This is a genomic window from Pseudomonas karstica (assembly GCF_009707515.1).
Lineage (GTDB): Bacteria > Pseudomonadota > Gammaproteobacteria > Pseudomonadales > Pseudomonadaceae > Aquipseudomonas > Aquipseudomonas karstica.
Genome location: NZ_WLYI01000004.1, coordinates 111,988 through 168,212, shown reverse-complemented (window position 1 = coordinate 168,212; position 56,225 = coordinate 111,988). Strand labels below are relative to the sequence as shown.

The following is a 56,225-nucleotide window of genomic DNA, read 5'->3' as shown; positions in this document are numbered from 1 at the left end:
CTTTTCCTGAATTTGACCCCAGGGTTCAGTCGACAAACGGCCCGAGAAAGACACAAAAAGCTGTTATAAAGTTGCGCGCAAACCAACAAGAGCCACGCCTAATGCGACCATTTTTCAAGACATGGCTAACCATCTGCCTATTAATGCCACTGGCCGCCCACGCCACCAACCGTGAGCAACGACTTCCGAACGTTAATGGTTTCACCCCTAAAGCTCATATCATTACCAGTTCCACCAAATCCGCAAAACTCACCGTCAAGCGCCCGACCCAACTGAGCAAGGTACGCGGTAAAGCAACTCCTGGCCTGATGGCGGTCAATACCAAGCAAAGCAGCAACGTCCTGAGCCGTGCCGTCAACGTGCTCGGTACTCCTTATCGTTGGGGCGGCAGCAGCCCAAGTAAAGGGTTCGACTGCAGCGGCTTGGTAAAATATGCATTTAACGATGTTGCCTCGGTGAACTTGCCGCGCACATCCAATGCCATGGCCAACGGCCATGGGCAGAAGGTTGACCGCAAGGATCTGAAACCAGGCGACTTGTTGTTCTTCAAGCTCAAGAGCCGCAAGGTCAACCACGTGGCGATCTACCTGGGCAACGATCGTTTTATTCACGCACCGCGTCGTGGCAAGTCGGTAAGTATCGACACGCTGAAAAAGCCATTCTGGAGCAAGAACTACGTAATCGCCAAACGTGTTCTGCCTAAAGAACAGAACAGTCTGCGGGTTGCCCAGCGCTGATCTGCTTGTTGTAGGAGCGAGGGGGACGCCTCGCTCCTACAGTATCTCTCCAGGCATCCTGGCCTTCTCCCGGGCATCCTCCCGACTGACCAGCCCCTGGCTGACCAGCGTTTTCAAGCTCATGTCCAACGTCTTCATTCCCAACGCCCCACCCGTCTGAATCGCCGAGTACATCTGCGCCACCTTGTCTTCGCGGATCAGGTTACGGATTGCCGATGTGCCAAGCATGATTTCATGGGCCGCCACCCGTCCGCCGCCCACTTTCCTCACCAGCACTTGGGACACCACCGCCTGCAACGACTCTGAAAGCATCGAGCGGACCATGGCCTTTTCCCCTGCAGGGAATACATCCACCACCCGATCCACGGTTTTCGCCGCCGACGTAGTGTGCAAGGTGCCGAACACCAAGTGCCCGGTTTCCGCAGCCGTCAGTGCCAGGCGAATGGTTTCCAGGTCGCGCATCTCGCCTACAAGGATCACGTCCGGGTCTTCCCGCATCGCTGAACGCAAGGCCGCCGAAAAACTATGAGTGTCGCGGTGCACCTGCCTCTGGTTGATCAAGGCACTTTTGGGCTGATGAACAAACTCGATCGGGTCTTCAAGGGTCAGGATGTGCTGCCGGCGATGGCCATTCAGGTAATCGATCATCGCCGCCAAGGTGGTGGACTTGCCGGACCCGGTGGGGCCCGTGACCAACACCAACCCTCGTGGCAAGTCCGCAATCTGGCGAAATATCGCTCCCAACCCCAGGCTTTCCAGGTTCCGGACCTCTGATGGGATCGTCCGGAACACTGCCGCCATCCCTCGGTGCTGTTGAAACACATTCACTCGGAATCGCGCCACGCCAGGCAGTTCGAAGGCGAAATCCGTTTCAAGAGATGTTTCGAAATCCTTTTGCTGCTGTTCCGTGAGCAGCGGCCCCAACAACATTGCAACTTGCGTGGGAGCCAGCGTCGGCTGATCGAGGGGGTGAACCTCACCATCAACGCGCACCATCGGCGCCAAGCCTGCAGAAAGATGCAGGTCAGACGCCCCCAGGCTGACGCTTGCGGCCAGCAGTTCAGTGATATCCATAGGGCTTTCCATTTCCAGTAGAATGCCGCGGACTCCATATCCGCGGGCGCACCTTGAATGTCGACCATAGCAGACAATATCAGCCTGGTTAGTGACCGGATCCGTGCGGCGGCCCAAGCCGTTCAGCGCGACGCAAACAGCATCCACTTGCTCGCCGTCAGCAAGACCAAACCCGCACACGCCGTGCGCGAAGCCTATGCCGCCGGGATGCGTGACTTTGGCGAAAACTACCTGCAGGAAGCCTTGGGCAAACAGCTGGAATTAACCGACCTGCCCTTGAGTTGGCACTTCATCGGCCCCATTCAATCGAACAAGACTCGCGCTATTGCCGAGAACTTCGCTTGGGTGCATTCCGTGGACCGCCTGAAAATCGCACAACGCCTGTCAGAACAACGCCCGGCCGACCTGCCGACGCTGAACATCTGTATTCAGGTCAACGTCAGCGGCGAAGCCAGCAAATCCGGCTGTACACCCGCCGATTTGCCAGCACTGGCCAAAGCGATCTGCGCTTTGCCGCGCTTGAGGCTGCGTGGCTTGATGGCGATTCCCGAGCCGACTGAAGATCGGGCGGCCCAGGACGAGGCATTTGCCACTGTGCGTGACCTGCAAACGAGCCTGAACCTTTCGCTCGACACACTTTCCATGGGCATGAGCCACGACCTTGAGTCGGCCATCGCCCAAGGGGCCACTTGGGTGCGGATCGGTACCGCCCTGTTTGGCGCCCGCGACTACGGTCAGCCGTGAAATGGCTGACTCCCATCTGAATAAGGATCTGTCATGAGTAACACGCGTATTGCCTTTATCGGCGCCGGAAACATGGCGGCCAGCCTGATCGGAGGCCTGCGGGCCAAGGGCCTGGAAGCGGACCAGATCCGCGCCAGCGATCCGGGTGAAGAAACCCGCGCTCGCGTCAGCCGCGAACACGGCATAAAAGTCTTCGCCGACAACGCGCAAGCCATCCAAGGCGTTGACGTGATCGTGCTGGCGGTCAAGCCACAGGCCATGAAAGCCGTGTGCGAAACCCTGCGCCCAAGCCTTGCGCCGCATCAACTGGTGGTATCCATCGCTGCCGGCATCACCTGCGCCAGCATGAACAACTGGCTCGGCGCCCAACCGATTGTGCGCTGCATGCCCAACACCCCGGCGCTGCTACGTCAGGGCGTCAGCGGTTTGTACGCCACCACCGAAGTCACCGCCCAACAGCGGGACCAGGCGCAGGAACTGTTGTCTGCCGTGGGTATCGCCCTCTGGCTGGAACAAGAGCAGCAACTGGACGCCGTCACTGCCGTCTCCGGCAGCGGCCCGGCGTACTTCTTCCTGCTGATCGAAGCCATGACTGCCGCTGGCGTGAAACTGGGCCTGCCACGGGAAACCGCCGAGCAACTGACCCTGCAGACCGCCTTGGGCGCTGCACACATGGCGGCGGGCAGTGATGTCGACGCCGCCGAGTTGCGCCGTCGCGTGACCTCGCCGGGCGGCACCACACAAGCCGCTATTGAATCGTTCCAGGCCGGGGGTTTTGAAGCCCTGGTGGAAAAAGCATTGGGCGCCGCCGCGCACCGCTCGGCCGAGATGGCCGAACAACTAGGTCAATAAGGAGCCAACATGATTGGTTTGAACACCGCAGCCGTTTACGTGCTGCAAACCCTCGGCAGTCTGTACCTGCTGATCGTGCTGTTGCGTTTTATCCTGCAACTGGTGCGTGCAAACTTCTACAACCCACTCTGCCAGTTCGCCGTGAAGGCCACTCAGCCGCTGCTCAAGCCATTGCGCCGAGTGATCCCGAGCGTGTTCGGCCTGGACATGTCATCGCTGGTCCTGGCGATCCTGGTGCAATTGGCGTTGATGGCCCTGACCCTGCTGCTGACCTACGGCACCACCGGCAACTTCCTGCAATTGCTGATCTGGGCCATCATCGGCGTGACCGCGCTGTTCCTGAAGATCTTCTTTTTTGCCCTGATCATCAGCGTGATCCTGTCCTGGGTTGCCCCAGGCAGTCATAACCCGGGCGCCGAACTGGTCAACCAGATCTGCGAGCCTGCCCTGGCACCGTTTCGCAAAATCCTGCCAAACCTGGGCGGCCTGGACATCTCGCCGATCCTGGCGTTCATGGTGCTCAAGCTCCTGGATATGTTGGTGATCAACAACCTGGCGGCAATGACGATGATGCCGGACATCCTGCGGCTGCTGATCTGATGAGCATTCCCACGCTCCGCGTGGGAATGCCGCCCGTGACGCTTCGCGTCACACTTGCGCAGGTATCAAGTCTGGCGGTGAGCCGTGGACGCGGAGCGTCCGAGGAGGCGTTCCCACGCAGAGCGTGGGAACGATCTCCATCCGTACAGACCTTTGCTTGCCGCTAGGTGCAGCGGTCTTTAGACTTACGCCTCATTTAAACGAGAGCAGGGTCGATGCCAACTGCCTTTCCCCCCGATTCTGTTGGATTGGTCGTGCCCCAAGTGGCGCACTTCAACGAGCCCCAAGCCCTGGCCTGCGGCCGTTCGCTGCCAGCCTACGACCTGATCTACGAAACTTATGGCCAACTGAACGCCACGGGCAGTAATGCCGTGCTGATCTGCCACGCCCTGTCCGGCCACCATCACGCGGCGGGTTTCCACAGCGTTGATGAGCGCAAGCCCGGCTGGTGGGACAGTTGCATCGGCCCCGGCAAGCCCATCGACACCAGCAAGTTTTTCGTGGTCAGCCTGAACAACCTCGGCGGCTGCAACGGCTCCACCGGGCCGAGCAGCATCAATCCGGAAACCGGCCAGCCATTCGGTGCCGACTTCCCGGTGTTGACCGTGGAAGACTGGGTCCACAGCCAGGCGCGCCTCGCTGATGTGCTGGGCATCAGCCAATGGGCAGCGGTGATCGGCGGCAGTCTCGGCGGCATGCAGGCTTTGCAGTGGACCATCACCTACCCGGATCGCGTGCGTCATTGCCTGGCGATTGCCTCGGCCCCCAAATTGTCAGCGCAGAACATCGCCTTCAACGAAGTTGCGCGCCAGGCAATTCTGACCGACCCGGAGTTCCATGGTGGTTCGTTCCAGGAGCACGGCGTGATCCCCAAGCGTGGGCTGATGCTGGCGCGGATGGTCGGGCACATCACCTACCTCTCGGACGATTCCATGGGCGAGAAATTCGGCCGTGGCCTGAAGAGCGAGAAGCTCAACTACGATTTCCACAGCGTCGAGTTCCAGGTCGAGAGTTACCTGCGTTATCAGGGTGAAGAGTTTTCCGGGCGTTTCGACGCCAATACCTACCTGTTGATGACCAAGGCCCTGGACTACTTCGACCCGGCGGCAAACTTCGACGATGACCTGGCAAAAACCTTCGCCAATGCCACGGCCAAGTTCTGCGTGATGTCATTCACCACCGACTGGCGCTTCTCCCCGGCGCGTTCGCGAGAGCTGGTGGATGCACTGATGGCCGCGAAGAAAGACGTCTGCTACCTGGAGATCGATGCACCGCAGGGTCACGACGCCTTCCTGATCCCGATCCCGCGCTACCTGCAAGCGTTCACCAACTACATGAACCGCATAGAACTGTGAGAACGCCATGAGAGCCGACCTGGACATCATCCAAGACTGGATCCCCGCCGGCAGCCGCGTGCTCGACCTGGGTTGCGGCGATGGCGAACTGCTGAGCTGGCTGCGAGACAACAAGCAAGTCACCGGTTACGGCCTGGAAAACGACCCGGAGAACATCGCCCAGTGCGTGGCCAAGGGCATCAACGTGATCGAGCAGGACCTGGACAAGGGCCTGGGCAACTTTGCCAGCAACAGCTTCGACATTGTCGTGATGACCCAGGCCCTGCAAGCCGTGCACTACCCGGACCGAATCCTTGACGAAATGTTGCGGGTGGGCCGCCAGTGCATCATCACCTTCCCCAACTTCGGTCACTGGCGCTGCCGCTGGTACCTGGCGACCAAGGGCCGGATGCCGGTTTCGGACTTCCTGCCGTACACCTGGTACAACACGCCGAACATCCACTTCTGCACCTTCGAAGACTTCGAGGCGCTGTGCAGTGAACGTGAAGCCAAAGTGATCAACCGCCTTGCCGTCGATCAACAGCACCGGCACGGCTGGGCGAGTAAGCTATGGCCCAATCTGTTGGGCGAAATCGGCATTTACCGGGTCAGTAGTCCTGGCCTGACAGACCACCAGATTGCCGTCTAACCATTTTCAAGAGGGACGATCATGAGTCGCTTGGCTATTTTCCTACTCACAGCGTGCCTGGGCGCCAGCGTCATGGCCGCCGATGTTATCGACAGCAATCGTCAAAAGGCGTTTGGTGACATCACGGTGCACTACAACACCTTTACCTCAAGCTTCCTGCAACCCGAGACAGCCCAAGCCGTGGGCGTGGTGCGCAGCAAGAACAAGGGCATGATCAATGTCTCGGTCATCAAGGGCGTAGAGCCGGTGGCCGCACAAGTCACCGGCACCATCAAGGACCTGAGTGGCAAAAGCGAGATGCTGACGTTCAAGCAGATCACCGAAAAGGGTGCGATCTATTACCTCGCCCCCTACTCCGTGCCGCAACAGGAAGTCAGGATTTTTACCATCAACGTTGAAACCGGCGGCAAGGCCCACGGTTTCAGTTTCAACCAGGAACTGTTTCCGGCGCCATGATCAAACTTACTCAACTCGTACTGGCCAGCCATAACGCCGGCAAACTCAAAGAGCTCCAGGCGATGCTCGGAGAGTCCGTGCAACTGCGCTCGATTGGCGAGTTCAGCCAGGTCGAGCCGGAAGAAACCGGCCTGTCGTTCGTTGAGAATGCCATCCTCAAGGCCCGCAATGCCGCGCGCATCAGCGGCCTGCCGGCGCTGGCCGACGATTCGGGCCTGGCGGTGGACTTTCTCGGCGGCGCTCCTGGCATTTATTCAGCCCGTTATGCCGATGGCCAGGGCGATGCGGCGAACAACGCCAAGTTGCTGGACGCACTCAAGGATGTACCGGACGCCGAGCGCGGCGCCCAGTTTGTTTGTGTGCTGGCCCTGGTGCGCCACGCCGATGATCCACTGCCGATTCTGTGCGAAGGCCTGTGGCACGGGCGCATCCTGCATGCTGCCAGCGGCGCCCATGGCTTTGGTTATGACCCGTTGTTCTGGGTACCCGAGCGCAACTGCTCCAGCGCCGGACTGAGCCCCGCCGACAAGAACCAGATCAGCCACCGCGCCCGCGCAATGGTTCTGCTGCGCCAGCGCCTGGGCCTGAAATGACCCACGACACCCCGGTGCTGCCGCTGATCCACGGCGGCACGCAAACACCTCGGGCGGCCCTGCCTCAATTGCCGCCCCTGGCGCTGTACATCCACATCCCGTGGTGCGTGCGCAAGTGCCCTTATTGCGACTTCAACTCCCACACCGCCAGCAAAGTGCTACCGGAAGAAGAGTATGTTGACGCATTGTTGGCTGACCTCGACCAGGACCTGCATGCGGTATATGGCCGTGAGCTGAGCTCAATCTTCTTTGGTGGCGGCACGCCAAGCCTGTTCAGTGCTGCCGCGCTGGGCCGGCTGCTCAAGGGCGTGGAAGCACGTATCCCGTTTGCCAGTGATATCGAGATCACCCTGGAAGCCAACCCCGGGACCTTCGAACAAGAAAAGTTCGTCGCCTACCGCAAGTTGGGGATCAATCGCCTGTCCATCGGCATCCAGAGCTTCCAACAGGAAAAACTCCAGGCCCTGGGCCGAATCCACAATGGCGATGAAGCAGTGCGGGCTGCTGGCATGGCGCGCCAGGCCGGGTTCGACAACTTCAACCTGGACCTGATGCATGGCTTACCCGATCAGTCCCTGGACGATGCGCTCGGCGACCTGCGCCAGGCTATCGCGCTCAAGCCCACGCACTTGTCCTGGTATCAACTGACCCTGGAGCCCAACACGGTATTCTGGAACCAGCCACCTGCGCTGCCGGAAGACGACACCCTGTGGGATATCCAGGAAGCTGGCCAGGCGCTGCTGGCTGAACACGGTTACGCCCAGTACGAAGTCTCGGCCTACGCCCAACCGGGCCGGCCGGCGCGGCATAACCTCAATTACTGGAGTTTCGGCGACTTTATTGGTATCGGCGCCGGTGCTCACGGCAAGCTCAGCCATCCGGACGGGCGCATTGTGCGCACCTGGAAAACCCGTGCGCCAAAGGACTACTTGAACCCGGCAAAAAGCTTCCAGGCCGGGGCGAAAGACCTGACCAATGAGGAACTGCCGTTCGAGTTCCTGATGAACGCCCTGCGCCTGACCGATGGGGTCGAAGCCAGGCTGTACACCGAGCGCACCGGCCTGACCCTAGCCAGCCTTGATGAAGCCCGCCGCGAGGCAGAACAAAGTGGCTTATTGCAGGTCGAACCGTCACGCCTGGCGGCCACCGACCGTGGACAACTCTTTCTCAATGACCTGCTGCAAAAGTTTTTGAGCTGATCGGCTCTTAAGGAAATCGAATGGATCTGATACTCGACCTGCTCGCTACGGTATCCCGTTGGAGCCGCAGCAACTTATCGGAAATTTCCCTGGCTCTCGTCGGCTGCCTGTTGGTGCTGTTCGGCACAGACATAAAGGGCTGGGTCGAGGCGCGCCTGGGCAACATCGCCGGCGCTTTACGCGTGCCGCTGATGGCCCTGCTGTGCATGATTGGCAGCGGCGCCGCGCTGATCTACGCCACGCCATGGATTGTTCGTGGCTTGAGCCAGTTCAACAACTACAGCCTGGCGCCGGTGCTGTTGGTGGTACTGGTGTTGATTGGCGTCGTGGCGGATCGCCGTTAATTCCAGGCACGACACCACTGTAGGAGCGAGCTTGCTCGCGAAAAACCAATAGACAACACGGGCTACCAGACACGCTGCGTTATCGTTGACGATTTTCGCGGGCAAGCTCGCTCCTACAGTAGAGCGAGCTTGAAATCGTTACGCCAGCTTTTCGAATTTCAAATCCCAAACCCCATGCCCCAGACGCTCGCCACGGCGTTCGAACTTGGTGATCGGCCGCTCGGCCGGGCGCGGGACGCATTGGCCATCTTCGGCCAGGTTGCGATAGCCAGGGGCGAGGTTCATCACTTCCAGCATGTATTGCGCGTAGGGTTCCCAATCGGTGGCCATGTGCAGGATGCCGCCGACCTTGAGCTTGCTGCGCACCAGTTCCGCGAAGGAAGCCTGGACGATGCGGCGCTTGTGGTGGCGGCTTTTGTGCCATGGATCGGGGAAAAACAGCATCAGGCGATCGAGGCTGTTGTCGGCGATGCAGCGATTGAGCACCTCAATGGCGTCGCAGTCGTAGACCCGCAGGTTTTTCAGGCCTTGGGTCAACACGCCGTTAAGCAGCGCGCCGACACCTGGGCGGTGTACTTCGACACCGATAAAGTCTTGCTCTGGCGCAGCAGCGGCCATTTCCAGCAGGGAGTGGCCCATGCCGAAGCCGATTTCCAACGAGCGTGGGGCTGAACGGCCAAACACTTGGTCGAAGTCCACTGGCGCGTCGGCCAAGGGCAGGACGAACAGCGGTGTGCCCTGGTCCAGGCCCTTTTGCTGGCCTTCGGTCATGCGCCCGGCGCGCATCACAAAACTCTTGATGCGGCGGTGCTTGGACTCGTCGCCTTCTTCCACAGGGTTCGGCGTTTCGTTTGATTCAGTCATCAATGGCTCTTACTTGATCAGACCATCCAGCGGCGAGGAGGCGCTGGCGTAAAGTTTCTTCGGCATGCGCCCGGCGAGATACGCCAGGCGGCCTGCGACAATCGCGTGTTTCATGGCTTCGGCCATCATGATCGGTTGCTGCGCATTGGCGATGGCTGAGTTCATCAGCACTGCTTCGCAACCCAGCTCCATGGCGATGGTGGCGTCGGAAGCGGTACCGACACCTGCATCTACCAATACTGGGATCTTGGCTTCTTCGAGGATGATCTGCAGGTTGTACGGGTTGCAGATCCCCAGGCCGGTGCCAATCAGCCCGGCCAGCGGCATCACGGCAATGCAGCCGATTTCGGCCAATTGGCGAGCAATGATCGGGTCGTCGCTGGTGTAGACCATCACCTCGAAACCTTCCTTGACCAGTGTTTCAGCGGCCTTGAGGGTTTCGATCACGTTGGGGAACAGGGTTTTCTGGTCGGCCAGGACTTCCAGCTTCACCAGGTTGTGGCCGTCGAGCAGCTCACGGGCCAGGCGGCAAGTGCGCACGGCCTCGATGGCGTCGTAGCAACCAGCGGTGTTCGGCAGGATGGTGTAGCGGTCCGGCGGCAAGATATCCAGCAGGTTCGGCTCACCCGGGTTCTGGCCGATGTTGGTGCGGCGCACGGCCACGGTCACGATCTCGGCACCCGAGGCTTCGATGGCCAGGCGGGTTTCTTCCATGTCTCGGTACTTGCCGGTGCCTACCAGCAAACGCGACTGGTAGGTACGACCGGCCAGGACGAAGGGCTTGTCGCTACGAACGATGCTCATGGGAAATCCTCTATTGGGGTGAGGTTTTACAGAATGTAGGACGGCGCGCTGACACCGGCTGACGATTAGCCGCCGCCAATGGCATGGACCACTTCGACCTGGTCACCTTCGGTGAGCGCGGTCTCGGCATGTTGGCTACGCGGGACGATATCCAGATTGAGCTCCACTGCGACACGACGCCCGGTCAGGTCCAGACGGGTCAGCAAGGCCGCGACGGTTGTGCCGTCGGGCAGTTCAAGGGATTCGCCGTTCAACTGAATGCGCATGCCACGGGCCGCCATCGTTTTTAGGGGCCAGCATTCTAGCCTGATCGTGACCTGAAGGTCAGCTACAAGCGTCAAGCGGTAAGCTGCAGGCGCCAAGCGGCGAGACCCAGGAAGAACCAGCCAAGCAGGAACGCAAGCCCGCCAAATGGCGTGATGATGCCAAGTTTACTGATCCCGGTCATCGTCAGCACATACAGGCTGCCGGAGAAAAGCAGGATGCCGGCGACAAAGCATACGCCCGCCCAGGTCACCAGCCGGCCAGGAATATGCGCCGCCAGCAGTGCCACGCCAAACAGGGCCAAGGTGTGCACCAGTTGGTAGGTTACGCCAGTGTGGAAGATTGCCAGGTAATCGGCGCTCAGGCGGTTTTTCAGGCCATGGGCAGCGAACGCGCCGAGGGCAACACCGGTAAAACCGAAAAAGGCGGCCAGCATCAGAAAACCACGCAGCATGAGGAACTCCAGTCAGACGCATTGGGCAGGGTCTGTATAATGGCCCGCTCAACCGGTTCGGCCAAGCCATCTCTATGTTGCGTCTCCTCTTCAGTCGTTTTCTCAAAGCCGTGAAATGGTTCGCCATCGCCAGCGTTTTGCTGGTGCTGCTGTTTCGTGTGGTGCCACCACCGGGTAGCGCGTTGATGGTCGAACGCAAGGTTGAGTCCTGGATCGACGGCGAGCCCATTGATCTGCAACGAACATGGGTACCCTGGAACAAGATCTCCGAGGACCTCAAAGTGGCCGTCATGGCGGGCGAAGATCAACGTTTCCCCCAGCATTGGGGCTTCGATTTCGGCGCAATTCGGGCGGCATTGCTGCATAACGAGCGCGGCGGATCGATTCGCGGTGCCAGTACCTTGAGCCAGCAAGTATCCAAAAACCTGTTCCTGTGGGCCGGCCGCAGTTGGTTGCGCAAAGGGCTGGAGGCTTGGTTCACCGGGTTGATCGAGATTCTTTGGCCCAAGCAGCGGATTCTCGAGGTGTATCTCAACAGCGTGGAGTGGGATGACGGGGTGTTTGGCGCAGAGGCAGCGGCGCGGCATCACTTTGGGGTGAGCGCAAAGGCCCTGAGCCGCCAGCAGGCCAGTTATCTGGCGGCGGTACTGCCTAATCCACGGGTTTGGAGCGCCAGTCATCCGACGTCTTATGTAGCGCGGCGGGCAGCGTGGATTCGCCAGCAGATGAGTCAGTTGGGGGGCGATGACTACCTGATTGGACTCAATGATTCTCGCAAGGCGCCGTGGGCCGACTGAGTAGCTGATCGTTCCCGCGCCCTGTGGGAACGATCAGTTGGAAACAAAAATGCCCCGATCTTTCGATCGGGGCATTTTTATGTCTGAACGCAGTGTTTTAGGCCGCGATTGACAGTTTCAGCTTGTTCATCGCACTTTTTTCAAGCTGACGAATCCGCTCAGCCGATACGTTGTACTTCTGCGCCAGGTCGTGCAGCGTGGCTTTTTCTTCGGCCAGCCAACGCTGGTAGAGGATGTCACGGCTGCGGTCGTCCAGCACTTCCAGCGCTTCGTGCAGGTTGTGGTTGGAGTTGTCGCTCCAGTCGGCGTCTTCCAGTTGACGCGCCGGGTCGTACCGGTGGTCTTCCAGATAGTTGGCGGGCGATTGGAAGGCGCTGTCGTCATCCGCTTCCGCGGCCGGGTCGAAGGCCATGTCATGGCCGGTCAGGCGACTTTCCATCTCACGCACTTCTCGAGGCTCTACACCGAGGCTTTCCGCCACACGATGCACTTCCTCGTTGTTCAGCCATGCCAAACGTTTTTTCTGGCTGCGCAGGTTAAAGAACAGTTTGCGCTGGGCCTTGGTGGTCGCGACTTTCACGATACGCCAGTTGCGCAGGATGAATTCGTGGATTTCCGCCTTGATCCAGTGCACGGCGAACGACACCAGGCGCACACCCATCTCCGGGTTGAAGCGCTTCACGGCTTTCATCAGGCCAACGTTACCTTCCTGGATCAGGTCAGCCTGGGCCAGGCCGTAACCGGAATAGCTACGGGCAATATGTACAACAAAACGCAGGTGGGCGAGCACCATCTGCCGAGCCGCCCCCAAATCCTGCTCATAATAGAGACTCTCGGCCAGTTCACGCTCCTGCTCCGGCGTCAGCAAGGGAATGCTGTTGACCGTGTGCACATAGGCCTCCAGGTTCGCACCCGGGACCAGAGCATAAACAGGTTGCAAAGAAGTGGTCATACGAATAAACCTCCGACTCACATAACTCGTGCAGTTCAGCACTGCGAAAATTGACCGGGAACCGTAGGACAAGTTCCTTAAACTACTGATACGGCCAATACAAACAAAACCACATTAATCTGACATTAATTACTTCGGTGCCAGCTCACGTAAATGCCGTGCCACCGCAATCCATGCACCGATATACCCCAACAATACCGCACCAAGCAAGAGCGATAGACCATCGGCGACCGGAACCCCGGCCAAGGCAAAATCACTGCCATATAAACCGGCCAGCCCGACCACCGCGTCGTTCAACCAATCCAGGCCAAATGCCAACACGCCCCAGGATAGAACCCCAGCACCGAAACCATACAACGCGCCCATGTACAGAAATGGACGACGCACATAGCTGTCCGTGCCTCCGACCAGTTTAATCACTTCTATCTCGGTGCGACGGTTTTCAATATGAAGACGAATGGTATTACCTATCACCAAAAGTAATGCAGAAACCAACAGCACTGTCAGGCCGAAGACAAACCGGTCGCCCAGCTTGAGAATTGCCGCCAGACGTTCGACCCAAACCAGGTCAAGTTGCGCCTGTTGCACCTTGGGCAACTCAGCCAGTTTTTGGCGCAAGGCTTCCAGGGTTGGCTTGTCGACTTCATTGGGCGTCACCAGCACCACGCCAGGCAGCGGGTTTTCCGGCAGCTCTTTAAGCGCTTCGCCCAGGCCTGACTGTTGCTGGAACTCTTCCAGCGCCTGGTCACGACTGATGTACGCGGCATCAGCCACACCAGGCAGGTTCTTGATCTGCTCACGCAGGGCCTCGCCTTCGGTAGCGCTGGCATCCAGGTTCAAGTACAGGGAGATCTGTGCCGCACGCTGCCAGGAACCGCCCAGGCGCTCCACATTACCAAGCAGCAACGACAAGCCCATTGGCAGGCTCAAGGCCACAGCCATGACCAGGCAGGTGAAAAAGCTGCCGATCGGCTGTTTACCCAAACGACGCAGGCTGTCCAGCAAACTGGCGCGATGACTTTCGATCCAGGCGTGCATCAACGTGCTGAAGTCCGGCCCGTCATCTTCGTCGCGTTTTTTCTTCGCCGGCGCAGGGTCGGCTGGTTTCGGCGCGACGCGCTCGGAAACTTTCGGGCTGCGTGTCGCACTCATACCCCTGCCTCCCCATCGCCAATCAGGCGGCCGCGTTGCAGGGTCAGCATGCGATGACGCATGCGAGCGATCAACGCCAGGTCGTGACTGGCGATCAGCACGCTGGTACCCAGGCGGTTGATGTCTTCAAACACGCCCATGATTTCGGCCGCCAGGCGCGGGTCGAGGTTACCAGTGGGCTCATCCGCCAACAGCAAGGCCGGCCGGTGGACGATGGCACGAGCAATGCCGACGCGCTGTTGCTGGCCGGTAGACAGGTCGCCGGGGTACAGGTCGGTCTTGTCCGAAAGTGCCACGCGCTCCAGGGCCGAATCCACCCGCTTGATGATTTCCGCCTTGGACAACCCGAGAATCTGCAAGGGCAAGGCAATGTTGTTGAACACCGTACGATCAAACAACAATTGATGATTCTGGAACACCACGCCAATTTGACGGCGCAAAAACGGAATTTGCGCATTGCTGATGGTGGCCAGGTCCTGCCCTGCCAGCAGCAACTTACCGGTGGTTGGGCGTTCCATGGCCAGCAACAGGCGCAACAACGTACTTTTACCGGCACCCGAGTGGCCGGTGACAAACAAAAATTCGCCGCGGCGCACCCGGAAACTCAGCTCATGCAAGCCGACATGACCGTTGGCGTAGCGTTTACCCACCTGCTCGAAACGAATCATGAACGCTCCCGCTCGGCAAAAAGTGCCTGGACAAAGGGTTCGGCCTCAAAAGTGCGCAGGTCGTCGATGCCTTCACCGACGCCGATGTAACGAATCGGCAACCCGAACTGCTTGGCCAGAGCGAAGATCACCCCGCCCTTGGCCGTGCCATCGAGCTTAGTCAATGCCAGGCCAGTCAGTTGGACCGTCTGGTGGAATTGCTTGGCCTGGCTGATGGCGTTCTGGCCGGTGCCAGCGTCCAGTACCAGCAGTACTTCATGGGGCGCGTCAGCGTCCAGTTTGCCGATGACCCGACGCACTTTCTTCAACTCTTCCATCAAGTTGTCTTTGGTGTGCAGGCGACCGGCGGTATCGGCGATCAGCACATCGATGTTACGGGCCTTGGCAGCCTGCACTGCATCGAAGATCACCGACGCGGAATCAGCGCCAGTGTGCTGGGCAATCACCGGGATCTTGTTGCGCTCACCCCATACTTGCAACTGCTCCACGGCAGCGGCCCGGAAAGTGTCACCGGCGGCGAGCATGACTTTCTTGCCCTCCAGCTGCAGCTTCTTGGCCAACTTGCCGATGGTGGTGGTCTTGCCGGCACCGTTGACGCCGACCACCAGAATCACAAAAGGCTTGTTCTGCGAGGTGATGACCAGTGGCGCTTCCACCGGCTTGAGCATGGAGGCCAACTCGGCCTGCAGGGATTTGTAGAGTGCATCGGCGTCAGTCAACTGCTTGCGCGCGACCTTCTGGGTCAGGCTCTGGATGATCACCCCAGTGGCTTCTACGCCCACGTCAGCGGTCAGCAGGCGGGTTTCGATGTCTTCGAGCAACTCATCATCGATGGTCTTCTTGCCCAGAAACAGGCTGGCCATGCCCTCGCCGATACTGGCGCTGGTTTTGCTCAGTCCTTGCTTGAGGCGAGCGAAGAAGCCGGTCTTGCTGGCTTCGGTGGCAGCAACAGGCTCCTCAATAATGGCGGGAGCCGCGACAGGCTCGACAACAACAGGCGCAGGCACTTCAACCACAGGCGGCTCTTCAACCACCACATGCACCGGCTCCACAAGGGCCGGAATCGGCGGCGGCACGTGCTCGGCCTGGGCGTCTTCGACCAGCGCTACTGGCTCTTCCGCCACCGGCAAGACCAGCCATGGCTTGTGCTCAGGCTCAAGCGTGACTTCCGGCTCTGGCTCGACCGGCAGCAGCACCGGCTCAACCAGAGGCACCGGGACTTCGGCAGTCGGTTCGGCCTCTACTGCCACCGGCTCGGGAATGAGCTCAGGTTGAACGCTCGACTGTTCGACGACGGTTTCCTGCGGCTTTTTGCGCAGCCATCCGAACAGGCCTTTTTTCTCGCCAGCCGCAGCTGGGGTCTTCTTGTCGTCGTTGGAACCAAACATGGAGGACGGCTATCTCAAGGTAGCGACGCGCCAGGGGCGCCTCGGTAAATAAAATTCGATGCAGAACAGACTGCTTTAAAGCCCGCTTGTTCATGCGCAACATTTTGTAAGGCGTAAATAAGGCCTCAACAAATCGACTCAATATAGGACTGAGGCGATAAAATCGGCGAAAACTGGGAGATATTCGGGGAAAACCACGACTAACACCAACATCCCTACGACTGAATCCGTAACGATATGCCTGCCCAGGGTCTTGATAGCCGTGGTCGCCAGTAAATCGGATCGTTATCCTAGCACCTCCTCGCCCGCCGACGCTAAGACCAAGCGGGCAGCCCAACAGGTTTAAAAACGAATGAATGCTCTAGCCCGCCGCGCCGCAGGCCTGCTGCTCAGCACAGTTTGTCTGCCTCTTTCAGCCCTCGCTGCCGACCCACAACCCACCCATGAATTCACCTTGGACAACGGCCTCAAGGTCATCGTGCGCGAAGATCATCGTGCGCCCGTGGTGGTTTCCCAGGTCTGGTACAAGGTCGGTTCGAGCTATGAAACCCCGGGGCAGACCGGTTTGTCCCACGCCCTTGAGCACATGATGTTCAAGGGCAGCGCCAAGGTCGGCCCAGGCGAAGCCTCGCTGATCCTGCGAGACCTGGGCGCCGAAGAGAACGCCTTCACCAGCGATGACTACACCGCCTATTACCAGGTCCTGGCCCGTGACCGCCTGGGCGTCGCCTTCGAACTGGAAGCCGATCGCATGGCCAGCCTGCGCCTGCCGGCCGACGAGTTCAGCCGCGAAATCGAGGTAATCAAGGAAGAGCGCCGCCTGCGCACCGACGACAACCCGATGTCCAAGGCCTACGAGCGCTTCAAGGCCATGGCTTATCCGGCCAGCGGCTATCACACGCCGACCATCGGCTGGATGGCCGACCTGGACCGCATGAAGGTTGAAGAACTGCGCCACTGGTACCAATCGTGGTACGTGCCGAACAACGCCACCTTGGTGGTGGTCGGCGACGTCACCCCGGATGAGGTGAAAACCCTGGCCCAGCGCTACTTCGGCCCGATCCCCAAACGTGACGTACCGCCAGCGAAGATCCCCCTGGAGCTGGCCGAGCCTGGCCAGCGCCTGCTGACGATGCATGTGCAGACCCAACTGCCGAGCGTGATTCTCGGCTTTAATGTACCCAGCCTCGCCACCACTGAAGACAAACGCTCGGTCAACGCCCTGCGCCTGATTTCGGCGTTGCTGGATGGCGGCTACAGCGCACGGATCCCGACTCAACTGGAACGTGGTGAAGAATTGGTCTCCGGCGCCTCGTCCGACTACGACGCCTACACCCGGGGCGACAGCCTGTTCACCCTGACCGCCACACCGAACCAGCAAAAACACAAAACCGTCGCCCAGGCCGAAGCTGGCCTGTGGCGCCTGCTGGATGAGTTGAAAGCCAAACCACCGACCGGCGATGAACTGGAGCGGATCCGCGCCCAGGTCATCGCCGGTGTGGTCTACGAACGCGACTCCATCACTAGCCAGGCCACCGCCATTGGCTCCCTGGAAACTGTCGGCCTGTCCTGGAGGCTCATGGACACGGAACTGGCCGAGCTGCAAAGCGTGACGGCCGAAGATATCCAGAAAGCCGCGCGCACCTATTTCACCCGCGAACGCTTAAGCGTCGCCCATGTATTGCCCCAGGAGACAGCTCATGAGTGAGCGCAAAAACAACCGTCTGGTCTTGCCCGGCCTGATCGTTGTCACCCTGGCTGCCGCATGTGCCGTGTATTTTCTGCGCCCAAGTGACTCCGTCGCCAGCCAGGCGCTGGACCAGGCCAAGTCCGCCAACACCTTGCAATCGCTGGCCGAACTTGACGGCAAGGCCCCGACCAACCGCAAGCTCGACGTGCAAACCTGGAACACCGCCGAAGGCGCCAAGGTGTTGTTCGTCGAAGCCCACGAACTGCCGATGTTCGATATACGCATCCTGTTCGCCGCCGGCAGCAGCCAGGACGGCAATACACCCGGCCTGGCGTTGCTGACCAACGCCATGCTCAACGAAGGCGTGCCAGGCAAGGATGTCGGCCAGATTGCCGCCGGTTTTGAAGGCCTGGGGGCGGATTTCGGCAATGGCGCCTACCGTGACATGGCGCAGATGTCCTTGCGCGGCCTGAGTGCCAGCGACAAGCGAGACGCCGCCCTGGCGCTGTTTGACGACGTGATCGGCAAACCCACCTTCCCCGCCGACTCCCTGGCACGGATCAAGAACCAACTGTTGGCCAGCTTCGAATACCAGAAACAGAACCCCGGCAAGCTGGCAGGCATCGAGCTGTTCAAGCGCCTGTATGGCGATCACCCATACGCTCACCCAAGTGAAGGTACTGCCCAGAGCGTCCCCGGCATTACCCTCGCACAGCTGCGCGAATTCCACGCCAAAGCCTATGCAGCGGGAAATGCAGTGATTGCAGTGGTGGGCGACCTGTCCCGCGCCGAGGCCGAGGCCATGACCGCCAAGGTGTCCGCGTCGATGCCCAAAGGCCCGGCACTGGTGAAGATCGCCCAACCTGTCGAACCTCAGGCTGGCCTCAGCCACATCGAGTTCCCGTCCAAGCAGACGCACTTGCTGTTCGCGCAACTGGGCATCGACCGTACCGATCCGGACTACGCCGCGCTGTCCATGGGTAACCAGATTCTTGGCGGTGGTGGCTTCGGTACACGACTGATGAACGAAGTGCGTGAAAAGCGCGGCTTGACCTATGGCGTCTACTCCGGATTCTCGCCGATGCAGGTCCGTGGCCCGTTCATGATCAAACTGCAAACCCGCGCCGAAATGAGCGGCGGCACATTGCGCCTGGTAGAACAGGTGCTTGCCGACTATCTCAAGACCGGTCCGACGCAAAAAGAACTGGACGACGCCAAGCGTGAGCTGGCTGGCAGCTTCCCGCTGTCTACCGCCAGCAACGCCGATATCGTCGGGCAGTTGGGCGCCATGGGTTTCTACAATCTTCCGCTGAGCTACCTGGAGGATTTCATGAAACAATCCCAGGCCCTGACCGTCGAACAGGTCAAAGCCGCCCTGAACAAACACTTGAGCGCCGACAAGATGGTCATCGTGACCGCCGGCCCGACCATTGCGCAAAAGCCACTACCGCCCCCCACTGATAAACCCGCCGAGCAACCGCTCGGGGTTCCGGAGCATTAATGGCTAGTCCATCCCGTCCCAAGAAACCTGTCCATAACGTCCATAACGGTGTGGGCCAACTGCGCATCATTGCAGGTATTTGGCGCAGCCGTAAGCTGAGCTTCCCTGATGTAGTGGGCCTGCGCCCGACGCCGGACCGGGTCCGCGAGACCCTGTTCAATTGGCTCGCGCCTTATATCGAAGGGGCCAAGGTCCTCGACCCGTTCGCTGGCAGCGGTGCGCTGTTCCTCGAAGCCCTGTCCCGTGGCGCCGCCCTGGGCCAGGCGCTGGACGCCAGCAACGTCGCCGTCGCCAGCCTCAAGGAACACCTGGGCACCTTGCACTGCACCACCGGCCAGGTACAAACCGCCGATGCCCTGCGCTACCTGGAAACCCAGGCGGCCAGCGCATTTGACGTGGTGTTCCTCGACCCGCCGTTCAACCAGAACCTGCTGCCCACCGTCTGCGCCCTGCTGGAAGAGCGCCAATGGCTGGCCGAAAGCGCCTGGATCTACACAGAAAGCGAAACCGCGCCGTCGATCCTGGGCCTGCCCGCCACCTGGCGCCTGCATCGGGAACAAAAATCCGGACGGGTGTATTACGCGCTGTGGCAACGTACGGCAGAGAACGCCGAATAATCGATCGGCCTGAATCAGGTGCTCCGACCCACGGAGCACCTGCTGCGAGAATCATCGTGTCAAAAAACCCCGACCGCTTCACGCCGGCTTTCGGCCTTGGCAACCCGCACCTGCAAACGCTGTGGGGGCCACTGTGGCGCAAGACCACCCATATCGAACGCCAGCGCGAACGGCTGTGGCTGGCTGACGGCGACTTTCTCGACCTCGACTGGCACGGTCCCCATGACGCACAGGCCCCTTTGGTACTGGTACTACATGGGCTGACCGGCTCTTCCAACTCGCCTTATGTGGCCGGCCTGCAAAAAGCCCTGGCGGCTCAAGGCTGGGCCAGCGCGGCGTTGAATTGGCGTGGCTGTTCGGGAGAGCCTAATTTGCTGGCGCGCAGTTACCACTCCGGCGCCAGTGAAGACCTGGCCGCCGCCATTGCTCACCTGCAGGCCAAGCGCCCGTTGGCGCCGCTGTTTGCCGTGGGTTACTCGCTGGGTGGCAATGTTCTACTCAAGCACCTGGGGGAAACCGGCGAGACGTCCGGGCTGCAAGGCGCGGCGGCGGTATCGGTGCCGTTTCGCCTGGATCAGTGCGCCGATCGTATTGGCCTGGGGTTTTCGCGGGTGTATCAACGGCATTTCATGCGCGAGATGCTCGCCTACATCCGGGTTAAGCAAGGTCAGTTCCTGAAGGATGGCCGCGAAGACGGGCTGAAAACCCTGGCGGACCTCGGCTCGCTGGAAAAGATGCGTACGTTCTGGGACTTTGATGGCCGGGTCACCGCGCCGTTGCACGGTTTTCTCAACGCAGAGGACTACTACCGTCGCGCCTCCAGCCGCTATTACCTGGGGGCAATTCGCACCCCCACGCTGATTATCCAGGCGGCTGATGATCCCTTCGTGTTCGCCTACAGCCTGCCAGAGGCCAGCGAACTGTCAGATTGCACCGAGTTCGAGTTGCTGGCCAAGGGTGGGCATGTGGGATTTGTCGATGGCACGCTGAAACAACCCGGTTACTACCTGGAACGGCGTATTCCAGAGTGGCTACTGGCTTTGTAGCCGCTGGCGCAGCCTGCGATCGGCTGCGCAGCAGTCGTTTGGGGCCTGAAATCGCTGAAGGTCCTGCGGCCCTTGTCGCAGCCTCGTGCCTCGACAGCGGCTACAAGTAGATCAAGTTCGTACAAATAGCACTCAGTCGCCTGTCGCAATCGCCCGTTTAGGATCAGTAATCCATTCACTCCACGAACCGGCATACAGCTTGCCCAACGGGTAACCCGCCAGGCACAGGGCGAACAGGTTATGGCAGGCCGTCACCCCCGAACCGCAGTAAGCCACCAACTCTTGTGGCGCACGGTCTTGCAGCTTGGCAGCGAAGCGCTGTTTGAGCTGCTCCGCCGGCAAGAAAAGACCGTCGCCACCCAGGTTTTCATTGAACGCCGCACATTGCGCGCCAGGGATATGCCCGGCAATCGGGTCAATCGGCTCCACTTCACCGCGAAAACGCGGCTGGGCGCGAGCATCGATCAGGGTCAAATCTGGCCGATCCAGGCGTTTTTGCAGGTGTTCGGCGTCCAGCAGCAGGCGATTGTCCGGCGTGCCCGCAAAGGTGCCAGGTTCAAGTACCGGAGCGTCCAGGCTCAAGGGGAAACCCGCGCCATGCCAGGCCTTCAAGCCGCCATCGAGAATAAACACAGCGTCACGCTTGCCCAGCCAAGCCAGGAGCCACCAAGCCCGGGCGGCGTAAGCGCCAGGGCCGTCGTCATACAGAACGATCTCGCTATCGGCATTAACCCCCCAGGCTCGCAACTGTTGGATCAGTGTTTGCGCAGCCGGCAGCGGATGACGACCGGTCACTCCCTTGGTCACCGGCCCGCTGAGGTGACGCTCCAGGTCAGCGTACTGCGCACCTTCGATATGCCCCTCGGCATAGCTGCAAAGGCCGTAGTCCGGGTCTTCCAGGGCAAAGCGGCAATCGAGGATCACCAGCCCCGCATGCTTCTGGCGCTCGGCCAGTTGCTGGGGGCTGATCAGTTGAGCAATCGGCATAACGGACTCCTATGAAAGCATCAGGGGGAAATCCTACTTCACTTCTTCCAGCGCCTGGTTCAACGGCACGTAAAACTCTTTGAACAACGCGCTCACCGCCTCTTTCGCCTGCGGTGTCACAAAACCGGCTTCCAATACCAACACTTGATACACCCCACGCTTGATCGCTTCGGCGCTCAACTGAGTGGAGTTTTCGTTGGTGGTGCACAGAAAACGCACCCAGGAGGTAAGAATGATCCAGGCGTTGAGGGTCAAGGCTTCGGTTTGCACCGGGTCCATACTCAAGATACCGGCATCGACAAACCCCTGATAAATGGCGCCGCCCTGGATCAGGCAACGCTGGGAAAACCGCCGATAAGCAGTGGCCAGTTCCGGGTCGCTTTCCAGCAGGTGTTCAAGGTCGCGATGTAAAAAGCGGTAGCGCCACATGCCGGCCAAGACCGCTTGCAGGTAGAAGCGTTTGTCTTCCACCCGCATTGCGCGACCCTGGGGCGGACGCAGGAAGCTGTCCACCAGCGATTCATACTCGCGAAACAGCACAGCGATGATCGCCTGCTTGTTGGGGAAGTGGTAGTACAGGTTGCCCGGTGAAATCTCCATATGGGCAGCGATATGGTTGGTGCTGACACTGCGCTCGCCCTGCTGGTTAAACAGTTCCAGACTGGTTTGCACAATGCGTTCGCTGGTCTTTACTCGTGGTGCCATGGGGGATCAGCTTCGATTACCAGTGATGGGTGGCATCTTACGGCCTATCTTTGTCTGGATAAATCCAAGTGTTGCTGCAATGTTATTTGACAATTTAGAGCAATAACTCTAAACAATGATGCATTCCAATAATAAATGGGAACTGCACCATGCCTGCCAACGTTGCCTACTTGCAAGATTCCCAGGCGCTGGACCAGCTCCAGAGCCTGTTCGAAGCTCAACGGCGCGCCTATGCGGCCAACCCGATGCCAACCGCCGCGCAGCGCCAGCAGTGGCTCAAGACCCTGCGAGAGTTGCTCAGCGATGAGCGTCAGGTGCTGATCGACGCCATCAGCAGCGATTTCAGCCATCGCAGCGCCGATGAAACCCTGTTCGCCGAGCTGATGCCCAGCCTGCACGGCATTCATTACGCCAGTAAACACCTCAAGGGCTGGATGAAACCCTCCCGCCGAGCTGTAGGCATCGCCTTTCAACCTGCGTCGGCCAAAGTCATCTATCAGCCCTTGGGCGTGGTCGGGGTTATCGTGCCCTGGAACTACCCGCTGTACCTGGCCATCGGGCCGCTGGTGGGTGCATTGGCAGCCGGTAACCGGGTGATGCTCAAACTCAGCGAATCCACGCCGGCCACCGGGCAGTTACTCAAGACCTTGTTGGCGAAAATCTTTCCCGAAGACCTGGTGTGCGTGGTGCTGGGCGAAGCCGAAGTGGGCATGGCGTTTTCCAAATTGCCCTTTGATCACCTGTTGTTCACCGGCGCCACCAGCATCGGCAAGCACGTGATGCGCGCTGCTGCGGAACACCTGACCCCAGTGACCCTGGAGCTGGGCGGCAAATCGCCAGCCATTGTCTCGGCGGACGTGCCACTCAAGGACGCCGCCGAACGCATCGCCTTCGGCAAGACCTTGAATGCCGGGCAAACCTGCGTCGCTCCCGACTACGTACTGGTACCGCAAGACCGTGTCGACGCATTCATCGAGGCCTACAGCAAGGCGGTTCGCGGCTTCTATCCGACACTTGCCGACAACCCGGACTACACCGCCATCATCAACGAACGGCAATTGGCCCGGCTTAACGGCTACGTCAAGGATGCCACTGACAAAGGAGCTACCCTGATCCCACTGTATGACCAGGGCCAGGCACGGCGCATGCCCCACAGCCTACTGCTGAATGTCAGCGATGAGATGACGGTGATGCAGGACGAGATCTTTGGCCCAGTGCTGCCCATCGTCCCCTATCGCGGCCTAGACCAAGCGATTGCCTACATCAACCAGCGCCCTCGCCCGCTGGCCCTGTATTACTTCGGTTACAACAAGGCAGAACAAAACCGAGTGCTCCACGAGACCCACTCCGGCGGTGTGTGCCTGAACGACACCTTGTTGCATGTAGCCCAGGACGACATGCCCTTCGGCGGCATCGGCCCCTCGGGCATGGGCCATTACCATGGCCACGAAGGCTTCCTGACATTCAGCAAAGCCAAGGGCGTGCTGGTCAAGCAGCGCTTGAACGCGGCGAAACTGATTTACCCGCCCTACGGCAAATCGATCCAGAAGTTGATCCAGAAGTTGTTTATTCGCTGATAACCCACGCAGGGATAACCATAAGAATGAACCCTAGCCTGACTGAAACACCTGGGATGTCGCGGCGCGGCATCCTGAAAATAGGCCTGTGCGCCAGCGCCTTCCTGGCTACCGCCGGCCTGGGCGCCAGCCTCAGCGGTTGCTCCAGCAGCACTCCGGCCAGCGGCTTCGCCCTGTTGCGCAACAGTGACCTGCCGTTTCTACGGGCGGTGATCCCCGTGTTGCTGGAAGGGGCGGCCACCGCCGAGGTGGTTGCGGCCGGCATTGAAGACACCCTGAAGAAGCTCGACTACAGCCTGCAGCACCTGTCGCCGCAGATGTTCAAGCTCACTCAGCAGTTGTTCGATGTGCTGGGCATGGCCGTCACTCGCGGGCCGTTGACCGGCGTATGGGGCAGTTGGGAAAACGCCAGCAGCGATCAGATCCGCCGTTTCCTGCACCGTTGGGAAAACAGCTACCTGAACCTGCTGCGCATGGGCCAGGGGTCGTTGCTCAAGCTGGTGATCATGGCCTGGTACTTCCGGCCCGAATCCTGGGCCCATTGCGGCTACCCCGGGCCACCGAAAATCTGATCGGCCTCCCGATAAAAACCCGATAAAAACAAGAGACGACCCTGATGCCCGTACCCGATCTGTTCCGCGACGGCCTGGCCCGCGGCTGGAAAACCCACAATGGCGCCGCCCTCGACCAGGACCTGACCCTGGAAGCCGATGTCGCGATCATCGGCAGCGGCGCGGGGGGTGGCACCACCGCCGAAATCCTCAGCGCCGCCGGCTACAAGGTGCTGTTGATCGAAGAAGGCCCACTCAAGACCAGCAGCGACTTCAAGTTGCTTGAAGACGAAGCCTACGCCAGCTTGTACCAGGAAGGCATCGGCCGCATGAGCAAGGATGGCGCCATTACCATCCTCCAGGGCCGCGCCGTGGGTGGCACCACGCTGATCAACTGGACCTCCAGCTTCCGCACCCCGGACGCCACCCTCGCCCACTGGGCCAGCGAATACGCGATCAAGGGCCACAGCAGTGCCGAGATGGCGCCCTGGTTTGAAAAAATGGAACAGCGCCTGGGCATCGCACCCTGGGCCGTCCCGCCCAATGCCAACAATGATGTGATCCGCAAAGGCTGCGAGAGCCTCGGCTATAGCTGGCACGTGATCCCGCGCAATGTGCGCGGCTGCTTCAACCTGGGTTATTGCGGCATGGGCTGCCCGGTCAATGCCAAGCAATCGATGTTGGTAACCACCATTCCTTCTACCCTGGAAAAAGGTGGTGAGCTGCTCTACCTCGCCCGCGCCGAACACCTGAAATTCAGCGGCGACACCATTACCAGCCTGGAGTGCGTGGCGATGGATCAACGCTGCGTATCGCCCACCGGCCGCAAGATTACGGTCAAGGCCAGGCATTACGTACTCGCTGGTGGCGGCATCAACAGCCCGGCGTTGTTGATGCGCTCGGACGCACCCGACCCCCACTCGCGAGTGGGCAAGCGCACCTTCCTGCACTTGGTGAACTTCTCTGCCGGGCTGTTCGACGAGGTGATTAACCCGTTCTATGGCGCACCGCAGTCGATCTACTCCGACCATTTCCAATGGCAGGACGGCACCACCGGCAGAATGTCCTACAAGCTCGAAGCTCCGCCCCTGCACCCAGGACTGGCCAGCACCCTGCTGGGCGGCTATGGCACGCAAAACGCCCTGGACATGGGCCAGTTGCCCAACACCCACGCCATGCTGGCACTGTTGCGGGACGGTTTTCACCCCGACAGCCAGGGCGGCGAAGTGGAGTTACGCGGAGACGGCACGCCGGTGCTCGACTACCAGGTTTCTCCCTACGCCTGGGATGGCCTGCGTCGGGCGTTCCATAGCATGGCCGAGATCCAGTTTGCCGGGGGTGCCAAGTCAGTGAAACCGCTGCACCACGACGCACGGTATGTGAAGACCTTGGCCGAGGCCCGCAGCATGATCGACGGCCTGAACCTGGAACTGCATCGCACCTGCCTGGGCAGCGCCCACGTGATGGGCGGTTGCGCCATGGGTGAAGACCCGAAAATTGCCGTGGCCGACAGCCTTGGCCGCCATCACCAGTTGCGCAATCTGTCGATCCACGACGGCTCGTTATTCCCCACCAGCATTGGCGCAAACCCACAGCTTTCGGTGTATGGGCTGACCGCCCAACTGGCGGCAGCACTGACTGAGCGTCTGAAAACAGCATGAAAAATGCGATATTCACCCTGTCTATACTGCTTTCTTGTGAATAAGTTGACTTGGCCGACCGGGATGGCTGCGATACCATCCGGTTCCCCAACGGACTCCGTCAGGACGACCCGATGAACCGAGTGTTGTACCCAGGTACCTTCGACCCGATTACCAAGGGCCATGGCGATCTTGTCGAACGTGCCTCACGCTTGTTCGACCACGTCATCATCGCGGTCGCAGCCAGCCCCAAGAAAAACCCGCTGTTTCCCCTGGAACAGCGTGTGGAGCTGGCCCGTGAGGTCACCAAGCATTTGCCCAACGTCGAAGTTGTCGGCTTCTCGACACTGCTGGCGCATTTCGCCCAGGAACAGAACGCCAATGTGTTCCTGCGTGGCCTGCGCGCAGTATCGGACTTCGAATACGAATTCCAACTGGCCAACATGAACCGTCAACTGGCGCCGGACGTGGAAAGTTTGTTCCTCACCCCGTCGGAACGTTATTCGTTCATTTCCTCGACACTGGTCCGGGAAATTGCCGCTCTGGGCGGAGATATCACCAAGTTCGTGCACCCTGCAGTGGCCGATGCGCTGACCCTTCGCTTCAAGAAGTAACGACCGCTCAATCGGCGCCCGCTCGCACTGCGGGCGCCAATGCGGCACAATTGCGTGCATTAGTTTTCAGATGCCTTGGCAGAGTGCCCTGGCAGGAGTTTCCATGTCCCTGATCATCACCGACGATTGCATCAATTGCGACGTCTGCGAACCCGAGTGCCCGAACGCCGCCATCTCCCAAGGCGAAGAGATCTACGTGATCGACCCCAACCTGTGCACCCAGTGCGTCGGCCACTACGACGAACCCCAGTGCCAGCAGGTCTGCCCGGTGGATTGTATTCCGCTGGATGAAGCCCATCCGGAGACGCAAGAGCAGTTGATGGAGAAGTACCAGCACATTACCGGTAAGGCATAACCCTACTGCTCGTTACCACGTGGAAACGAGCATCAGCTCTGGCACTTAGGGCAGAACACACTCGCCCGTTGCCCCAGCACCACGTTACGCAACTCGGTGCCGCAGACCTTGCATGCCTCACCGCCCCGGCCATACACGAACAATTCCTGCTGGAAATACCCCGGCTGCCCATCGCCACCAATAAAGTCGCGCAAGGTAGTGCCACCACGTTCAATGGCGGCCGCGAGGATGCGTTTGATCTCGATCGCCAGCTTCAGGTAGCGCCCACGGGAAATGCCCCGGGCTTCACGGCGCGGATCAATACCCGCAGCAAACAACGCTTCGGTCGCGTAGATATTGCCCACCCCCACCACCACTGCGTTATCCATGATGAACGGCTTGACCGCCATCGAGCGCCCCCGGGACAGCTGAAACAAGCGGTCACCATCAAACAGGTCGGTCAAGGGCTCTGGCCCCAGGCGGATCAGCAGTTCATGGTTCAGCGGATCGAGGCTCCACAGCATCGCGCCAAAACGCCGAGGGTCGGTGTAGCGCAAGGCCAGGCCAGACTCCAGCTCAATGTCCACATGCTCATGCTTGGCCGCCGGCATGCCGACTTCCACCAGGCGCAAATTACCGGACATGCCCAAATGGCTGATCAAGGTACCCACTTCAGCATTGATCAACAGGTACTTGGCCCGCCGCTCCACCAGCACGATGCGTTGCCCGGACAGGCGCACATCGAGGTCTTCCGGAATCGGCCAGCGCAAGCGTCGCTCCCTTACCACCACGCGGCTGACCCGCTGGCCTTCCAGGTGCGGTGCAATACCGCGCCGGGTGGTTTCGACTTCAGGTAACTCTGGCATGTTTACCTCATAAACTAACGTGATCCAGCACCAGATGGCCGATGCTGCTCCATTCGTGGTCACTCTTCTGATTGCCCAGCACTCTGGACCAAGGGGCGATTCTACCCGTTATGCAAACCTGGCCGGCACCTCAAAAACCGAACGAAATCCCAGCACTGTAGGAGCGAGCTTGCTCGCGAAACCCGTTAACGATCACCCAACGCTATCAGATAGCCCGCATCTCCTATTCGCTTTTCGCGGGCAAGCCCGCTCCTACAGTACGCTATACTTCCGCTCTTTTTTCTGGAGCGACGTCATGTCCCTGCCAAGCCTGCGTCTCAAAGCCAACGCCGATCGTCGTTTGCGCAACGGCCACCTGTGGGTCTACAGCAACGAAATCGACGTGGCTGCCACCCCACTTCACGGCTTCCAGGCAGGTGACCAGGCCATTCTGGAAGCCGCCGGCGGCAAGACCCTGGGCATCGTGGCCATGAGCCCGAACAACCTGATCTGCGCGCGCCTGCTGTCGCGCGACATCAAGTTGCCCCTGGACAAGTCGCTGCTGGTACACCGCATCAACGTGGCCCTGTCGCTACGCGATCGTCTGTTCGACAAACCGTTCTACCGCCTGGTGTACGGCGACTCCGACCTGTTGCCAGGCCTGGTAGTCGACCGTTTCGGCGACATCCTGGTGGTGCAGATTGCCTCGGCGACCATGGAAGCGCATAAAGAAGACGTGATCGCGGCCCTGACCCAAGTGCTCAAGCCGAGCGGCATCCTGTTCAAGAACGACTCCGCCGCGCGCGACGCCGAAGGCCTCAACCGCTACGTCGAAACCGTGTTCGGCCTGGTGCCGGAGTGGGTTGCGCTGGAAGAAAACGGCGTAAAATTCGAAGCCCCGGTGATCCAGGGCCAGAAAACCGGCTGGTTCTATGACCACCGCATGAACCGCGCCCGCCTGGCCCCGTATGCCAAAGGCAAACGCGTACTCGACCTGTACAGCTACATCGGCGGCTGGGGCGTGCAAGCCGCGACCTTCGGCGCCAGTGAAGTGTTCTGCGTCGACGCTTCGGCCTTCGCCCTCGACGGCGTCGAGCGCAACGCTGCACTGAACGGCGTGGCCGAGAAAATGACCTGCATCGAAGGCGACGTCTTCGAAGCCCTCAAGGAGCTCAAAGCCAGCGAAGAACGCTTCGACGTGATCGTCGCCGACCCGCCGGCCTTCATCAAACGCAAAAAAGACATGAAAAACGGCGAAGGCGCCTACCGCCGCCTGAACGAGCAAGCCATGCGCCTGCTCAGCAAGGACGGCATCCTCGTCAGCGCGTCGTGCTCCATGCACCTGCCCGAAGACGACCTGCAGAACATCCTGCTGACCAGCGCTCGTCATCTGGACCGCAATATCCAGATGTTGGAACGTGGTGGCCAGGGCCCGGATCATCCGGTGCACCCGGCGATTGCCGAGACGCGGTATATCAAGAGCATTACGTGCCGGTTGTTGCCCAATAGCTAAGACGTGAATCCTCTGTAGGAGCGAGCTTGCTCGCGAAAAACTCATATACAACGCGGGCTACCTGATAGCGCTGCGTTATCGTTGACGTTCTTCGCGAGCAAGCTCGCTCCTACAAGTGAAGGTGCTTCATATCCAGATGGCATCCCATAGCGGGTACTGACCAATGTGCTCGACCAAACCAGCACGCAAAGGATTCGCGACGATATAGCGGTCCATTGCTTTCAAGTCCTCCTCACGACGCAATGCCCGATCGAAATAGCCTTTTTGCCAAAGCGTCCCGTAGGAACTCCTCGCACTGTTGATCGCGCGAGCACTTCGCGACTTGGTGATTCGCATCAACCTTGGCAAGTCGCCATTGTGCAATTCGACCAGCCAGTGAAAATGGTCAGGCATGACAACCCAGGCCAGCGAGGTCGCCTCACCGTCTTCCTGAGCTTTCCTGAATTCGCTGACGAGCAGGCGACCCGTGCGCCAGTCCTGAAAAATCACTTGTCGTTGGAAGGTAACAGCCGTGATCAGGTACACGCGGCCCGATTCTGAATAGCGCCCGATGCGTAGCCTGTGGGCATTTTGTTGCGTGGACATTCCGTCGTTCTCTTCTGTGATTGGAAGATCAACGGTAGGAGGCACAACATCTAAAGGCCTTTAAACAGTGGTTCTGAATATGTCTTGACTGTGTAGGAGCGAGCTTGCTCGCGAAGAACGCCAACGATAACGCAGCGCCCCCAGGTAACCTGCGTCGCCTATGCGTTTTTCGCGAGCAAGCTCGCTCCTACAGGAAGACGGTGTAGAATCGGCCCTATTCATCGCCAGTCATCCCCCGGCGGGTTTATGAGCTCAAGGCCCACGCAAGCGGCGATCCCGCGACGCGAGTGGCAACTTCCGGACACACGGCCATTTCTGATGTGTTCCAGTCGTTAATAGAAGCTCACTCCCCCTTTGATACTTGATTAGCCGCCCGGAGTGCTCCAATGCCTGATTACCGCTCGAAAACATCCACCCATGGCCGCAACATGGCCGGCGCCCGTGCTTTGTGGCGCGCCACGGGGATGAAAGATGACGACTTCAAGAAGCCGATCATTGCGATTTCCAACTCGTTCACCCAGTTCGTACCGGGCCATGTCCACCTCAAGGACCTGGGGCAACTGGTGGCGCGCGAGATCGAACGCGCTGGCGGCGTGGCAAAAGAATTCAACACCATTGCCGTAGATGACGGTATCGCCATGGGCCATGACGGCATGCTGTACTCCCTGCCGAGCCGCGAGATCATCGCCGACTCCGTGGAGTACATGGTCAACGCCCACTGCGCCGACGCCATCGTGTGCATCTCCAACTGCGACAAGATCACCCCCGGCATGCTGATGGCCGCCCTGCGCCTGAACATTCCGGTGATCTTCGTCTCCGGCGGCCCGATGGAAGCCGGCAAGACCAAGCTGGCCTCCCACGGCCTGGACCTGGTCGACGCCATGGTCATCGCCGCTGATTCCAGTGCGTCCGACGAGAAGGTCGCGGAATACGAGCGCAGCGCCTGCCCTACCTGTGGTTCGTGCTCCGGCATGTTCACCGCCAACTCGATGAACTGCCTGGTGGAAGCCCTGGGCCTGGCCTTGCCGGGCAACGGTTCCACACTGGCCACCCACAGCGACCGCGAGCAGTTGTTCCTGCAGGCCGGCCGTACCATCGTCGAGTTGTGCAAGCGTTACTACACCGACAACGATGAGTCGGTGTTGCCACGCAATATCGCCAACTTCAAGGCTTTCGAGAACGCCATGACCCTGGACATCGCCATGGGCGGTTCCACCAACACCATCCTGCACTTGCTGGCTGCCGCCCAGGAAGCCGAGATCGATTTCGACCTGCGCGACATCGACCGTCTGTCCCGCCATGTGCCGCAACTGTGCAAGGTCGCGCCGAACATCCAGAAGTACCACATGGAAGACGTGCACCGCGCCGGCGGGATCTTCTCGATCCTCGGTTCCCTGGCCCGTGGCGGCCTGTTGCATACCGACCTGCCGACCGTGCACAGCAAGAGCCTGGCCGAAGGTATCGCCAAGTGGGACATCACCCAGACTGACGACGAAGCCGTGCACACCTTCTTCAAGGCCGGCCCGGCGGGCATCCCGACCCAGACCGCGTTCAGCCAGTCGACTCGCTGGGAAACCCTGGACGACGACCGTGAAAACGGCTGCATCCGCAGTGTCGAACATGCCTACTCCCAAGAGGGCGGCCTGGCCGTGCTCTACGGCAACATCGCCCTCGACGGCTGTGTGGTCAAAACCGCCGGCGTCGACGAATCGATCCACGTATTCGAAGGCCGCGCCAAGATCTACGAAAGCCAGGACAGCTCGGTACGCGGGATCCTCGCCGACGAAGTGAAAGAAGGCGACATCGTGATCATCCGCTACGAAGGCCCGAAAGGTGGCCCGGGTATGCAGGAAATGCTGTATCCGACGTCCTATCTGAAGTCCAAGGGCCTGGGTAAAGCTTGCGCCCTGCTGACTGACGGCCGTTTCTCCGGCGGTACTTCGGGCCTGTCCATCGGCCACGCGTCCCCAGAAGCGGCGGCGGGCGGTGCAATTGGCCTGGTACAGGATGGCGACAAGGTGCTGATCGACATTCCGAACCGCTCGATCAACCTGTTGATCAGCGACGAAGAACTCGCGGCACGCCGGGTTGAGCAGGACAAGAAAGGTTGGAAGCCGGTTGAGAAGCGTCCACGTAAAGTGACGACCGCCTTGAAAGCTTATGCCCTACTGGCCACCAGTGCCGACAAGGGTGCCGTGCGTAACAAGGCGATGCTTGACGGTCTGTAAGCCGCGCCCATAAAAATGCCCCGCCAAGTGCGGGGCATTTTTTTGCCTGGAGCAATTATCCAAAACACTGCAAACCAAAAAGTGGGAGCTGGCTTGCCTGCGATAAGGGCGGCTCGGTCTTACTGGATGTCATCCGGCTTGACGATCACCCAGTTCTTGTCCGCCGTTACCGGCAACCCTTCCTTGGCCTGGGCCGCTGCGTGCTTGGCCATCATGCCGTTCAACTGGGTCATGTACTTGTCCTTGCGGTTGATCCACAAATGGATGCCGCCCTTGGCCACGTCCACATCGTGGAACAGCATGTAGCCGTCGCTGGTCGGTGTGTCGCCGCCCACCAGCACCGGTTTTTTCCATTCGTCGATGTAGGTGAGGATGGCCGCGTGCTTGCCGGCCATCCAAGTCGCCGGCGTCCACAAGTAAGGGGTCAACTCCAGGCCGAGGTTGGCTTTTTCGTCATACTTGCCGGCGGTGATTTGTTTGCGAGCAGTGGTCAACTCGCCGGTCTTGCGGTCCTTGAGCAGGGTGGTCACACCGATGACATTTTCGGGTTTGACGTTGTAGCCGTACTTCGGATCGGCGGCGACCATGCGCACCAGTTCCTCGGAAGCGGCGGTCATCACATACACCTCGATGCCATTTTCCATCAACTTGTTGAACAGCTCGGCCTGGCCAGTGAAGATTTTCGGCGGCTGGACCTCCATATTCTTCACCACATCGCCTTCGTAGTAGGTAACCGGCACCGGCTTGCCGGAGGCCATCAGCTCATCGACGTAGCCTTTGAGCTCCTTGAGGGTAAAGCCTGAAAACACCTGCGCCACCCACGGGTAGCAGACCATGTCGTCGACTTCGCACAGACGGTAGTAATAGCTGAACAGGCTTTCCTTGTGGTCGGCGGTGTCCTTGAAGGGCATCAGCTTCAGGGAAGGGTCAAGGCTGTCGCGGGTGATCAGGCCCTTGTTTTCCATGAAGGGCAGCAAGGACTCTTCGAGATCGTAGCGGTAACTGGTGTTGTCCATGTCGAACACCGCGAAGTTACCCTTGTTGGCATTGGCGGCGATCATCTCGTTCAGTTGCTTGGCGGCGGGGGCCGGCCAGTGTTTCAACTCGGTGGCGGCAAAGACCTGGCTGGCCAGGCCCAGGCACAGCGCGGCGGCAAACAACCTCGATGCGAGCTTCATGTGCGTTTTCTCCCTGAGTCAAAGAGATCAACGCTAACAAATATCGGGGACAAATATCGACCGGGCACGACCGCTTTTATCCTGATTCCGCCACGGGCATACGCCTGGACGTCATCCGCTTATTCCAAAAACGACAGAAATCATTCCATAACGGTATTAAATCAATATATTTCAAGCTGTTAGGATTTCTGGTTCGCAATCGTAGGTTAAAGCGATTGGCCGCCATTCACGGAGTTTCAATGAATCTGCCCCTGATTCTCAATTTGCTGGTGTTCGTAGGCCTGTTACTGGGCCTGGCACAAACTCGCCGTACTCACTGGAGCCTGGCCAAGAAAGTCTTGCTCGCCCTGGTGCTCGGCGTGATTTTCGGTGTGGCCCTGCATACCCTTTACGGTGCTGGCCACCCGGTACTCAAGGCCTCCATCAGTTGGTTCGACCTGGTAGGCAATGGTTATGTGCAGTTGCTGCAGATGATCGTGATCCCACTGGTGTTCGCCTCGATCCTCAGCGCCGTGGCCCGCCTGCATAACGCCTCGTCCCTGGGCAAGATCAGCTTCCTGACCATCGGTACGCTGCTGTTCACTACGGCCATTGCGGCACTGATCGGTATCGGCCTGACCAACCTGTTCGGCCTTACCGCCGAAGGCCTGGTGGCCGGCACCCAGGAAATGGCGCGCCTGCAAGTGATCCAGAACGATTACGCAGGCAAGGTTGCCGACCTGAATGTGCCGCAGTTGCTGCTATCGTTCATCCCGCAAAACCCGTTTGCCGACCTGGCCCGGGCCAAGCCGACGTCGATCATCAGTGTAGTGATCTTCGCTGCATTTTTGGGGGTTGCCGCGCTGCAACTGCTCAAGGATGACGTGGAAAAAGGCCAGAAAGTGCTCAACGCCATCGACACCCTGCAAGCCTGGGTGATGCGCCTGGTACGCCTGGTGATGAAGCTGACGCCGTACGGCGTATTGGCACTGATGACCAAAGTGGTAGCCGGTTCCAACCTGCAAGACATCATCAAGCTCGGCAGTTTCGTGGTGGTGTCGTACCTGGCCCTGGGGCTGATGTTTGTGGTCCACGGCCTGCTGCTGTCCCTGGCCGGGATCAACCCATTGCGGTTTTTCCGCAAGGTATGGCCGGTACTGACCTTTGCCTTCACCAGCCGCTCCAGCGCGGCGAGCATCCCGCTGAGCATTGAAGCGCAAACCCGTCGCCTGGGCATTCCGCAGTCCATCGCCAGCTTTGCCGCCTCGTTTGGCGCGACCATCGGCCAGAACGGCTGCGCCGGCCTGTACCCGGCAATGCTGGCGGTAATGGTCGCGCCAACCGTGGGCATCAACCCGCTGGACCCGCTGTGGATCGCGACACTGGTAGCCATTGTGACCTTGAGTTCGGCGGGTGTGGCGGGCGTTGGCGGCGGTGCGACCTTCGCCGCATTGATCGTGCTGCCGGCCATGGGCTTGCCGGTGTCACTGGTGGCGTTGCTGATTTCGGTAGAGCCGCTGATCGATATGGGCCGTACGGCGTTGAACGTCAATGGTTCGATGACGGCGGGGGCGATTACCAGCCAGATCATGCAGCAGACGGATAAAGAACGGCTGAATGCCGATGAGCATGCTGAATTAGCGCAAGCATGACCGTATGATCATTCCCACGCAGAGCGTGGGAATGATCCATAGCTTGCGGGCCTGATCGTTCCCACGCGGAACATGGGAACGATCTTATCCAGCGCTTACTTGCAGCTTATGGCTTACAGCTGCTTCTTTCCCAAACCTCGAAGTTGTACGCCGGCTTGTCACCCTGCGCCGGATTCTCCACATTCGACACCAGCGTCCACTGGTTCACATCAAACGGCGGAAACCACGCATCCCCTTCCGGGCTCAGCCCGACCCGCGTCAAATACAGGCGATCCGCCTGCTCCAAGCCTTGTGCATACAACTGTGCACCACCAATCAGCATCAGCTCATCGACGCCCTGCTCAGTCGCCCACTCTTGCGCCCGCTCCACCGCCGCACCGAGGGACGGAAAAACTTCCGCACCTTCCAGCACCAGGCCGGCCTGACGGCTGACCACGATATTCAAGCGACCCGGCAACGGTCGTCCCAGGGAATCCCAGGTCTTGCGCCCCATGATGATCGGCTTGCCCAACGTGGTGGCCTTGAAATACTTGAAATCCCCCGGCAAATGCCAGGGCATGCTGTTGTCGACGCCGATCACACGGTTTTCACCGAGGGCTGCAATCAGACTTAAAGGGAGAGATTTTTTCATGGCGACGAGAATACCAGAGCCGCGCTCGGCATACCCCAACCTGCGCTCCAGCGGTTATGCTCTAACCCTACGTTATCAACAGGACGGCGTGTGACTGCACTGAACCCCCTGCAAAAACTCTGGCTGACAGAAACTGTGCGCCTGCGTGAAGAACACGCGGGCCCCCTGGAGGATCAGGAAGCCAATCGCCTGGCCCGCAGCACTGGCGGCGACTTGCCCACGCGTATTCAAAACCGTGCGCTATGGCTGGCCGAGCGCGATGGCCTGAGCAACGCCTTGGGCCACTGGTTGCAAGGGGCACGACTGGCATTGATCCTGTTGGCAGTGCTTGCCATCGTCAGCGGTGCCGGCCTGGCCTTTGCGGCGCTGGGTAACGGCCTGACTCCGGTCAATGTGTTCTGGGCCCTGGGCAGTCTGCTGGGCCTGAACCTGATTCTGCTATTGAGTTGGGCTTCAGGCCTGCTGTTCGCCGGCGAGCACAGCGCCAGCCTTGGCCGCCTGTGGTTGTGGCTCAGTGAAAAACTCGCCCGCGACGCCAAGGCCGCGCAACTGGCACCGGCACTTCTGTTATTGCTGCAACGCCAAAAACTCAATCGCTGGGCCGTCGGCATCCTGGTCAACAGCCTGTGGTTACTCGCCCTGCTCAGCGCGATGGTGATTCTGCTGGCGCTACTGGCCACCCGGCGCTACGGCTTTGTCTGGGAAACCACCATTCTGGGCGCCGATACGTTCGTCAACGTGACCCAGGCCCTTGGCGCCCTACCCGCCTTGCTGGGCTTCGACGTCCCCACCACCTTGATGATCCGCACCAGCGGCGACTCGGCACTGAATATCGAAAGCGCCCGCCAGGCCTGGGCCGCCTGGCTGGTGGGGGTGTTGCTGGTCTATGGCATCCTGCCACGACTGGTCCTCGCCCTGCTGTGCCTGTGGCGCTGGAAACGTGGGCGTGCCGCCTTGCATCTGGACCTCAACCTGCCCGGCTACAGCCAGTTGCGCGAACACCTGATGCCCAGCAGCGAGCGCCTCGGCGTCAACGATGCTGCGCCCGAACAACTGCATCGGGTTGAGGGCGGCGCCAGCGAGCTGCAAAGCGACGGCGCGTTGCTGGTAGCCATCGAGCTGGACGACCAGCACCCCTGGCCGCCAAAACTGCCGGCCAGCGTCAAGGACGCCGGTATCCTCGACAGCCGCGAATCGCGCAACAAACTGCTGGAGCAATTGACCCGCTTCCCGCCTGCGCGCCTGGCTATCGCCTGCGACCCACGCCGTTCGCCGGATCGCGGCAGCCTGGCGCTGATTGCTGAACTGGCCCGCAGCGCCACAGCCACCCGGGTCTGGCTGCTGCAAGCGCCGATGGGGCAAACATTGGACGCGGAGCGACTCGGCGATTGGCATAGCGCCTTGCAACAACTTGAACTGCCGTTCGCCGATTACGCGCCACTGAACTGGCTGGAGACCGGTCATGACTAAACCGCTGAAGCTCGCCGTGGTCGGCCACACCAACGTCGGCAAGACCTCGCTGTTGCGCACCCTGACCCGGGACGTCGGTTTTGGCGAAGTCTCCCATCGCCCCAGCACCACCCGACATGTCGAAGGCGCGCGCCTGTCAGTTGACGGCGAAGCCCTGCTGGAGCTCTACGACACCCCTGGCCTGGAAGACGCTATCACCCTGCTCGACTATCTGGAACGCCTGGACCGTCCCGGTGAGCGCCTCGACGGCCCGGCAAGACTCGCGCGTTTCCTGGAAGGCAGCGAAGCTCGCCAGCGTTTCGAACAGGAAGCCAAGGTGCTGCGCCAGTTGCTGGCCTCGGATGCCGGCCTCTACGTGATCGACGCTCGTGAACCGGTGCTGGCCAAGTATCGCGACGAACTGCAAGTACTGGCCAGTTGCGGCAAGCCGTTGCTGCCAGTGCTCAACTTTGTCAGCAGCAGTGACCACCGCGAGCCGGACTGGCGCGAGGCCCTGGCCCGTCTTGGCCTGCATGCCCTGGTGCGCTTCGACAGCGTGGCGCCACCGGAAGACGGCGAGCGCCGGCTCTATGAAAGCCTCGCCCTGCTGCTGGAAAACGCGCGGCCCCAGCTGGAACGCTTGATCCTTGACCAGGAAGACCAACGCCAAGCCCGCCAGCAAAGCGCCGCGCGATTGATCGCCGAGCTGCTGGTCGACTGCGCTGCCTGCCGCCGCAATGTGCTCACCGAGGATGAACAGCAAGCCATCAGCGATTTGCGCAAAGCCGTACGCCAGCGCGAACAGAGCTGTGTGGAAGCCCTGCTCAAGTTGTTCGGCTTCCGTCCGCAAGACGCCGCCGCCAGTGATTTGCCGTTGATGGACGGGCGCTGGGGCGATGACTTGTTCAACCCCGAAACCCTCAAGCAACTCGGTGTGCGCGTCGGTGGCGGGATCGCCGCAGGCGCGGCCGCGGGTGCCGGCGTGGACTTGTTAGTGGGTGGGTTGACCCTAGGCGCCGCCGCCCTGGCTGGCGCAATTGCCGGTGGCGCTCTGCAAACCGCGCGCAGCTACGGCAGCCGTCTGCTGGGCAAGATCAAGGGCCAACGCGAATTGACCGTGGACGACAGCGTGCTGCGCCTGCTCGCCCTGCGCCAACGCCAGTTGCTCAAGGCCCTGAACCTGCGCGGCCACGCGGCGATGCACAGCATCAAGGTCGAGACTCCCCAGGACAAGACCTGGCGCGAAGGCAAGCTGCCAGAGGCGCTACACAAAGCCCGCGCCCATCCGCAATGGTCGTCCCTCAACCCCCACGCCAAACTGAGCCAGGCCGAGCGTCAGGAGCAGATCGAAGCCTTGGCTCAGCGCCTGGACGAAACCTGAGCTGCCAGTAACTGCCGGGCCTTGACCTTCAACACGTCAAGATCCAGCACCGGCACCTGCATTTCCTTGGCCTGTTCATCCCAATAGCGCATGCGCAGGCTGATGTCACACAACGGGTCCTGCTCGAAAGCCCGTGCCTCTTCTGCCGTCATGACCCCACCCTGATAACCCAGGGTACGACGACTGGCTTCACTCAAGCGGGCGTAATAGTCCGGCTGGCTGAAGGTCAGGTAACGCTTGGCTTGCACGTGGTATTCCACCAGTTTGGCCATGCGCTCGCTGAAACCCGCACGGCGTAAATAGTCCGCCCCCAGCCGTTCATGGCTGACCACACCGTAGCCGCCCATGCTCTCCTCGCCCTGGCCGCACAGATGCCCGATATCGTGAAAGAACGCCGCCAGTACCACCTCGTCATCGAAGCCTTCAGCCATCGCAAGCTGCGCGGCCTGGGACATGTGCTCGATCTGCGACACCGGTTCACCAATGTAATCGGCACCACCCTGCTGTTCGTATAAACCGAACACTTGCGCAATGACCTGATCAGGATTCATGCAGCCTCTCCCCACAACGCCGTGATATTTTGCTCTGCCATCGCCGGCCCGACGCTCATGCCCACGCCCGTGTGCATCAACGCCACGCTCACCCCGGGCGCGGCCCTCAGGAAAGAAAACGGCCCCGGCCCCCGGGAACCGTAGACACCCTGCCAACGCTCCAGCACTTGTATCTTACAACCCAGGGTCTGTTCGGCCAGCTCGATCATCCAATTGTCCACCTGCTCGTCGTTGAAGGGTGAAGGATCGCTGCCGTAGTGATGGGAATCACCGATGATCAACTCGCCATAAGGCGTGGGGCTGATCAACAAGTGGATGCCGTTTGCGTGCAGGTGCGGCGCGTCCCGCAGGATTTGCGCCTGCACCAGCGCCGCCTCCGGCAAATCGGCAAAGGCGCCGTAGTGCACGCAACTCAAGCCTGTCAGCAGCGCGTGCTGCAGGTTCAAATCCACTTCAGAGCGTGCGCGGAGCATTTGCAGGTGGCAGATCTGCGGATTCAATCGGCCAATGTGCTCGGACAACAATGTTTGGTAGTCGTGACCGGAACAGACAATGATCTGCTCGCCACGAAAGCGCCCGGCCGTGCTGTGCAATTGGCCTGGTTCGATGTCCCACACCAGAGTGGAAAAGTGAAACTCCACCTTGAGCTCCCGGCTCAAGTAGCTGATCAGTGCCGGGATGGCCTCGCGGGAATACACCTGTTGATCGTCCAGGCCGTGGAGCGCAGCACGATGATGGCGGAATTGGCCGCCGTACAGGTCGTTCATTGCCGCGCCCTGTAGCAACTCGACGTGATAACCGTGCTCCTGCGCACGGCCGGCACAAAAGGCTTCTAGCAGGTGCTCTTCCGCTTCGTTGCGGGCGAACAGATAGGAGCCATCACGCTTGAGTTGCAAGCCCGCAAGCTGGGCCCATTGAGCCCAGATATCGCGGCTTTCACGGGCCAGCTCGAGCATGGTTCCAGGCGGCTGGCCGGTAACCAGGGCCTGGCCAAAGTTGCGCACCGAGGCGCCCAAAGGTGTAGAACTGCGCTCGAACACTTTGACCTTGAGGCCACGCTTGGCTGCGGCGTAGGCGTGGGACAGGCCAAGGATACCGGCGCCGATGATCAGTAAGTCGCTGTGGTTATTCACTCATACCTCTCGTTCCCACGCTCGGGGGTTACTGTTTTTCCGACTTGCCGTCATAGCGCTTGCGCCATTCAGTCAGGATGCTGTCGCGGTTTTTCGATGCCCAGGCGAAGTCGTTCTTGATCAGCCGTTGCTCGTAGTCGGCCGGCAGTTCAGTCTGCGGCTTGGCGATGCCTGGCTGTGCCAGGACAGCAAAGTTTTCCTTGTAGAGTTCCATCGCGGCGGGGCTTGCGGAGAAGTCGGCCAGTTTCTTTGCCGCCTCCTCGTGGGCGGTGCCCTTGATCACGGCGGTGGCTTCGATGTCCCAGCCCAGGCCTTCTTTAGGCAGGACGATATCCAGCGGCGCACCCTGGCGTTTGAGCTGCACGGCTGGGTATTCAAAGGAAATGCCGATCGGGAATTCACCGGATGCTGCCAGCTTGCACGGCTTGGAGCCGGAATGAACGTACTGGCCGATGTTCTGGTGCAGGTCGTCCATGTACTGCCAGCCCTGCTTCTCGCCGAAGGTCTGCAACCAGGCGCTGACATCGAGAAAACCGGTGCCAGACGACGCCGGGTTCGGCATGACGATCTTGCCCTTGTATTCAGGTTTGGTCAGGTCTTGCCAGCTTACCGGCTTGCTCAGGCCCTGCTTTTCGGCCTCAATGGTGTTGAAGCAGATAGTCGCGGCCCAAACGTCCATGCCAACCCAGGCGGGTGGGTTGGCAGCGTCGCGGTAATTCACGCCGATCTTGCCCAGGTCTTTCGGAGCGTAGGTTTGCAGCATGCCTTGCTGGTCGAGGATCGCCAGGCTGGAAGCGGCCAGACCCCAGACGGCATCGGCTTGCGGGCGGGCTTTCTCGGCCAAAAGCTTGGCGGTGATGATCCCGGTGGAATCACGCACCCATTTGATTTCCACGTCCGGGTTGGCCTTTTCGAAGGCCTGCTTGTAAGTCTTCAATTGCTCGGCTTCGAGGGCCGTGTAAACAGTCAACTCGGTTTTAGCGGCAACTGCATTCAGGCTGAACGCAGTGAGCACAGCAGCGGCCAGCGCCAGGGGCTTGAACATGGTGCACCTCCTTACTATGGATGATTTATTGGCCGGGCGCGGTTTGGCGCCAGGCCTGAGAGCGGCGCAACAAGCCGCGTGAGGCCCACGCCAGCAGCAAAGACACGCCCGCCGAGGTGAACAGAATCAGGGTCGACATGGCCGCCGCGCCGCCGACATTGCCGGCATCGTCCATATTCAGCACCGCCACTGCCGCAAGGATGGTGTCGGGGCTATAGAGGAAGATCGCTGCCGAGACAGTGGTCATCGCCGAGACGAACAGGTAGCGCACGATGTCCAGCAGCGCCGGCAGGCAAATCGGCACGGTGACCCGCAAGTAGTGGCGGTACAACGGCGCCTTGAGGGACAGCGCGGCGGCTTCGAATTCAGCGTCCAACTGGCGCAGGGCTGTAGTGGCAGTCATCTGCGCGGTGGTCAAATAGTGCGCAATGGTGCACACCACCAGCAGAGTCATGGTCCCGTACAACACATGCAACGGGTTGCCGTTGAGGTTGAAAAAGAACACATAGCCCAGGCCCAGTACCAAGCCAGGTACCGCCATCGGTACGAAACTGAGCATTCGCAGCGCCAGGTTCAGGCCGCGTTGCCCCTTGGTTTTTTCCATCAGGTAGGCACCGGTAAAGATCAGCACACTGCCGATCAACGCCGTGCACAAGGCCATGCTCAAGCTGTTGCGATAGGCCAGCCAGCCACCGCCCGCCGTGTCGTTGAACTGATAGTGGTTCAGCGACAGCGACAGGTTGTAGGGCCAGAACTTCACCACCGATGAGTAGATGGCCATGCCAAACACCAGCAACAGCACCGCACAGATCAGCAAGACAATGGCCAGGTAGCAACCATCGCGCAGCCGCGATGGCGCAGGCGTGAACACTTGGGCGCGGCCACTCATGGAGTCGCCATGTCGGCGGCGCAGCCAGGCATCAACACCAAAGCTGAACAGCGCCGGCAGCAGCAAGACCATGCCAATCAAGGCGCCTCGGCCAAATTGCTGTTGGCCAACCACCGCCTTGTAGGCTTCCAGGGCCAACACTTGGTAATCACCACCAACCACCACGGGTACGCCGAAGTCGGTAATGGTCAGGGTGAACACCAGGCAGAACGCAGCGAATACAGCTTGGCGAGTAGCCGGCCAGGTGATGCTGCGAAAGGCCCGGGCAGGGCTGGCGCCCATGCTTGAGGCCGCGTCGAACAACCGGGCATCCGCCAGGGACAGCGCCGATAACAGAATCATCAGCGCATGGGGGAAGGTGTAGATCACTTCACCGAGGACAATCCCCCAGAAGCCATAGATGTTGTCCGACAGCAAGCCACGCAGCATGCCCTGATTGCCGAACAGGTAAACCAGGGCAATGCCCGGCAGCATTGAGGGCGCCATCAACGGCAGCAGCGACATCCCACGCCAAATGGCCTTGCCGGGAATCAACGTGCGTTGCAAGGCGTAGGCAAACAGGTAAGCCAGCGGTACGACGATAGCGGCAACACTGAGAGACACCTTAAGACTATTGCCCAGCAACCAATGGAAATTATCGCTGGTTACCATTTCCCTGGCGGCCACCAGGCCACCACCTTGCCCCGCTTCGGAGCTGAAGCCTCGCCAGAAGATGGCCAATAGCGGTAGCAATACCGCGATACCCAGCAGGCACAACCACAACAGCTTGCCGCCAACCACGAAAAGGCTGTCGCCGAGTTCGGCACGGGAGGCCTGGCGAGTCTGTTTATCGGGTATTGGCAGCGTCATGTCAGCGGCCATATCAGGCAAACACCTGCAGGCTGCGGGGCGGCAGCGCGACCCAGATGTCCTGGGCGCCCAGCCGTGGCATGGCTTCCGGCGTCAGTTCGGCCAGCAGCGGATGGCCGGGCAACTGGTCCAGCTCGAAGCTCATGCGGCAGCGATTGCCAAGGAAGGTAATTTCGCGGACTTTGGCCCGGAACAGGTTTTCTTCATGCACCGGCGGGTTGACGCTGATCGCTTCCGGACGACAAAACAGACGCCCCGACGCCGCCTTGCCACAGTCATCGGCCAGGCGCAGGCTCATTCCGCCGACCTGGGCGTGGCTTTCACTGTTGCGGCTGAAGGGCAACCAATTGCCTTGGCCGACAAACTCGGCAACGAACGGTGTCGCCGGGCGATCATAGATTTCCTGAGGCGTGGCGTACTGCTCGACCTTGCCGTTGTTCATCACGGCAATGCGGTCAGCCATCAACATGGCCTCGTCCTGGTTGTGAGTGACCATCAAGGTGGTGATACCCAGGCGCCGTTGCAGTTGGCGCAACTCAGTACACAGGTGCTCGCGAACCCGGGCGTCGAGGGCAGACATCGGTTCGTCCAGCAACAACAGTGAAGGTGCCGGCGCCAGGGCACGTGCCAGGGCGACCCGTTGCTGCTGGCCGCCGGAAAGCTGGCTGGGGTATTTTTTTTCGCTACCGCTCAGGCCCACCAGTTCCAGCATTTGCCCGACCCGCTGGCGCACTTCGTCGCGGTCGTTGCCGGCCAGGCCGTAGCCGATGTTGGCTTCGACAGTGAGGTTGGGAAACAAGGCGTAGGACTGGAACAGAATGCCGTAGTCCCGCGCCTGGGGTGCCAGCCGGGAAACATCACGATTGCCCAGGTACAACTCGCCGCTGTCCTGGTGCTCCAGGCCGGCGATGCAACGCAGCAAGGTAGTCTTGCCACACCCCGACGGGCCCAGCAGGCACACCAATTCGCCGGCGGCGACGTCCAGGGAGACGTTGTCCAGGGCGGTAAAGGCGCCAAAGCGCTTCTGGATACCGCGCACCTTCATCGGCGCGCCGGGGTTGGTCAGGGCTGTGTTCATGGAGGCACCTCATCAAACTGATGAAGGCCATGCTAAGCAGGCAATGCGTCCCTGTTGTGGCAGAAAGGCAAAACCCAGCGATAGTGGTATTGATGGATTTGGGTAGGATTGCTCCCACGCTCTGCGTCAAGACTTTAAGAGCGGACGCGGAACGTCCAGGGAGGCGTTCCCACGCGGAGCGTGGGAACGATCAAGTTCAGAGGGGTGACATTTCCTGTGCTAGCCCGAGAAACGCCGCTGGCAAACGCGCGCCTTTACGCTCTTTGAGGCAATACAAATACTCAGGAATCTGCGGCGCATTTTCGATGGTCAATACCCGTAGCTGCGGGTCATGGGGCACTTCCTGGCGAGCGATGATGCTGATGCCGATATTGCGCAGCACCGCCTCGCGGATCGACTCCCGGCTGCCAATCTCCAGCAGCGGCCCGTAGCTCACGCCGGCGCCCTTGAGCATTTCTTCGGTCAGCCGCCGCGTGGTTGAACCGGCTTCACGCATCAACAATGTGTGCCCCGCCAAGGCGTTCAGCGGAACATGCTCCAGTACCGCCAACGGATGCTGGCGATGCACCGCCAGTACCAATGGGTCGGTGCCCAATACGCGGCGAATCAGCCGAGGGTCCTCCAGCAACTGCGACGAGACGGCGACGTCCACCCGATAGTCTTCCAGCGCTTGCAGTACCTGCTGGGAGTTGCCGATTTCCACCGACACCTCGACTTGCGGCAGACGTTCGCGAAAGGCTTTGACCAGGTCGAGGATGTAATACGGCGCCGTTGCCGCAATGCGCAACGCGCCCTGGACCTGGCCGCTATTGCGCAAGAAAAACTCGATATCGCTTTCCTGCTGCAACAACGCCTTGACCATCGGCAGCAGCCGCGCACCTTCATCGCTGACAGTAAGACGGCGACCGCCGCGGTAGAACAACTCCACTGAGTACTGGCTTTCCAGATGGCGGATCTGCGTAGTTACCGTGGGTTGGCTCAAGCCGAGTTTTTTCGCCGCCTGGGTAATGCTGCCCAGGCGGGCGACCATGTAAAACGCCTTCAGCTCGGCACTCAGCACACCACCCTCTCATCGACTATTTGCGCAACAGACGCAGACCATTGAATACCACCAGCAGGCTCACGCCCATGTCGGCAAACACCGCCATCCACATGGTGGCCATGCCCAGGAACGTGACCACGAGGAAGATCGCCTTAATCACCAGCGCCAGGGCGATGTTTTGCTTGAGGATACTCGACGTTTGCCGCGACAGACGAATGAATGCCGGAATCTTGCGCAGGTCATCGTCCATCAGCGCCACGTCGGCGGTCTCGATGGCGGTGTCGGTACCCGCCGCAGCCATGGCAAAGCCGATTTCGGCGCGGGCCAGGGCCGGGGCGTCGTTGATGCCGTCGCCGACCATGCCGACCCGGTGGCCTTGGCCGTAGAGGGCTTCGATGGCTTGCAGTTTGTCGGTGGGCAGCAAGTCGCCCTGAGCCTGGTCGATACCCACCTGGGCGGCAATCGCCTGGGCAGTATGGGTGTTGTCGCCGGTAAGCATCAGGGTCTTGATGCCCAATTCATGCAGTTGCTGGATGGCCTCGCGGCTGCTGTCTTTCACCGTATCGGCCACGGCGAACAGTGCCAGCGGGCCGGACTTGTCCAGCAACAGGACCACGGATTTGCCTTGTTTTTCCAGGGCAAAGAGTTTTTCTTCGAGGGCTGGCGAGCATAAGTTCAGCTCCTCCACCAGGCGGTGGTTGCCCAAGTAATAGGTTTCGCCGTTGATCTCGCCACGCACGCCGCGACCGGTCAAGGCCTCGAAGTTTTCCACAGCATGGACGGGCAGGTTTTTATCCACAGCCGCATTGGCGATCGCCAGGGACACCGGGTGGTCGGAACGCCCCGCCAGGCTGGCGGCCAGCGCCGGGGCGCGGTCTTCGACGTTGGGGAACAGCGCCAGGTAATCGGTTTGCACCGGTTTGCCGTGGGTGAGGGTGCCGGTCTTGTCCAGTGCCAGGTAGTCAAGCTTGTAACCACCCTCCAGGTACACGCCGCCCTTGATCAGGATGCCTTTGCGGGCAGCGGCGGCTAGGCCGCTGACGATGGTCACCGGGGTGGAAATCACCAGCGCACAAGGGCAGGCGACCACCAGCAGCACCAACGCACGGTAGACCCAGTCAAACCACACGCCGCCCATGAACAGTGGCGCAATCAGCGCCACGCCCAAGGCAAAGAGAAACACTACCGGGGTGTAGACCTTGGCGAACGTGTCGACAAAACGCTGGGTCGGTGCACGGGCGCCTTGGGCCTGTTCTACGGCATGGATGATCCGCGCCAGGGTGGAGTTGTTGGCAGCAGCGGTGACTTTGTATTCCAGGGAGCCCGCCTGGTTAATGGTGCCGGCAAAGACTTTGTCGCCCACGGTTTTTTCAATCGGCAGGCTTTCACCGGTGATCGGTGCCTGGTCGATGGTCGATTGGCCGGAAGTGACTTCACCGTCCAGGCCAATACGCTCGCCGGGGCGAACCCGCACGATGGCGTCCAACTCGATGCTTTTCACTTCCTGTTCGACCCAGGCTCCATCAGCCTGGCGGACCGTGGCCTGCTCCGGCGTCATCTGCATCAAGCCGCTGATGGCATTGCGTGCGCGATCAAGGGACTTGGCTTCGATCAACTCGGCCAGGGTAAACAGAAACATCACCATGGCCGCTTCCGGCCACTGCCCGATCAGAATCGCCCCCGTCACGGCGATACTCATCAGCGCGTTAATGTTGAGGTTGAGGTTTTTCAGGGCAATCCAGCCCTTTTTATAAGTGGTAAGGCCGCCGCTGAGGATCGACACCAATGCCACCACCGCAATCACCCAGTTCGGAGCAGCGCTGGTGAAGTGCAACACTTCGGCGCCCAGGGCCGCGACACCGGACACGGCCAGCGGCCACCAGTGTTTCTTGACAGGAGGGGCGGCGGGGGCAACACCTTCTTCGATAGGATCAGCCTGCATGCCCAAGGATTTGATGGCATCGACGATCGGCGCCGTGGTCGGCAGGTCGTGAGTCACGCCGAGAATGCGATTGATCAGGTTGAATTCCAGTTGTTGCACGCCGGCCAACTTGCCCAGTTTGTTCTGGATCAGCGTTTGCTCGGTGGGGCAGTCCATGGCTTCAATGCGGAAGGTGCTCAGCCGCGAACCGGCGGTGGACGCCCCGCTCAGCGCCACCCGTACAGGCGCAGCCGAGCTGGAACAGCAAGAGCTACCATGGCTGGCGTGAGCATGCTTTTGCACTGGCTTGAGCTTGGCGTCGTGATCGTGATCGTGATCGTGATCGTGATCGTGATCGTGATCGTGATCGTGGCCAGCATGGTCCTTGTTTCGGGTATGAAGGGAGTCGCTCATTGGTCGCGTCCGTAAAGGTGCCTGTTGCCAAGTAAAGACCCTGTAGCCACTATAGGGTCAAGCACCCTTTTGGAGATTGCTGCGATGAAGATCGGGGAATTGGCAAAACTGACGGATTGCCAAGTGGAAACCATCCGTTATTACGAGAAAGAAGGCTTGCTGCCGCTACCTGCACGCAGCGAGGGCAATTACCGTTTGTACACCCAGGCCCACACCGAGCGGCTGACCTTCATCCGCAATTGCCGCAGCCTGGACATGACCCTGGAAGAAATCCGTAGCTTGCTGGGTTTGCGCGACAGCCCCCAGGATCAGTGCGAAAGCGTGAATGCCTTGATTGATGAGCACATCCACCACGTCAAGGCACGGATTGATGGGTTGTTGGCATTGCAGGAGCAGTTACTCGACCTGCGCCAGCGCTGTGGCGAAGGGCCGGGAATTGATCAGTGCGCGATTTTGCAGCGACTGGAAGTCAGCGGAGGGGTAACGGCGAGTGAAGCTGAGCCTTCCCATGTGGGCAGAAGCCACGGGCATTGATCAAACCTGCGCAAGGCTTTTTAGCCGCAGCCCCGAGGTACGAGGCTGCGATGCGTGTCCGCAGGACCGCAAGGGGCGGCTACGCAGCCCATCGCAGCCTCACACCTCGGGGCAGCGGCTACAACGTTACACCGCCATCGGCGCCGTCATCGGTGCATGGTGCTCGTAACCTTCCAGCGAGAAATCGCTCGGCTCGATCAACTCCAGCCATTGCGGCTGGTACACACCGGTCTTGGCGAACTCCGGCACCCGGTCACTGATCACCAGCTTCGGTGCCGCAAACGGCTCGCGCTTGAGCTGTTCGTTGAGCATGTCCAAGTGGTTTTCGTAAACGTGGGCATCACCGATGAAATAGGTGAACCAGCGCGGCGTGTAGCCGGTCAAGCGACCGATCAGGCTTAGTAGCGCAGCGCCTTCGGTCAGGTTGAACGGCGTGCCCAGGCCCAAGTCATTGGAGCGGATGTAAAGGGTCAGGGAAATTTCCCTGGTCTCGACATTTGGGTGGAACTGGTACAACAGGTGGCACGGCGGCAACGCCATTTCATCAAGCTGGGCGCAGTTCCAGCCGTGGAACAGGATACGACGGCTGCCCGGATCGTTGATGATGGTGTCGACGCACTGACGAATCTGATCGATGGCCTTGTACAACACTACGTAGGCCTGGCCGTCTTCCTCACCTTCAGCGATTTGACGATAGCCCTGGGCCAGGGTCTGCTCGATAGCCGCCTGGTTGCTGATCGGAATCTGCTTGTACGCGGGCCATTTACGCCATTGCACACCGTAGATCTCGCCCAGGTCGTCTGCGCCCTGGCGGAACGGGTTGGCCAGCCACTGGGCGTTTTCGTTGGCGTTCTGGTCCCAGACCTTGCAGCCCAGGGCACGGAATTCGGCGGCGTTGTTAACCCCACGCAGGAAGCCGACCATCTCGCCAATGGCCGACTTGAAAGCCATCTTGCGAGTGGTGATCGCCGGAAAACCTTCCTGCAGATCAAAGCGCAACATCGCACCAGGAAAGCTGATGGTGTTCACACCCGTACGGTTGGCTTGCTTGGTGCCGTTCTTGATGACGTGGGACACCAGGTCGAGATATTGCTTCATGACAGTACCTGTATCGTTGAAACCGAGGCCTGCAGGCCTCGGCATTCGAATTTAAAGCGCGGTGTTTTTGATCGGTTGCGGGCGGTTGTAAGCCCACCACAGCAGACCCAGACCGGCCAGGATCATCGGAATACTGAGGACCTGGCCCATGGTCACCCAGCCAAACGCCAGGTAGCCCAGTTGTGCATCCGGCACCCTCACGAACTCGACGATAAAGCGGAAGATCCCATAGAACAACGCGAACATCCCCGACACTGCCATGGTAGGCCGTGGCTTGCGCGAGAAGATGTAGAGAATGAGGAACAGTGCCACCCCTTCCAGGGCGAACTGGTACAGCTGCGACGGATGGCGCGGCAGTTGCGCCGGGTCGCTGAACGCTGGGAACACCATGGCCCACGGCACGTCAGTCGGCTTGCCCCACAGCTCGGCATTGATGAAGTTGCCAATGCGTCCGGCGCCCAGGCCGATCGGCACCATCGGGGCAACGAAGTCCATCAGTTGGAAGAACGACTTGCCATTGCGCCGGCCAAACCACCAGGCCGCGATCATCACGCCGATAAAGCCACCGTGGAACGCCATGCCACCCTTCCATACCTCGAAGATCAGGGTCGGGTTGGCAATGTAGGCACTCAGGTCGTAGAACAGCACATACCCCAGGCGCCCGCCAACGATCACCCCCATCGACATCCAGAACACCATGTCGGAGAGTTTCTCCTTGGTCCAGGTCGGGTCGAAACGGTTCAGGCGCCGGGAGGCCAGCAGCCAGGCACCGCCGATGCCAATCAGGTACATCAACCCGTACCAGTGGATTTTCAGCGGACCGATGGCCAAGGCCACCGGGTCGATCTGCGGGTAAGGCAGCATTGCGACTCCTCGTTAAATCATCGTTATTGCGCACGGACCCTGCCGGTGCGCGATTAAGCCAGTATTTCGTCAAAGCAAAAATTCAAGGGGGAGCCCCACAATCAGACCGGCATGTTAACGGATGGAAGGCGTGCGGCCCAACTGGATCGATGGATAGCCGGCGGTTCTCTGGGTAGAGTGGGGAAAAACACCAAGGGATCGCCTTATGTGCCTGATTGTTTTTGCCTGGCGGCCGGGTCACACCCAACCGCTGGTCGTCGCGGCCAACCGTGATGAGTTCTATGCCCGCCCCAGTTTGCCGCTGGCCCAATGGCTGGATGTACCACACGTTTACGCCGGTCGGGACCAGGAAGCGGGCGGTACCTGGCTGGGGATTGGCGCTGAGGGGCGCTTTGCGGCGCTGACCAATATTCGCGATCCGCACCAGCCGCCGGCACGCAAGTCCAGAGGGGAGTTGGTGGCGCGATTTCTCAGTGGTTCACTGGCTATTGAGGACTATTTGGCCGACGTTAACGGCAGATCGATTGAATACGCCGGGTTTAACCTGCTAGTGGGTACGCAGGATGAGCTGTGGCATTACAACGCCAATGAATCGACGCCCACCCAATTGGTGTCGGGTGTTTATGGGTTATCCAATGCCGGGCTTGATACACCGTGGCCCAAACTGCTCAAAGCCAAGGCGGCACTGAGCGAGGTGCTGACGGACCCACGGCCCGAGGCGTTACTGGCGATCTTGAGCGACCCACACACTGCGCCCTTTGCCGACTTGCCGGACACCGGCGTGGGATTGGCCACTGAAAGCCTGTTATCGAGTGTGTTTATTGCCAGCCCCAGTTATGGGACCCGGGCGAGTACGGCGTTGATTGTGAGTGCGAATGGCGCGCGGCATATGGTGGAGCGCAGTTTTGGGCCGTACGGCGGGCAGTTGGGCGAGGTGGAGATCAAACTGTAGGCGCGAGCTTGCTCGCGAGAAACCTGAGAGTACCGCGGGGAGCCTGATTCCCCGCGTCATCATTAACGCCCATTGCGAGCAAGCTGGCGCCTACAGGGTTTTTGCCGAAGCCGGGTTGATCATCCGCGCCAATCCCAGGTTTTTCAGCGCCAGTTGCAGCGAGCTGTGGATAACTTGCGGGTTGTCGATGGTCATCAGCTCCGCCAGCAACTCCTTGGCCCGGCTCAGGTTGATCTGGCGCAACATCCACTTCACCTTGGGCAGGTTGGTAGCGTTCATCGACAGGCTGTCAAAACCCATCGCCATCAACAGTACCGCCGCCGCCGGGTCGCCGGCCATTTCACCGCAGATACTCACCGGCTTGCCTTCGGCATGGGCGTCACGCACCACATGCTGCAAGGCTTGCAGCACCGCCGGGTGCAAGTAGTCGTACAAATCCGCCACCCGCGGGTTATTACGGTCTACCGCCAGCAAGTACTGGGTCAAGTCATTGGAGCCGACAGAGAGGAAGTCCACCTGCCGCGCCAGCTCCTTGGCCTGGTACACCGCTGCCGGGATTTCGATCATCACGCCAATCGGCGGCATCGGCACGTCGGACCCTTCGTCGCGCACTTCACCCCAGGCCCGGTGAATCAGGTGCAGGGCTTCTTCCAGCTCGTGGGTGCCGGAGATCATTGGCAACAGGATGCGCAGGTTGTTCAGGCCTTCGCTGGCCTTGAGCATGGCCCGGGTCTGGACGAGGAAGATTTCGGGGTGGTCGAGGGTAACGCGGATGCCGCGCCAGCCAAGGAAGGGGTTATCTTCCTTGATGGGGAAATAAGACAGTGACTTGTCGCCGCCGATATCCAGGCTGCGCATCGTCACCGGCAGCGGATGGAAGGCGGACAGTTGCTCGCGATAAATCGCCAGCTGCTCCTTCTCGCTCGGAAAACGCTGGTTGATCATGAACGGCACTTCGGTGCGGTACAGCCCCACCCCTTCAGCGCCACGCTGTTGAGCACGTGCCACGTCCGCCAGCAGGCCGGTGTTGACCAGCAGCGGCACGCGGTGGCCGTCAAGGGTCACGCACGGCAGCTCCCGCAGGGCGTCGAGGCCCTGGGACAGTTGGCGTTCTTCCTCGACCAGTTCGGCGTACTGCTTGCGCAACGCATCGCTGGGGTTTGTGAATACCTCACCACGATGCCCGTCGACGATCATGCCGATGCCGTCGACCTTGGAATACGGCAGGTCCACCAGGCCCATCACCGTCGGAATACCCATGGCCCGGGCCAGGATTGCGACGTGGGAGTTGCCCGAACCCAACACCGAGACCAGGCCTACCAGTTTGCCTTCCGGCACTTCACCGAGCATGGTGGCGGTCAGCTCTTCACTGATCAGGATGGTGTTGTCGGGATAGACCAGCGAGGTGGAGCGCTCTTCCTGCAAATAGGCCAGCAGACGACGGCCGAGGTCCTTCACGTCGGACGCGCGCTCACGCAAGTAGGCGTCGTCCATCAACTCAAACCGGTTGACGTGATCGGTGACCACCTGGCGCAACGCGCCCTGGGCCCATTGGCCGGTCTTGATCACGTTCTTGACTTCGCTGCCCAGGGACGCGTCGTCGAGCATCATCAGGTACACATCGAACAATGCCCGTTCTTCGGGACGCAACTGGGTTGCCAACTTGGTCGACAGATTGCGCATATCGTTGCGCACCCCATCGAGGGCAGTCTTGAACAGTTTGATTTCAGCATCGATGTCGGTGATGGTCTTGTCCGGCACCACATCTAGGTCGGCCGGCGGCAGCATGACCACCGCCGTGCCGATGGCAGCGCCAGACGAACCGGGTACACCGACGAATTTTGCTTCCTGGATACCCTTGCCCTGGCGGCCCAGGCCACGAATCGAGCCAGTCGCTTCGGCGTGGGCGATAACCCCGGCCAGTTGCGCACTCATGGTGACGAGGAAGGCTTCTTCACCTTCATCGAACTGGCGGCGCTCTTTCTGCTGGATGACCAACACGCCGACAACGCGGCGATGGTGAATGATCGGTGCACCGAGGAACGAGGCATAGCGCTCTTCGCCGGTTTCAGCAAAGTAGCGGTAGCGTGGGTGACCGGCGGCGTTTTCGAGGTTCAGGGGTTCTTCACGCGTCCCCACCAGGCCCACCAGACCTTCATTGGGCGCCATGCTGACCTTGCCGATGGAGCGCTTGTTCAAGCCCTCCGTGGCCATCAGGACAAAGCGGTTGGTCTCGGGGTCCAGCAGGTAAACCGAGCAAACCTGGCTGCCCATGGCTTCCTTGACGCGCAGCACAATAATCCCCAACGCCGCATTGAGATCCTTGGCGGAGTTAACTTCCTGGACGATCTTGCGCAGCGTATTGAGCATGGCTCGGGGTCGAACTCCGTCGTCAGTCGCGCGCTAAAAGGCGCGGGGCAAGCTCTTTGAGAGCGCGACGATAAACCTCGCGCTTGAATGTCACCACCTGGCCCAACGGATACCAATAACTGACCCAACGCCAGCCATCGAACTCCGGTTTACCGGTCAAATCCATCCGCACCCGCTGCTCGTTGGAGATCAGGCGCAGGAGAAACCATTTCTGTTTCTGGCCGATGCACAGCGGTTGGCTGTGGGTACGCACCAGCCGTTGCGGCAAACGATAACGCAACCAGCCTCGGGTACAGGCGAGAATTTGCACATCTTCACGTTCAAGGCCTACTTCTTCGTTCAACTCACGGTACAAGGCATCTTCAGGGGTTTCATCGGGGTTGATTCCACCCTGAGGAAACTGCCAGGCATCTTGGTTGATACGGCGAGCCCATAGCACCTGTCCGGCATCATTCGTAAGAATAATCCCGACATTAGGACGGAAACCATCGGGGTCGATCACGGCAACAACCTCGCAAACGCATGTCGTCGCATTGTTCCACAAAGCTTGTTGCAGCGGCAACGAAGCTGCTTACCTTATGTGCACTCTTGTGAAAAGACCGTATTCTGGACGTCTTTTTACAGACTTTTCAGCGAGTAACCGCAATGCGCCTGGCTTTATTCGACTTGGACAACACGCTTTTGGGCGGCGACAGTGACCACGCCTGGGGTGATTACCTGTGCGAGCGAGGTATCCTTGATGCCGTCGCCTACAAAACCCGTAACGACGAGTTCTACCAGGACTACCTGGCGGGCAAGCTGGACAATGCCGCCTACCTGAACTTCTGCCTGGAAATCCTCGGCCGTACCGAAATGGCCCAGCTCGACGAGTGGCACCTGGACTACATGCGCGACTGCATCGAACCGATCATGCTGCCCCAGGCAGTTGAGTTGCTGGCCAAGCATCGGGATGCCGGCGACAAGCTGGTGATCATCACGGCCACCAATCGCTTTGTCACGGCACCGATCGCTGCACGCTTGGGGGTTGAAACCCTGATCGCTACCGAGTGCGAGATGGCCGATGGCCGATACACCGGGCGCAGTACGGATATTCCGTGCTTTCGCGAGGGCAAGGTGACGCGCTTGAACCGTTGGTTGGAAGAGACGGGGCACAGCCTTGAAGACAGCTATTTCTATAGCGACTCAATGAATGACTTGCCGCTGCTGGAGCAGGTGACGCATCCCGTGGCGGTGGACCCGGACCCGAATCTACGGGCCGAAGCCGAGAAGCGCGGCTGGCCGGTGATCACCCTGCGCAGCTGATGACCACCTGTAGAAGCGAGGGGACGCCCAGTTCTTGCTCGCGAAAAACGTTAATGATAACGCGGGGAATCTGATTCCCCGCGGCGCCCTCAAGTTTTTCGCGAGCAAGCTCGCTCCTACAGCGAGGTTGGTTCGCGTCAGACAGGCTTGGCGCCCATCAATCCGGCAATCGCCACGAACCCCACCAAGCTGACCACAGCCAGCGCCAAGGTGAAATTCAGGCTGCCTGCCCCGCCCAAGCGCAGTCGATTGAGCCGCACCACCAACCAGAACCAGCTCAACGCCGCCACGGTATAGATCACACTGGAACCCAGAATCCAGGTCTGCCCCAACGGCCAGCCAATCAAATGCACCAACCACCAGCCGGTGAACGGCATGCTCACCAGGCTTATCCCCATCAACAACCAGATAAACACCCACGGGCGCTGCACGGTATAGGCCGGGCCGGCACTGCGTTTGCGCCAAGCCAGCACGGCCAGCGCCAGCCCGCTGGCAAGCAACAGCACCGTGGCGACAACGTGAATGACTTTCAGGGTGGTCAGCGTTTCCATATTCTCGATTCCTTAAAGGCCGCTCAATCAGCGTAGTCGCTCAACCGAGAAACAGTTGATAGGCCGGGTTGTCGCTTTCATCCCAATACGGGTAGCCGATTTCTGCCAGCGCCGCGGGTACCAGATGACGCTCGTTATCCGGTACTTGCAGCCCGGCTACCACGCGACCGTCGGCCGCGCCATGGTTGCGGTAGTGGAACATCGAGATGTTCCAGCGCCCACCCAATTTGTTGAGGAAGTTGAACAGCGCACCCGGACGCTCCGGGAACTCGAAACGAAACACCAGTTCATCACTGACCCGCGCCGCATGACCGCCGACCATATGACGAATATGCAGCTTGGCCAGTTCGTTTTCCGTCAGGTCCAGCACCGGGAGGCCCTGGCTGATGAGACTGGCGACCAAGACACTGCGCGGGTCATTTTCCGGGTGGGTCTGCACCCCGACAAAAATGTGCGCTTCGCTGCCGGAGTGGTAGCGGTAGTTAAATTCGGTGATCTGGCGCTTGCCCACCGCTTCGCAGAACGCCTTGAAGCTGCCCGGTTTCTCGGGGATGGTCACGGCAATAATCGCTTCGCGACCTTCGCCCAATTCGGCACGCTCGGCGACGTGGCGCAGGCGGTCGAAGTTGACGTTGGCCCCGGAATCGATAGCCACCAGGCTCTGCCCGGTCACACCACGGGTCTCGACGTACTTCTTGATCCCTGCCACGCCCAGGGCACCCGCCGGTTCAGTGATCGAACGGGTGTCGTCGTAGATATCCTTGATCGCCGCGCAGATTTCATCGGTACTGACGGTGATCACTTCATCCACATAGTCTTTGCAGATATCGAAGGTGTGTTGGCCGATCTGCGCCACGGCCACGCCGTCGGCGAAAAGGCCCACGGACGGCAGCACCACGCGCTCACCGGCAGCCATGGCCGCTTGCAGGCAGTTGGAGTCGTCCGGTTCGACGCCGATGATCTTGATCTCTGGCCGCAGGTATTTCACGTAGGCCGCAATACCG

At 60.1% G+C, this 56,225-nt stretch carries 56 protein-coding genes and 1 pseudogene (1 of these 57 running past the window's edge); 29 read left to right on the top strand and 28 right to left on the bottom strand.

Annotation, left to right across the window (positions count from 1 at the left end):
• Positions 1-101: 101 nt before the first annotated feature.
• Positions 102-737 (top strand): C40 family peptidase, encoded by a 636-nt coding sequence (locus GIR22_RS04785; RefSeq protein WP_154742204.1) that lies wholly within the window; start codon positions 102-104, stop codon positions 735-737.
• 36 nt (positions 738-773) lie between these two features.
• On the opposite strand, the gene GIR22_RS04780 is transcribed toward GIR22_RS04785, so the two are convergent.
• Positions 774-1,811, bottom strand: a complete 1,038-nt coding sequence (locus tag GIR22_RS04780) for a type IV pilus twitching motility protein PilT (protein WP_154742203.1) — start codon at positions 1,809-1,811, stop codon at positions 774-776.
• Positions 1,812-1,868: 57 nt separating this feature from the next.
• Here GIR22_RS04780 and GIR22_RS04775 point away from each other — a divergent pair, with 57 nt between their 5' ends.
• The 9 genes from GIR22_RS04775 (at position 1,869) to GIR22_RS04735 (ending at position 8,582) form a co-directional block, all read left to right on the top strand.
• Entirely contained in the window at positions 1,869-2,555 is a 687-nt protein-coding gene (locus GIR22_RS04775; protein ID WP_154742202.1) for a YggS family pyridoxal phosphate-dependent enzyme, read from the top strand.
• 33 nt (positions 2,556-2,588) lie between these two features.
• Complete coding sequence (proC, locus tag GIR22_RS04770; RefSeq protein WP_154742201.1) at positions 2,589-3,407, top strand: pyrroline-5-carboxylate reductase; 819 nt, start codon at positions 2,589-2,591, stop codon at positions 3,405-3,407.
• Between the two features lie 9 nt (positions 3,408-3,416).
• Positions 3,417-4,007 carry a YggT family protein gene (locus GIR22_RS04765; RefSeq protein WP_154742200.1) on the top strand — a complete coding sequence of 197 codons (591 nt, stop codon included), beginning with the start codon at positions 3,417-3,419 and terminating at the stop codon, positions 4,005-4,007.
• Between the two features lie 215 nt (positions 4,008-4,222).
• Positions 4,223-5,362 carry a homoserine O-succinyltransferase MetX gene (gene metX, locus GIR22_RS04760; protein ID WP_154742199.1) on the top strand — a complete coding sequence of 380 codons (1,140 nt, stop codon included), beginning with the start codon at positions 4,223-4,225 and terminating at the stop codon, positions 5,360-5,362.
• Between the two features lie 7 nt (positions 5,363-5,369).
• Positions 5,370-5,990 (top strand): methionine biosynthesis protein MetW, encoded by a 621-nt coding sequence (gene metW / locus GIR22_RS04755; protein WP_154742198.1) that lies wholly within the window; start codon positions 5,370-5,372, stop codon positions 5,988-5,990.
• A gap of 21 nt (positions 5,991-6,011) precedes the next feature.
• The gene (locus GIR22_RS04750) at positions 6,012-6,446 is read left to right on the top strand and encodes a DUF4426 domain-containing protein (RefSeq protein ID WP_154742197.1); all 435 of its coding nucleotides are present in this window, start codon (positions 6,012-6,014) and stop codon (positions 6,444-6,446) included.
• Entirely contained in the window at positions 6,443-7,039 is a 597-nt protein-coding gene (gene rdgB / locus GIR22_RS04745; protein ID WP_154742196.1) for an RdgB/HAM1 family non-canonical purine NTP pyrophosphatase, read from the top strand. Before GIR22_RS04750 ends, rdgB begins: the two co-directional genes overlap by 4 nt.
• The gene (gene hemW, locus GIR22_RS04740) at positions 7,036-8,238 is read left to right on the top strand and encodes a radical SAM family heme chaperone HemW (RefSeq protein ID WP_154742195.1); all 1,203 of its coding nucleotides are present in this window, start codon (positions 7,036-7,038) and stop codon (positions 8,236-8,238) included. The genes rdgB and hemW overlap by 4 nt, the downstream gene beginning before the upstream one ends.
• A gap of 20 nt (positions 8,239-8,258) precedes the next feature.
• Entirely contained in the window at positions 8,259-8,582 is a 324-nt protein-coding gene (locus GIR22_RS04735; protein ID WP_154742194.1) for a DUF3392 domain-containing protein, read from the top strand.
• A gap of 138 nt (positions 8,583-8,720) precedes the next feature.
• Here GIR22_RS04735 and trmB read toward each other — a convergent pair whose 3' ends face one another.
• From trmB to GIR22_RS04715, 4 genes are all read right to left on the bottom strand, one after another.
• The gene (trmB, locus tag GIR22_RS04730; protein ID WP_154742193.1) at positions 8,721-9,446 is read right to left on the bottom strand and encodes a tRNA (guanosine(46)-N7)-methyltransferase TrmB; all 726 of its coding nucleotides are present in this window, start codon (positions 9,444-9,446) and stop codon (positions 8,721-8,723) included.
• Between the two features lie 9 nt (positions 9,447-9,455).
• Positions 9,456-10,250 (bottom strand): thiazole synthase, encoded by a 795-nt coding sequence (locus GIR22_RS04725; RefSeq protein ID WP_154742192.1) that lies wholly within the window; start codon positions 10,248-10,250, stop codon positions 9,456-9,458.
• Between the two features lie 65 nt (positions 10,251-10,315).
• Positions 10,316-10,516, bottom strand: a complete 201-nt coding sequence (thiS, locus tag GIR22_RS04720) for a sulfur carrier protein ThiS (protein WP_178122089.1) — start codon at positions 10,514-10,516, stop codon at positions 10,316-10,318.
• Between the two features lie 71 nt (positions 10,517-10,587).
• Positions 10,588-10,968: a DUF423 domain-containing protein gene (locus GIR22_RS04715; protein ID WP_154742190.1), complete on the bottom strand. Its 381-nt coding sequence runs from the start codon at positions 10,966-10,968 to the stop codon at positions 10,588-10,590.
• 74 nt (positions 10,969-11,042) lie between these two features.
• On the opposite strand from GIR22_RS04715, the gene mtgA reads away from it, so the two are divergent.
• A complete protein-coding gene (mtgA, locus tag GIR22_RS04710; protein WP_154742189.1) occupies positions 11,043-11,765 on the top strand; it encodes a monofunctional biosynthetic peptidoglycan transglycosylase in 723 nt (240 codons plus the stop codon).
• 97 nt (positions 11,766-11,862) lie between these two features.
• Here the strand turns inward: mtgA and rpoH are convergent, their stop codons facing one another.
• From rpoH to ftsY, 4 genes are all read right to left on the bottom strand, one after another.
• Entirely contained in the window at positions 11,863-12,717 is an 855-nt protein-coding gene (rpoH, locus tag GIR22_RS04705; protein WP_017845020.1) for an RNA polymerase sigma factor RpoH, read from the bottom strand.
• A gap of 129 nt (positions 12,718-12,846) precedes the next feature.
• On the bottom strand, positions 12,847-13,869 hold the full coding sequence (gene ftsX, locus GIR22_RS04700) for a permease-like cell division protein FtsX (protein ID WP_154742188.1): 1,023 nt from the start codon (positions 13,867-13,869) through the stop codon (positions 12,847-12,849).
• A complete protein-coding gene (ftsE, locus tag GIR22_RS04695) occupies positions 13,866-14,537 on the bottom strand; it encodes a cell division ATP-binding protein FtsE (RefSeq protein ID WP_017476533.1) in 672 nt (223 codons plus the stop codon). Before ftsE ends, ftsX begins: the two co-directional genes overlap by 4 nt.
• Entirely contained in the window at positions 14,534-15,925 is a 1,392-nt protein-coding gene (gene ftsY / locus GIR22_RS04690; protein ID WP_154742187.1) for a signal recognition particle-docking protein FtsY, read from the bottom strand. Before ftsY ends, ftsE begins: the two co-directional genes overlap by 4 nt.
• Before the next feature lie 352 nt (positions 15,926-16,277).
• On the opposite strand from ftsY, the gene GIR22_RS04685 reads away from it, so the two are divergent.
• From GIR22_RS04685 to GIR22_RS04670, 4 genes are read left to right on the top strand one after another with little or no spacing between them, the layout of a single operon-like run.
• On the top strand, positions 16,278-17,633 hold the full coding sequence (locus GIR22_RS04685; protein WP_154742186.1) for a M16 family metallopeptidase: 1,356 nt from the start codon (positions 16,278-16,280) through the stop codon (positions 17,631-17,633).
• Positions 17,626-19,116 (top strand): M16 family metallopeptidase, encoded by a 1,491-nt coding sequence (locus tag GIR22_RS04680; RefSeq protein WP_154742185.1) that lies wholly within the window; start codon positions 17,626-17,628, stop codon positions 19,114-19,116. The genes GIR22_RS04685 and GIR22_RS04680 overlap by 8 nt, the downstream gene beginning before the upstream one ends.
• Positions 19,116-19,733, top strand: a complete 618-nt coding sequence (gene rsmD / locus GIR22_RS04675) for a 16S rRNA (guanine(966)-N(2))-methyltransferase RsmD (protein WP_154742184.1) — start codon at positions 19,116-19,118, stop codon at positions 19,731-19,733. Before GIR22_RS04680 ends, rsmD begins: the two co-directional genes overlap by 1 nt.
• A gap of 56 nt (positions 19,734-19,789) precedes the next feature.
• Entirely contained in the window at positions 19,790-20,779 is a 990-nt protein-coding gene (locus GIR22_RS04670; RefSeq protein ID WP_178122088.1) for a hydrolase, read from the top strand.
• A 132-nt stretch (positions 20,780-20,911) separates the two neighbouring features.
• Here the strand turns inward: GIR22_RS04670 and GIR22_RS04665 are convergent, their stop codons facing one another.
• Both GIR22_RS04665 and GIR22_RS04660 read right to left on the bottom strand, forming a co-directional pair.
• Positions 20,912-21,766, bottom strand: a complete 855-nt coding sequence (locus GIR22_RS04665; protein ID WP_154742183.1) for a sulfurtransferase — start codon at positions 21,764-21,766, stop codon at positions 20,912-20,914.
• 33 nt (positions 21,767-21,799) lie between these two features.
• Positions 21,800-22,471: a TetR/AcrR family transcriptional regulator gene (locus GIR22_RS04660; protein ID WP_154742182.1), complete on the bottom strand. Its 672-nt coding sequence runs from the start codon at positions 22,469-22,471 to the stop codon at positions 21,800-21,802.
• Between the two features lie 149 nt (positions 22,472-22,620).
• On the opposite strand from GIR22_RS04660, the gene GIR22_RS04655 reads away from it, so the two are divergent.
• From GIR22_RS04655 to GIR22_RS04635, 5 genes are all read left to right on the top strand, one after another.
• Positions 22,621-24,048: a coniferyl aldehyde dehydrogenase gene (locus GIR22_RS04655; RefSeq protein WP_154742181.1), complete on the top strand. Its 1,428-nt coding sequence runs from the start codon at positions 22,621-22,623 to the stop codon at positions 24,046-24,048.
• 26 nt (positions 24,049-24,074) lie between these two features.
• Positions 24,075-24,620 carry a twin-arginine translocation pathway signal protein gene (locus GIR22_RS04650; protein ID WP_154742180.1) on the top strand — a complete coding sequence of 182 codons (546 nt, stop codon included), beginning with the start codon at positions 24,075-24,077 and terminating at the stop codon, positions 24,618-24,620.
• Positions 24,621-24,664: 44 nt separating this feature from the next.
• A complete protein-coding gene (locus GIR22_RS04645; RefSeq protein WP_154742179.1) occupies positions 24,665-26,260 on the top strand; it encodes a GMC family oxidoreductase in 1,596 nt (531 codons plus the stop codon).
• 113 nt (positions 26,261-26,373) lie between these two features.
• Complete coding sequence (gene coaD / locus GIR22_RS04640) at positions 26,374-26,853, top strand: pantetheine-phosphate adenylyltransferase (RefSeq protein WP_154742178.1); 480 nt, start codon at positions 26,374-26,376, stop codon at positions 26,851-26,853.
• Positions 26,854-26,956: 103 nt separating this feature from the next.
• A complete protein-coding gene (locus GIR22_RS04635; RefSeq protein WP_154742177.1) occupies positions 26,957-27,208 on the top strand; it encodes a YfhL family 4Fe-4S dicluster ferredoxin in 252 nt (83 codons plus the stop codon).
• Between the two features lie 32 nt (positions 27,209-27,240).
• Here GIR22_RS04635 and mutM read toward each other — a convergent pair whose 3' ends face one another.
• Complete coding sequence (gene mutM / locus GIR22_RS04630) at positions 27,241-28,053, bottom strand: bifunctional DNA-formamidopyrimidine glycosylase/DNA-(apurinic or apyrimidinic site) lyase (RefSeq protein WP_154742176.1); 813 nt, start codon at positions 28,051-28,053, stop codon at positions 27,241-27,243.
• A gap of 295 nt (positions 28,054-28,348) precedes the next feature.
• On the opposite strand from mutM, the gene GIR22_RS04625 reads away from it, so the two are divergent.
• Positions 28,349-29,545: a class I SAM-dependent rRNA methyltransferase gene (locus GIR22_RS04625; RefSeq protein ID WP_154742175.1), complete on the top strand. Its 1,197-nt coding sequence runs from the start codon at positions 28,349-28,351 to the stop codon at positions 29,543-29,545.
• Positions 29,546-29,671: 126 nt separating this feature from the next.
• Here the strand turns inward: GIR22_RS04625 and GIR22_RS04620 are convergent, their stop codons facing one another.
• On the bottom strand, positions 29,672-30,130 hold the full coding sequence (locus GIR22_RS04620; protein WP_154742174.1) for an REP-associated tyrosine transposase: 459 nt from the start codon (positions 30,128-30,130) through the stop codon (positions 29,672-29,674).
• Positions 30,131-30,516: 386 nt separating this feature from the next.
• On the opposite strand from GIR22_RS04620, the gene ilvD reads away from it, so the two are divergent.
• Positions 30,517-32,358, top strand: a complete 1,842-nt coding sequence (gene ilvD / locus GIR22_RS04615; RefSeq protein ID WP_154742173.1) for a dihydroxy-acid dehydratase — start codon at positions 30,517-30,519, stop codon at positions 32,356-32,358.
• A gap of 119 nt (positions 32,359-32,477) precedes the next feature.
• On the opposite strand, the gene GIR22_RS04610 is transcribed toward ilvD, so the two are convergent.
• Positions 32,478-33,536 (bottom strand): HAD family hydrolase, encoded by a 1,059-nt coding sequence (locus tag GIR22_RS04610; RefSeq protein ID WP_154742172.1) that lies wholly within the window; start codon positions 33,534-33,536, stop codon positions 32,478-32,480.
• A gap of 239 nt (positions 33,537-33,775) precedes the next feature.
• On the opposite strand from GIR22_RS04610, the gene GIR22_RS04605 reads away from it, so the two are divergent.
• A complete protein-coding gene (locus GIR22_RS04605) occupies positions 33,776-35,167 on the top strand; it encodes an L-cystine transporter (protein ID WP_154742171.1) in 1,392 nt (463 codons plus the stop codon).
• Positions 35,168-35,273: 106 nt separating this feature from the next.
• On the opposite strand, the gene GIR22_RS04600 is transcribed toward GIR22_RS04605, so the two are convergent.
• Positions 35,274-35,798: a dihydrofolate reductase gene (locus GIR22_RS04600; protein WP_154742170.1), complete on the bottom strand. Its 525-nt coding sequence runs from the start codon at positions 35,796-35,798 to the stop codon at positions 35,274-35,276.
• 90 nt (positions 35,799-35,888) lie between these two features.
• Here GIR22_RS04600 and GIR22_RS04595 point away from each other — a divergent pair, with 90 nt between their 5' ends.
• Both GIR22_RS04595 and GIR22_RS04590 read left to right on the top strand, forming a co-directional pair.
• Positions 35,889-37,268, top strand: a complete 1,380-nt coding sequence (locus GIR22_RS04595) for a DUF2868 domain-containing protein (RefSeq protein ID WP_178122087.1) — start codon at positions 35,889-35,891, stop codon at positions 37,266-37,268.
• Complete coding sequence (locus tag GIR22_RS04590; RefSeq protein ID WP_154742169.1) at positions 37,261-38,628, top strand: DUF3482 domain-containing protein; 1,368 nt, start codon at positions 37,261-37,263, stop codon at positions 38,626-38,628. The genes GIR22_RS04595 and GIR22_RS04590 overlap by 8 nt, the downstream gene beginning before the upstream one ends.
• Here the strand turns inward: GIR22_RS04590 and GIR22_RS04585 are convergent.
• The 7 genes from GIR22_RS04585 to GIR22_RS04555 all read right to left on the bottom strand — a co-directional run bounded on the left by GIR22_RS04585 (position 38,607) and on the right by GIR22_RS04555 (position 47,550).
• On the bottom strand, positions 38,607-39,179 hold the full coding sequence (locus GIR22_RS04585; protein ID WP_154742168.1) for a phosphonate degradation HD-domain oxygenase: 573 nt from the start codon (positions 39,177-39,179) through the stop codon (positions 38,607-38,609). The genes GIR22_RS04590 and GIR22_RS04585 overlap by 22 nt on opposite strands.
• On the bottom strand, positions 39,176-40,312 hold the full coding sequence (locus tag GIR22_RS04580; RefSeq protein ID WP_178122086.1) for a TIGR03364 family FAD-dependent oxidoreductase: 1,137 nt from the start codon (positions 40,310-40,312) through the stop codon (positions 39,176-39,178). Before GIR22_RS04580 ends, GIR22_RS04585 begins: the two co-directional genes overlap by 4 nt.
• Before the next feature lie 28 nt (positions 40,313-40,340).
• Complete coding sequence (locus tag GIR22_RS04575) at positions 40,341-41,357, bottom strand: putative 2-aminoethylphosphonate ABC transporter substrate-binding protein (RefSeq protein ID WP_154742167.1); 1,017 nt, start codon at positions 41,355-41,357, stop codon at positions 40,341-40,343.
• Positions 41,358-41,382: 25 nt separating this feature from the next.
• Positions 41,383-43,107: a putative 2-aminoethylphosphonate ABC transporter permease subunit gene (locus tag GIR22_RS04570; RefSeq protein ID WP_154742166.1), complete on the bottom strand. Its 1,725-nt coding sequence runs from the start codon at positions 43,105-43,107 to the stop codon at positions 41,383-41,385.
• Position 43,108: 1 nt separating this feature from the next.
• A complete protein-coding gene (locus tag GIR22_RS04565) occupies positions 43,109-44,173 on the bottom strand; it encodes a putative 2-aminoethylphosphonate ABC transporter ATP-binding protein (RefSeq protein WP_154742165.1) in 1,065 nt (354 codons plus the stop codon).
• Positions 44,174-44,369: 196 nt separating this feature from the next.
• Positions 44,370-45,233: a LysR substrate-binding domain-containing protein gene (locus tag GIR22_RS04560; protein ID WP_178122085.1), complete on the bottom strand. Its 864-nt coding sequence runs from the start codon at positions 45,231-45,233 to the stop codon at positions 44,370-44,372.
• Between the two features lie 16 nt (positions 45,234-45,249).
• A complete protein-coding gene (locus GIR22_RS04555; RefSeq protein WP_154742163.1) occupies positions 45,250-47,550 on the bottom strand; it encodes a heavy metal translocating P-type ATPase in 2,301 nt (766 codons plus the stop codon).
• An 84-nt stretch (positions 47,551-47,634) separates the two neighbouring features.
• Between GIR22_RS04555 and cadR the strand changes: the two genes are divergently transcribed.
• Positions 47,635-48,084 carry a Cd(II)/Pb(II)-responsive transcriptional regulator gene (gene cadR / locus GIR22_RS04550; RefSeq protein WP_154742162.1) on the top strand — a complete coding sequence of 150 codons (450 nt, stop codon included), beginning with the start codon at positions 47,635-47,637 and terminating at the stop codon, positions 48,082-48,084.
• A gap of 126 nt (positions 48,085-48,210) precedes the next feature.
• Here the strand turns inward: cadR and GIR22_RS04545 are convergent, their stop codons facing one another.
• The gene (locus GIR22_RS04545; RefSeq protein WP_154742161.1) at positions 48,211-49,182 is read right to left on the bottom strand and encodes a thymidylate synthase; all 972 of its coding nucleotides are present in this window, start codon (positions 49,180-49,182) and stop codon (positions 48,211-48,213) included.
• Positions 49,183-49,233: 51 nt separating this feature from the next.
• Complete coding sequence (lgt, locus tag GIR22_RS04540) at positions 49,234-50,046, bottom strand: prolipoprotein diacylglyceryl transferase (RefSeq protein ID WP_154742160.1); 813 nt, start codon at positions 50,044-50,046, stop codon at positions 49,234-49,236.
• Positions 50,047-50,251: 205 nt separating this feature from the next.
• On the opposite strand from lgt, the gene GIR22_RS04535 reads away from it, so the two are divergent.
• Complete coding sequence (locus GIR22_RS04535; protein WP_154742159.1) at positions 50,252-50,998, top strand: NRDE family protein; 747 nt, start codon at positions 50,252-50,254, stop codon at positions 50,996-50,998.
• A 90-nt stretch (positions 50,999-51,088) separates the two neighbouring features.
• Here the strand turns inward: GIR22_RS04535 and ptsP are convergent, their stop codons facing one another.
• Positions 51,089-53,368, bottom strand: coding sequence for a phosphoenolpyruvate--protein phosphotransferase (ptsP, locus tag GIR22_RS04530; protein WP_154742158.1), 2,280 nt, complete (start codon positions 53,366-53,368; stop codon positions 51,089-51,091).
• A gap of 22 nt (positions 53,369-53,390) precedes the next feature.
• On the bottom strand, positions 53,391-53,870 hold the full coding sequence (locus GIR22_RS04525; RefSeq protein ID WP_003176750.1) for an RNA pyrophosphohydrolase: 480 nt from the start codon (positions 53,868-53,870) through the stop codon (positions 53,391-53,393).
• Positions 53,871-54,013: 143 nt separating this feature from the next.
• On the opposite strand from GIR22_RS04525, the gene GIR22_RS04520 reads away from it, so the two are divergent.
• The gene (locus tag GIR22_RS04520) at positions 54,014-54,670 is read left to right on the top strand and encodes a histidinol-phosphatase (protein ID WP_154742156.1); all 657 of its coding nucleotides are present in this window, start codon (positions 54,014-54,016) and stop codon (positions 54,668-54,670) included.
• Between the two features lie 34 nt (positions 54,671-54,704).
• Positions 54,705-54,791 (top strand): annotated as a pseudogene (locus tag GIR22_RS26280) (outer membrane lipoprotein carrier protein LolA); the annotation flags it as partial.
• A gap of 16 nt (positions 54,792-54,807) precedes the next feature.
• On the opposite strand, the gene GIR22_RS04515 reads toward GIR22_RS26280, so the two are convergent.
• Both GIR22_RS04515 and ilvA read right to left on the bottom strand, forming a co-directional pair.
• Positions 54,808-55,221, bottom strand: coding sequence for a DUF2269 family protein (locus GIR22_RS04515; RefSeq protein ID WP_154742155.1), 414 nt, complete (start codon positions 55,219-55,221; stop codon positions 54,808-54,810).
• 40 nt (positions 55,222-55,261) lie between these two features.
• Positions 55,262-56,225, bottom strand: the 3' portion of a protein-coding gene (gene ilvA / locus GIR22_RS04510) for a threonine ammonia-lyase, biosynthetic (RefSeq protein WP_154742154.1). The gene runs 551 nt beyond the window's last position; the window shows 964 of its 1,515 coding nt (coding positions 552-1,515); its start codon lies off the right edge, out of view; the stop codon is at positions 55,262-55,264.

Bases quoted from the DNA above. Each gene is read 5' to 3' on its own strand.
- GIR22_RS04785 (WP_154742204.1), top strand. From the start codon at position 102: ATGCGACCATTTTTCAAGACATGGCTAACCATCTGCCTATTAATGCCA.
- GIR22_RS04780 (WP_154742203.1), bottom strand. From the start codon at position 1,811: ATGGATATCACTGAACTGCTGGCCGCAAGCGTCAGCCTGGGGGCGTCT.
- GIR22_RS04775 (WP_154742202.1), top strand. From the start codon at position 1,869: ATGTCGACCATAGCAGACAATATCAGCCTGGTTAGTGACCGGATCCGT.
- proC (WP_154742201.1), top strand. From the start codon at position 2,589: ATGAGTAACACGCGTATTGCCTTTATCGGCGCCGGAAACATGGCGGCC.
- GIR22_RS04765 (WP_154742200.1), top strand. From the start codon at position 3,417: ATGATTGGTTTGAACACCGCAGCCGTTTACGTGCTGCAAACCCTCGGC.
- metX (WP_154742199.1), top strand. From the start codon at position 4,223: ATGCCAACTGCCTTTCCCCCCGATTCTGTTGGATTGGTCGTGCCCCAA.
- metW (WP_154742198.1), top strand. From the start codon at position 5,370: ATGAGAGCCGACCTGGACATCATCCAAGACTGGATCCCCGCCGGCAGC.
- GIR22_RS04750 (WP_154742197.1), top strand. From the start codon at position 6,012: ATGAGTCGCTTGGCTATTTTCCTACTCACAGCGTGCCTGGGCGCCAGC.
- rdgB (WP_154742196.1), top strand. From the start codon at position 6,443: ATGATCAAACTTACTCAACTCGTACTGGCCAGCCATAACGCCGGCAAA.
- hemW (WP_154742195.1), top strand. From the start codon at position 7,036: ATGACCCACGACACCCCGGTGCTGCCGCTGATCCACGGCGGCACGCAA.
- GIR22_RS04735 (WP_154742194.1), top strand. From the start codon at position 8,259: ATGGATCTGATACTCGACCTGCTCGCTACGGTATCCCGTTGGAGCCGC.
- trmB (WP_154742193.1), bottom strand. From the start codon at position 9,446: ATGACTGAATCAAACGAAACGCCGAACCCTGTGGAAGAAGGCGACGAG.
- GIR22_RS04725 (WP_154742192.1), bottom strand. From the start codon at position 10,250: ATGAGCATCGTTCGTAGCGACAAGCCCTTCGTCCTGGCCGGTCGTACC.
- thiS (WP_178122089.1), bottom strand. From the start codon at position 10,516: ATGCGCATTCAGTTGAACGGCGAATCCCTTGAACTGCCCGACGGCACA.
- GIR22_RS04715 (WP_154742190.1), bottom strand. From the start codon at position 10,968: ATGCTGCGTGGTTTTCTGATGCTGGCCGCCTTTTTCGGTTTTACCGGT.
- mtgA (WP_154742189.1), top strand. From the start codon at position 11,043: ATGTTGCGTCTCCTCTTCAGTCGTTTTCTCAAAGCCGTGAAATGGTTC.
- rpoH (WP_017845020.1), bottom strand. From the start codon at position 12,717: ATGACCACTTCTTTGCAACCTGTTTATGCTCTGGTCCCGGGTGCGAAC.
- ftsX (WP_154742188.1), bottom strand. From the start codon at position 13,869: ATGAGTGCGACACGCAGCCCGAAAGTTTCCGAGCGCGTCGCGCCGAAA.
- ftsE (WP_017476533.1), bottom strand. From the start codon at position 14,537: ATGATTCGTTTCGAGCAGGTGGGTAAACGCTACGCCAACGGTCATGTC.
- ftsY (WP_154742187.1), bottom strand. From the start codon at position 15,925: ATGTTTGGTTCCAACGACGACAAGAAGACCCCAGCTGCGGCTGGCGAG.
- GIR22_RS04685 (WP_154742186.1), top strand. From the start codon at position 16,278: ATGAATGCTCTAGCCCGCCGCGCCGCAGGCCTGCTGCTCAGCACAGTT.
- GIR22_RS04680 (WP_154742185.1), top strand. From the start codon at position 17,626: ATGAGTGAGCGCAAAAACAACCGTCTGGTCTTGCCCGGCCTGATCGTT.
- rsmD (WP_154742184.1), top strand. From the start codon at position 19,116: ATGGCTAGTCCATCCCGTCCCAAGAAACCTGTCCATAACGTCCATAAC.
- GIR22_RS04665 (WP_154742183.1), bottom strand. From the start codon at position 21,766: ATGCCGATTGCTCAACTGATCAGCCCCCAGCAACTGGCCGAGCGCCAG.
- GIR22_RS04660 (WP_154742182.1), bottom strand. From the start codon at position 22,471: ATGGCACCACGAGTAAAGACCAGCGAACGCATTGTGCAAACCAGTCTG.
- GIR22_RS04655 (WP_154742181.1), top strand. From the start codon at position 22,621: ATGCCTGCCAACGTTGCCTACTTGCAAGATTCCCAGGCGCTGGACCAG.
- GIR22_RS04650 (WP_154742180.1), top strand. From the start codon at position 24,075: ATGAACCCTAGCCTGACTGAAACACCTGGGATGTCGCGGCGCGGCATC.
- GIR22_RS04645 (WP_154742179.1), top strand. From the start codon at position 24,665: ATGCCCGTACCCGATCTGTTCCGCGACGGCCTGGCCCGCGGCTGGAAA.
- coaD (WP_154742178.1), top strand. From the start codon at position 26,374: ATGAACCGAGTGTTGTACCCAGGTACCTTCGACCCGATTACCAAGGGC.
- GIR22_RS04635 (WP_154742177.1), top strand. From the start codon at position 26,957: ATGTCCCTGATCATCACCGACGATTGCATCAATTGCGACGTCTGCGAA.
- mutM (WP_154742176.1), bottom strand. From the start codon at position 28,053: ATGCCAGAGTTACCTGAAGTCGAAACCACCCGGCGCGGTATTGCACCG.
- GIR22_RS04625 (WP_154742175.1), top strand. From the start codon at position 28,349: ATGTCCCTGCCAAGCCTGCGTCTCAAAGCCAACGCCGATCGTCGTTTG.
- GIR22_RS04620 (WP_154742174.1), bottom strand. From the start codon at position 30,130: ATGTCCACGCAACAAAATGCCCACAGGCTACGCATCGGGCGCTATTCA.
- ilvD (WP_154742173.1), top strand. From the start codon at position 30,517: ATGCCTGATTACCGCTCGAAAACATCCACCCATGGCCGCAACATGGCC.
- GIR22_RS04610 (WP_154742172.1), bottom strand. From the start codon at position 33,536: ATGAAGCTCGCATCGAGGTTGTTTGCCGCCGCGCTGTGCCTGGGCCTG.
- GIR22_RS04605 (WP_154742171.1), top strand. From the start codon at position 33,776: ATGAATCTGCCCCTGATTCTCAATTTGCTGGTGTTCGTAGGCCTGTTA.
- GIR22_RS04600 (WP_154742170.1), bottom strand. From the start codon at position 35,798: ATGAAAAAATCTCTCCCTTTAAGTCTGATTGCAGCCCTCGGTGAAAAC.
- GIR22_RS04590 (WP_154742169.1), top strand. From the start codon at position 37,261: ATGACTAAACCGCTGAAGCTCGCCGTGGTCGGCCACACCAACGTCGGC.
- GIR22_RS04585 (WP_154742168.1), bottom strand. From the start codon at position 39,179: ATGAATCCTGATCAGGTCATTGCGCAAGTGTTCGGTTTATACGAACAG.
- GIR22_RS04575 (WP_154742167.1), bottom strand. From the start codon at position 41,357: ATGTTCAAGCCCCTGGCGCTGGCCGCTGCTGTGCTCACTGCGTTCAGC.
- GIR22_RS04570 (WP_154742166.1), bottom strand. From the start codon at position 43,107: ATGGCCGCTGACATGACGCTGCCAATACCCGATAAACAGACTCGCCAG.
- GIR22_RS04565 (WP_154742165.1), bottom strand. From the start codon at position 44,173: ATGAACACAGCCCTGACCAACCCCGGCGCGCCGATGAAGGTGCGCGGT.
- GIR22_RS04555 (WP_154742163.1), bottom strand. From the start codon at position 47,550: ATGAGCGACTCCCTTCATACCCGAAACAAGGACCATGCTGGCCACGAT.
- cadR (WP_154742162.1), top strand. From the start codon at position 47,635: ATGAAGATCGGGGAATTGGCAAAACTGACGGATTGCCAAGTGGAAACC.
- GIR22_RS04545 (WP_154742161.1), bottom strand. From the start codon at position 49,182: ATGAAGCAATATCTCGACCTGGTGTCCCACGTCATCAAGAACGGCACC.
- lgt (WP_154742160.1), bottom strand. From the start codon at position 50,046: ATGCTGCCTTACCCGCAGATCGACCCGGTGGCCTTGGCCATCGGTCCG.
- GIR22_RS04535 (WP_154742159.1), top strand. From the start codon at position 50,252: ATGTGCCTGATTGTTTTTGCCTGGCGGCCGGGTCACACCCAACCGCTG.
- ptsP (WP_154742158.1), bottom strand. From the start codon at position 53,368: ATGCTCAATACGCTGCGCAAGATCGTCCAGGAAGTTAACTCCGCCAAG.
- GIR22_RS04520 (WP_154742156.1), top strand. From the start codon at position 54,014: ATGCGCCTGGCTTTATTCGACTTGGACAACACGCTTTTGGGCGGCGAC.
- GIR22_RS04515 (WP_154742155.1), bottom strand. From the start codon at position 55,221: ATGGAAACGCTGACCACCCTGAAAGTCATTCACGTTGTCGCCACGGTG.